The organism is Streptococcus mitis (genome assembly GCF_002860865.1).
GTDB lineage: Bacteria > Bacillota > Bacilli > Lactobacillales > Streptococcaceae > Streptococcus > Streptococcus mitis_AT.
Map to the genome: position 1 here is coordinate 1 of NZ_PKIE01000008.1, position 52,617 is coordinate 52,617.

31 protein-coding genes and 2 pseudogenes are annotated in these 52,617 nt (G+C 41.1%); 31 read left to right on the top strand and 2 right to left on the bottom strand.

Annotated features, from left to right (window positions below):
* The first annotated feature begins 152 nt into the window (after positions 1-152).
* The 11 genes from dltB (CYK18_RS09275) to adcA all read left to right on the top strand — a co-directional run bounded on the left by dltB (CYK18_RS09275) (position 153) and on the right by adcA (position 11,043).
* Positions 153-1,307, top strand: coding sequence for a D-alanyl-lipoteichoic acid biosynthesis protein DltB (dltB, locus tag CYK18_RS09275; protein WP_084928026.1), 1,155 nt, complete (start codon positions 153-155; stop codon positions 1,305-1,307).
* Positions 1,308-1,354: 47 nt separating this feature from the next.
* Positions 1,355-2,527 carry a D-alanyl-lipoteichoic acid biosynthesis protein DltD gene (dltD, locus tag CYK18_RS09280; protein ID WP_084928025.1) on the top strand — a complete coding sequence of 391 codons (1,173 nt, stop codon included), beginning with the start codon at positions 1,355-1,357 and terminating at the stop codon, positions 2,525-2,527.
* A gap of 450 nt (positions 2,528-2,977) precedes the next feature.
* Positions 2,978-3,109 (top strand): teichoic acid D-Ala incorporation-associated protein DltX, encoded by a 132-nt coding sequence (locus CYK18_RS09285; protein ID WP_000813664.1) that lies wholly within the window; start codon positions 2,978-2,980, stop codon positions 3,107-3,109.
* 20 nt (positions 3,110-3,129) lie between these two features.
* A complete protein-coding gene (gene dltA, locus CYK18_RS09290; RefSeq protein ID WP_101786281.1) occupies positions 3,130-4,680 on the top strand; it encodes a D-alanine--poly(phosphoribitol) ligase subunit DltA in 1,551 nt (516 codons plus the stop codon).
* Entirely contained in the window at positions 4,677-5,921 is a 1,245-nt protein-coding gene (gene dltB / locus CYK18_RS09295; RefSeq protein WP_101786283.1) for a D-alanyl-lipoteichoic acid biosynthesis protein DltB, read from the top strand. Before dltA ends, dltB (CYK18_RS09295) begins: the two co-directional genes overlap by 4 nt.
* Before the next feature lie 13 nt (positions 5,922-5,934).
* Complete coding sequence (dltC, locus tag CYK18_RS09300; protein WP_101786285.1) at positions 5,935-6,174, top strand: D-alanine--poly(phosphoribitol) ligase subunit DltC; 240 nt, start codon at positions 5,935-5,937, stop codon at positions 6,172-6,174.
* A complete protein-coding gene (gene dltD, locus CYK18_RS09305) occupies positions 6,167-7,435 on the top strand; it encodes a D-alanyl-lipoteichoic acid biosynthesis protein DltD (protein ID WP_101786287.1) in 1,269 nt (422 codons plus the stop codon). Before dltC ends, dltD (CYK18_RS09305) begins: the two co-directional genes overlap by 8 nt.
* Before the next feature lie 149 nt (positions 7,436-7,584).
* On the top strand, positions 7,585-8,025 hold the full coding sequence (gene adcR, locus CYK18_RS09310; protein ID WP_001249314.1) for a zinc-dependent transcriptional regulator AdcR: 441 nt from the start codon (positions 7,585-7,587) through the stop codon (positions 8,023-8,025).
* Positions 8,025-8,729: a metal ABC transporter ATP-binding protein gene (locus tag CYK18_RS09315; RefSeq protein WP_001269496.1), complete on the top strand. Its 705-nt coding sequence runs from the start codon at positions 8,025-8,027 to the stop codon at positions 8,727-8,729. The genes adcR and CYK18_RS09315 overlap by 1 nt, the downstream gene beginning before the upstream one ends.
* Entirely contained in the window at positions 8,722-9,528 is an 807-nt protein-coding gene (locus tag CYK18_RS09320; protein WP_000950030.1) for a metal ABC transporter permease, read from the top strand. Before CYK18_RS09315 ends, CYK18_RS09320 begins: the two co-directional genes overlap by 8 nt.
* Before the next feature lie 9 nt (positions 9,529-9,537).
* Positions 9,538-11,043 (top strand): zinc ABC transporter substrate-binding lipoprotein AdcA, encoded by a 1,506-nt coding sequence (gene adcA, locus CYK18_RS09325; protein WP_101786289.1) that lies wholly within the window; start codon positions 9,538-9,540, stop codon positions 11,041-11,043.
* A 630-nt stretch (positions 11,044-11,673) separates the two neighbouring features.
* On the opposite strand, the gene CYK18_RS09330 is transcribed toward adcA, so the two are convergent.
* Entirely contained in the window at positions 11,674-12,531 is an 858-nt protein-coding gene (locus CYK18_RS09330) for a 5'-nucleotidase, lipoprotein e(P4) family (RefSeq protein WP_101786290.1), read from the bottom strand.
* Positions 12,532-12,788: 257 nt separating this feature from the next.
* On the opposite strand from CYK18_RS09330, the gene CYK18_RS09335 reads away from it, so the two are divergent.
* The 9 genes and pseudogenes from CYK18_RS09335 to CYK18_RS10860 all read left to right on the top strand — a co-directional run bounded on the left by CYK18_RS09335 (position 12,789) and on the right by CYK18_RS10860 (position 36,177).
* Positions 12,789-13,673 (top strand): SPFH domain-containing protein, encoded by an 885-nt coding sequence (locus CYK18_RS09335; RefSeq protein WP_004235732.1) that lies wholly within the window; start codon positions 12,789-12,791, stop codon positions 13,671-13,673.
* A 308-nt stretch (positions 13,674-13,981) separates the two neighbouring features.
* Positions 13,982-18,703, top strand: a complete 4,722-nt coding sequence (locus tag CYK18_RS09345; protein ID WP_101786291.1) for a ZmpA/ZmpB/ZmpC family metallo-endopeptidase — start codon at positions 13,982-13,984, stop codon at positions 18,701-18,703.
* 434 nt (positions 18,704-19,137) lie between these two features.
* On the top strand, positions 19,138-22,926 hold the full coding sequence (locus CYK18_RS09355) for an Ig-like domain-containing protein (protein WP_101786293.1): 3,789 nt from the start codon (positions 19,138-19,140) through the stop codon (positions 22,924-22,926).
* Between the two features lies 1 nt (position 22,927).
* Positions 22,928-24,616, top strand: a complete 1,689-nt coding sequence (locus CYK18_RS09360) for an alpha-L-fucosidase (protein ID WP_101782390.1) — start codon at positions 22,928-22,930, stop codon at positions 24,614-24,616.
* A 100-nt stretch (positions 24,617-24,716) separates the two neighbouring features.
* A complete protein-coding gene (locus CYK18_RS09365; protein WP_101782389.1) occupies positions 24,717-25,595 on the top strand; it encodes an Rpn family recombination-promoting nuclease/putative transposase in 879 nt (292 codons plus the stop codon).
* A gap of 6 nt (positions 25,596-25,601) precedes the next feature.
* A pseudogene (locus CYK18_RS09370) lies at positions 25,602-26,018 on the top strand (RpnC/YadD family protein); the annotation flags it as partial.
* A 419-nt stretch (positions 26,019-26,437) separates the two neighbouring features.
* Positions 26,438-34,192 (top strand): DUF1542 domain-containing protein, encoded by a 7,755-nt coding sequence (locus tag CYK18_RS10855; RefSeq protein WP_180948042.1) that lies wholly within the window; start codon positions 26,438-26,440, stop codon positions 34,190-34,192.
* A pseudogene (locus CYK18_RS11250) lies at positions 34,165-34,338 on the top strand (MiiA motif-containing surface protein); the annotation flags it as partial. The gene CYK18_RS10855 and the pseudogene CYK18_RS11250, both read left to right, overlap by 28 nt.
* Positions 34,339-34,347: 9 nt before the next feature.
* Positions 34,348-36,177, top strand: a complete 1,830-nt coding sequence (locus CYK18_RS10860) for a MiiA motif-containing surface protein (RefSeq protein WP_180948043.1) — start codon at positions 34,348-34,350, stop codon at positions 36,175-36,177.
* Between the two features lie 113 nt (positions 36,178-36,290).
* Here CYK18_RS10860 and CYK18_RS09420 read toward each other — a convergent pair whose 3' ends face one another.
* On the bottom strand, positions 36,291-38,387 hold the full coding sequence (locus CYK18_RS09420; RefSeq protein ID WP_101786297.1) for a GH92 family glycosyl hydrolase: 2,097 nt from the start codon (positions 38,385-38,387) through the stop codon (positions 36,291-36,293).
* A gap of 170 nt (positions 38,388-38,557) precedes the next feature.
* On the opposite strand from CYK18_RS09420, the gene CYK18_RS09425 reads away from it, so the two are divergent.
* The 11 genes from CYK18_RS09425 (at position 38,558) to CYK18_RS09475 (ending at position 52,463) form a co-directional block, all read left to right on the top strand.
* Complete coding sequence (locus CYK18_RS09425) at positions 38,558-39,838, top strand: glycoside hydrolase family 125 protein (RefSeq protein ID WP_101786299.1); 1,281 nt, start codon at positions 38,558-38,560, stop codon at positions 39,836-39,838.
* Between the two features lie 98 nt (positions 39,839-39,936).
* A complete protein-coding gene (locus CYK18_RS09430; protein WP_101786301.1) occupies positions 39,937-42,582 on the top strand; it encodes an alpha-mannosidase in 2,646 nt (881 codons plus the stop codon).
* 83 nt (positions 42,583-42,665) lie between these two features.
* On the top strand, positions 42,666-43,535 hold the full coding sequence (locus CYK18_RS09435; protein WP_180948044.1) for an ROK family protein: 870 nt from the start codon (positions 42,666-42,668) through the stop codon (positions 43,533-43,535).
* Positions 43,529-45,409, top strand: a complete 1,881-nt coding sequence (locus tag CYK18_RS09440; RefSeq protein WP_101786305.1) for a beta-N-acetylhexosaminidase — start codon at positions 43,529-43,531, stop codon at positions 45,407-45,409. The genes CYK18_RS09435 and CYK18_RS09440 overlap by 7 nt, the downstream gene beginning before the upstream one ends.
* A gap of 211 nt (positions 45,410-45,620) precedes the next feature.
* Entirely contained in the window at positions 45,621-46,550 is a 930-nt protein-coding gene (locus CYK18_RS09445; RefSeq protein ID WP_101786307.1) for an ABC transporter permease, read from the top strand.
* 13 nt (positions 46,551-46,563) lie between these two features.
* A complete protein-coding gene (locus CYK18_RS09450; protein ID WP_023945674.1) occupies positions 46,564-47,487 on the top strand; it encodes a carbohydrate ABC transporter permease in 924 nt (307 codons plus the stop codon).
* Positions 47,488-47,591: 104 nt separating this feature from the next.
* Positions 47,592-49,076 carry an ABC transporter substrate-binding protein gene (locus CYK18_RS09455; protein ID WP_101786309.1) on the top strand — a complete coding sequence of 495 codons (1,485 nt, stop codon included), beginning with the start codon at positions 47,592-47,594 and terminating at the stop codon, positions 49,074-49,076.
* Positions 49,077-49,307: 231 nt separating this feature from the next.
* The gene (locus CYK18_RS09460) at positions 49,308-49,997 is read left to right on the top strand and encodes a CPBP family intramembrane glutamic endopeptidase (protein ID WP_101786311.1); all 690 of its coding nucleotides are present in this window, start codon (positions 49,308-49,310) and stop codon (positions 49,995-49,997) included.
* A 69-nt stretch (positions 49,998-50,066) separates the two neighbouring features.
* Positions 50,067-50,363, top strand: a complete 297-nt coding sequence (locus CYK18_RS09465; RefSeq protein ID WP_180948045.1) for a bacteriocin immunity protein — start codon at positions 50,067-50,069, stop codon at positions 50,361-50,363.
* A 131-nt stretch (positions 50,364-50,494) separates the two neighbouring features.
* Entirely contained in the window at positions 50,495-51,481 is a 987-nt protein-coding gene (gene trhO, locus CYK18_RS09470; RefSeq protein WP_101786313.1) for an oxygen-dependent tRNA uridine(34) hydroxylase TrhO, read from the top strand.
* Positions 51,482-51,602: 121 nt separating this feature from the next.
* Positions 51,603-52,463 (top strand): DUF4299 family protein, encoded by an 861-nt coding sequence (locus CYK18_RS09475; protein ID WP_101786315.1) that lies wholly within the window; start codon positions 51,603-51,605, stop codon positions 52,461-52,463.
* Positions 52,464-52,617 lie beyond the last annotated feature (154 nt).

Sequence of the window (52,617 nt, forward strand, 5' to 3'; positions counted from 1 at the left end):
AGAGTAACATAAATCTCAAAAAATAGGGTGAAAAAACCTTTATTTGTCATGCAAAAAAATAGAAGATAGGATAGAGAATCACTTTGATGTTCTCAATCCTATCTCCTATTTAAAGAGTTAGATCACTAACTTAATGACATTGTTTGACGGGTATGAATTATTTCGAGGGGAATGAGTTTTTCCTTCTTTTGTTTGTAGTTTTATTGATTGGTTTTGTAGTAAACTTTTTTGAAAAACGTAAGGACTACTATATTTTGACGCTCTCCCTCTTATTTGCAGTAGCTATTTATGGTAAGAGTAGAGCAATGATTGTCTATTTAATCTCCTTTGTAATTTATCAATATTTTCTGGTTTTCATAGCACAGAGGATAGAAACAAAGCGGCTGAAACCTCTGGTTTTCCTTTCTATTTTTCCTTTGGTGATTAATAAAGTCTTTGCCCTGACTTCTCTGCATTTGTTGGCCTTTATTGGAATTTCTTACATGTCCTTTAAGACCATTCAGATCATGCTAGAAATATCGGATGGCTTGATCAAAGAAAAAATCAGTGTAAAAGATTATCTACAGTTTTTGCTCTTTTTCCCAACAGTTAGTGCTGGTCCGATTGATCGGAGTAGGAGATTTTTAAAAGAGATAAACGAGGTCATGCCTCGGAAAGAGTATCTGGAGTTAGCTGGGGACGGTATTTATCGTATCGTTCTAGGCCTTCTCTACAAGGTTGTTTTATCAACCTATGTTTACCAGATGTTACTCACTCTAAATAATACTGGCACAGTCGTTTACTCAATCAAGTATATGTACCTCTATACCTTGTATCTGTTCTTCGACTTTGCAGGCTATAGTCTAATGGCCGTTGGAAGTAGTAATATTTTAGGTATTCAGACACCGATGAACTTTAACAAACCTTTCTTGAGTGTTGATATCAAGGATTTCTGGACCAGATGGCATATCACCTTGTCGACTTGGCTGAGGGATTTTGTATTTTCAAGAGTATTGATGCAGGCCATCAGGAAAAAATGGTTTAAAAATAGACTACACAATGCAACCTACGCCTATATGGTCAATATGTTGGTCATGGGTTTTTGGCATGGTCTCAGTATAAGTTACATTGTTTATGGTTTTTATCATGGTGTCTTGATGGCTGGATTTGAAGTGTATCAAAAGAAAAGCAGTTTTTATAAGAAAAATAAAAACAAAAATTGGTATAAGCTACTAAGTTGGTTTGTGACTATGAACTTGGTTATGATTGGTTTCTTTATCTTTTCAGGTGAACCCTATAAAATTTTACTTACGATTTTAAAGAGATAGGATATAGAAAAGAAATCGGATGGATCGAAGAGATAGGATGAAACGAGATGATTAAATTAAAAGCATTTTTGTTATCGCTTGTGCTCGTAATTGCGACGCTTGCCCTTTTAAATGTGACATATATCAAGAAGATTGATGATTATTATACAGTTAAGGATAACAGTATTCGCTATAGCACTTCGTATGAAAAATATAAAAGTAGAGATATTCTGACAAGTAATATCACTCCCAACACACTGGTTTTATTGGGATCATCTGAGTTGGTTGCGACAAAGGATGAAGATTATCATCCTAATAGAATTTTTAACTATAACGATTTTAATATAATGCAGATTGGGACTAGTTATTCCCAAAATATCATTCAGGCAACAACCTTAGGCTCTATTGAGGGATCTATGAGTAAGAGAAGAGTGGCTATAGTAGAGTCTGTTCAGTGGTTTGAAAAAGATGGAACCCATCAAGATGCATTTTTGAACAAGGCTTCTCAAGAACATATTTTCCACATGCTAGATAATGACAAGATTAGTAAGGAAACAAAAGAAAAACTAATCAATCGCATTATTGAGATTACCAAGGGGAACAAGCAACAAAATGACATCTACAAAAAATACAAAAGTTATTTCATAGATGGGAAAGGAACCATTGTTGATAAAAAACTATTAGAGTTAGATAACGTGATATATTCTTTTAAGCTCAAACGAAAATTTTATGAAAATCATGAGAAATCAGATTATCCCTTATCAGGAGATAAAACTCCAGACTATGATTGGGAGAAACTGACGGATCAGTTTGTAGAAGAGGTCAAAAAGAAAACAGATAACAATGACTATGCTGTTGATAATAATTACTACAATACCTACTTAAAAGATCGCTATGTATCTTTGAAAGATTCTAATAAAGATTTGAGCTATCTGGAGTCACCAGAGTATTCAGATATGGAACTTTTCTTGACAGTTGCCAAGGAATTGGGAATTGAAGTTGAAGTCATTATTTTTCCAGTAAATGGGAAATGGAATGACTACACAGGTGTCTCAAGAGAGATGCGAGAGAAAACTTATAAAAAAATAGAAGATGTCGCAAAAAGTCATGGTGCAAAGGTATTAAATTATGGAAACAGAGAGTATGATAATTACTTTTTATTTGACGTGATGCACGTTGGAGTGAAAGGATGGATGGAAGTTGAAAAAGAACTTTACAAATTTGCAAACCAAGATAACTAACACACACCGTTTAATCTTGTGGACGCTATTTTTCTATACGGTTATCTTAAGCATCGTGATTTATTGTTTTGTGACCGATTTTTCGAACATTCAAGAATTTATCTATAGTGAATTCTAGGATTACATACTATAAAAATCTCTAGATAAAGGGAACTGCACCGATAAAGTGAGACATAAGATAGGGCTCTATAATATTTATAGTGGAGAAATCCTCTATAGGTAGTATGGAGCCTACTTTGTTGTAGCCCCCATATAATCTATACTGAAAAGCATTCAAGCTATCATTAGAAAGAATCATATGGAACAAATTAATGTTACTGAAACGTAGTGAAAATAGACGGGTAAACAATTGAAAAACTAGTCTATAAAGTGGTATAATAGCAGAAAAATAAATTAGTAAGAAATTGATTTTATTTTAGCGAAAATTACAGAAATGAATGGTTTTTCTTGATGAAACAGAGAAAAGAATTGTACCTCTTTCTTGGTCGGACAGCCTTGTATTTTATTATCTTTCTAGGGCTACTTTACTTTTTTAGCTATCTTGGTCAGGGTCAAGGAAGCTTTATCTATAATGAATTTTAACTTGAAGGAGAATCCTTATTATGTCAAATAAACCAATAGTAGATATGATTGAAACCATTGAGCATTTTGCTCAGACACAGCCTAGCTATCCTGTTTATAATGTTTTGGGGCAGGAACACACTTATGGAGATTTGAAGGCTGATTCGGATAGTTTAGCTGCAGCCATTGACCAACTAGGTTTGCCTGAGAAGTCTCCTGTGGTTGTTTTTGGTGGCCAAGAATATGAAATGTTGGCAACTTTTGTAGCGCTGACTAAGTCAGGTCATGCCTACATTCCAATTGATAGCCATTCGGCTTTGGAGCGAGTTTCAGCTATTTTAGAAGTAGCGGAGCCAAGCTTGATTATTGCCATCTCAGACTTTCCATTGGAGCAGGTTTCTACGCCAATGATGACTCTAGCTCAGGTTCAAGAAGCCTTTGCTCAAGGGACTAGCTATGAGATCACGCATCCAGTCAAGGGAGATGATAACTACTACATCATCTTTACTTCTGGTACGACTGGTAAGCCAAAGGGAGTGCAGATTTCACATGATAATCTCCTCAGCTTTACCAATTGGATGATTACGGACAAGGAATTTGCGACGCTAAGTCGTCCGCAAATGCTGGCTCAGCCACCTTATTCTTTTGACCTGTCTGTCATGTACTGGGCACCGACCTTGGCACTGGGTGGTACGCTTTTCGCTCTTCCTTCAGCTATTACTCAGGACTTTAAGCGACTTTTTGCAACCATCTTCTCATTGCCAATCGCTATCTGGACTTCAACGCCTTCTTTTGCGGATATGGCCATGTTGTCTGAAGACTTTAATAGCGAGAAAATGCCTGGTATCACGCATTTCTACTTTGATGGTGAAGAATTGACGGTCAAAACGGCTCAAAAACTACGTGAACGTTTCCCACATGCCCGTATTATCAATGCCTACGGTCCAACAGAAGCGACAGTAGCCTTGTCAGCTGTTGCCGTGACAGACGAGATGTTAGCGACTCTCAAACGTCTACCAATCGGCTATACCAAGACTGATTCTCCAACCTTTATCATTGACGAGGAAGGAAATAAACTGCCAAATGGTGAACAGGGAGAAATCATTGTGTCAGGGCCAGCTGTTTCAAAAGGCTATATGAACAATCCTGAAAAAACGGCAGAAGCCTTCTTTGAGTTTGAAGGTCTACCAGCCTACCATACAGGAGATGTGGGAACTATGACAGATGAAGGCTTGCTTCTCTACGGCGGACGCATGGACTTCCAGATTAAGTTCAACGGTTACCGCATTGAGTTAGAAGATGTCTCTCAAAACCTCAATAAGTCTCGCTTTATCGAGTCTGCTGTAGCTGTGCCACGTTATAATAAAGACCACAAGGTGCAAAATCTATTGGCTTATGTCATCTTGAAAGACGGTGTTCGTGAGCAGTTTGAGCGAGATATTGATATTACCAAGGCTATCAAGGAAGACCTGACAGACATCATGATGTCCTACATGATGCCGTCTAAATTCCTTTATCGAGACAGTTTGCCACTGACTCCAAATGGAAAAATTGACATCAAAGGATTGATTAACGAGGTGAATAAGAGATGATGGAGTTCTTTCAACAGCTTCCTCATTTAGAGCCATACGGTAATCCTCAGTATTTTGTCTATGTGATTGCTGCAACCTTGCCCATCTTTATCGGTCTCTTTTTCAAGAAACGCTTTGCCTGGTATGAAGTGTTGGTTAGTCTCTTCTTTATCGTCACCATGTTGGTAGGTGGGAAGACCAATCAATTGGCTGCCTTGGGTATTTACCTTTGCTGGGAAATATTGCTCCTGCTTTTCTACAAGCATTATCGAAAAAGTAAGGATGGCAAGTGGGTCTTCTACTTAGTTAGTTTTCTGTCCCTACTTCCGATTATCTTTGTCAAGGTGCAGCCAGCTATCAATGGAACGCAGTCTTTGCTTGGATTTTTGGGAATTTCTTATCTGACCTTTCGTTCGGTTGGGATTATCATCGAGCTGAGAGATGGAGTGATTAAGGATTTTACCCTCTGGGAATTCCTCCGTTTCCTTCTCTTTATGCCGACTTTTTCAAGTGGCCCAATCGATCGCTTTAAGCGTTTTAATGAAAATTATCAGACCATTCCTGAGCGAGATGAGTTGATGGATATGCTGGATGAATCTGTTCGCTATATCATGTGGGGCTTTTTGTACAAGTTTATCCTAGCTCACGTTTTAGGAGAAACCTTGTTGCCTCCTTTGAAGAATTTAGCCTTGCAGTCAGGTGGTTTCTTTAATCTCTATGCTTTAGCGGTCATGTATACCTTTGGTCTTGAGCTCTTCTTTGACTTTGCAGGTTACTCTATGTTTGCCTTAGCCATCTCAAACTTAATGGGAATCCGTAGCCCCATCAACTTTAACAAACCTTTTTTATCAAGGGATTTAAAAGAGTTTTGGAATCGTTGGCACATGAGTCTATCTTTCTGGTTCCGTGACTTTGTCTTTATGCGAATGGTCATGGTATTGACCAGAAAGAAGGTCTTTAAGAATCGCAATGTAACCTCAAGCATGGCCTACATTGTAAATATGCTAATCATGGGATTTTGGCATGGCGTGACCTGGTACTATATCGCCTATGGACTCTTTCATGGGATTGGACTGGTCATCAATGACGCTTGGGTTCGTAAGAAAAAAACACTCAATAAGGAACGGAAAAAAGCAGGGAAAGCTGCTCTACCTGAGAATCGCTGGATTCAGTTGCTTGGCATGGTTGTCACCTTCCATGTCGTCATGCTGTCATTCTTAATCTTTTCTGGATTCTTGAATGATTTATGGTTTAAAAAATAAAAGGAAATAAAATATGGATATCAAATCAGAAGTTATCGAAATTATTGATGAGTTGTTTATGGAAGATGTTTCTGACATGATGGATGAAGATCTTTTTGACTCAGGTGTCTTGGATAGTATGGGAACGGTTGAGTTGATTGTGGAGATTGAGAACCGTTTTGACATTCGTGTCCCTGTAACAGAGTTTGGTCGGGATGACTGGAATACAGCTAATAAAATCATAGCTGGTATTGTGGAGCTACAAAATGCTTAAACGCTTATGGATGATCTTCGGACCGGTCTTGATAGCTGGTTTGTTGGTTTTTCTGCTCATTTTCTTTTATCCTACTGAGATGCGTCATAATCTAGGAGCTGAAAAGCGTTCAGCGGTGGCTACTACTATCGATAGTTTTAAGGAGCGAAGTCAAAAAGTCAGAGCACTATCTGATCCAAATATGCGTTTTGTTCCCTTCTTTGGCTCTAGTGAATGGCTTCGTTTTGACGGTGCTCATCCTGCGGTATTAGCTGAGAAATACAATCGCTCCTACCGCCCTTATCTTTTAGGACAGAGGGGAGCTGCATCGCTTAACCAGTATTTTGGAATGCAACAGATGTTGCCACAGCTAGAGAATAAACAAGTTGTGTATGTTATCTCACCTCAGTGGTTCAGTAAATATGGCTATGAGCCAGCAGCTTTTCAGCAGTATTTTAATGGAGACCAGTTGACCAGTTTTCTGGAACATCAATCTGGAGATAAGGCTAGCCAATATGCGGCGACTCGCTTACTACAGCAGTTCCCAAACGTAGCTATGAAGGATTTGGTTCAGAAGTTGGCAAGTAAAGAAGAATTGTCGACGGCAGACAATGAAATGATTGAATTATTGGCTCGGTTTAGTGAACGCCAAGCTTCCTTTTTTGGTCAGTTTTCAGTTAGAGGCTATGTCAATTATGATAAGCATGTAGTTAAGTATTTAAAGACCTTGCCAGACCAGTTTTCTTATCAAGCTATAGAAGATATTGTTAAAGCAGATGCTGAAAAGAATACTTCCAATAATGATCTGGGAATGGAAAATTATTTCTATAATACGCAGATCAAGAAGGATTTGAAGAAATTAAAGGACTCTCAGAAAAGCTTTACCTATCTCAAGTCGCCAGAGTATAATGACTTGCAGTTGGTTTTAACACAGTTTTCTAAATCTAAGGTCAACCCGATTTTTATCATTCCACCTGTTAATAAAAAATGGATGGACTATGCTGGTCTACGAGAGGAAATGTACCAACAAACGGTGCAGAAGATTCGCTACCAGTTAGAAAGTCAAGGTTTTACCAATATAGCAGATTTTTCTAAGGACGGCGGGGAGCCTTTCTTTATGAAGGACACCATTCATCTTGGTTGGTTGGGTTGGTTGGCTTTTGACAAGGCAGTTGATCCTTTCCTATCCAATCCCACACCAGCTCCGACGTACCATCTGAATGAGCGCTTTTTCAGCAAAGATTGGGCGACTTATGATGGAGATGTCAAAGAATTTCAATAGATAATATAGAAGAGTTCAAGAATGAAACTAGTTTTCACGTTTTTTCTTGACTCTTTTTTTGCTTGTGATATAATTAACTGGTAAACAAAATGTCAAAGAATAGTATTTTTCTCTTAAAAAAGAGAAGTCTAAAAGGAAAGGAGTCAGATATGAGACAGCTAGCGAAGGATATCGATGGCTTTTTGAATGAGGTGATTTTGCAGGCGGAAAATCAGCATGAAATCCTAATAGGTCATTGTACTAGCGAGGTAGCTCTGACCAATACCCAGGAGCATATCCTCATGCTCTTGTCGGAGGAATCTTTAACAAATTCAGAGTTGGCTCGTCGTCTCAATGTCAGTCAGGCGGCAGTTACCAAGGCCATTAAGTCTTTGGTCAAGGAAGGGATGTTGGAAACATCTAAAGATCCTAAGGATGCGCGTGTGATTTTTTATCAGTTGACTGATTTGGCTCGTCCAATTGCTGAGGAGCACCACCATCACCATGAGCATACGCTTTTAACCTATGAACAAGTGGCGACTCAGTTTACTCCAAATGAACAAAAAGTGATCCAGCGGTTTTTGACTGCTTTAGTAGGAGAAATCAAATAATGAGATATATTACGGTAGAGGATTTATCCTTCTATTATGATAAGGAGCCTGTTCTTGAACATATCAATTATAGTGTTGATAGTGGGGAGTTTGTTACCTTGACAGGTGAAAATGGGGCAGCTAAGACGACACTGATTAAGGCCAGTCTTGGAATTCTCCAGCCACGCATTGGTAAGGTAACCATTTCAAAGACAAATACGCAGGGTAAGAAATTGAGAATAGCCTACCTTCCTCAACAGATTGCCAGTTTTAATGCTGGTTTTCCAAGTACGGTTTATGAATTTGTCAAGTCCGGTCGCTATCCACGAAAGGGTTGGTTCCGTCGTTTGAATGCTCATGATGAGGAGCATATCAAGGCTAGTTTGGACTCAGTTGGTATGTGGGAACACCGAGACAAACGCTTGGGGTCTCTATCTGGAGGACAAAAGCAGCGAGCGGTGATTGCGCGTATGTTTGCTTCGGATCCAGATGTGTTTATCCTAGATGAGCCGACAACGGGGATGGATGCAGGAAGTAAAAACGAATTTTACGAACTAATGCACCACAGCGCCCATCATCATGGCAAGGCTGTTTTGATGATTACTCATGACCCTGAAGAAGTTAAGGACTATGCGGACCGCAATATTCATCTAGTTCGTAACCAAGATTCGCCATGGCGTTGTTTCAACGTTCATGAGAATGATCAGGAGGTGGGCCATGCTTAGTTTATTATCTTATGACTTTATGCAGCGTGCCTTTCTGGCTGTTATTGCCATGAGTCTTTTCTCGCCAGTATTGGGAACCTTCCTAATCTTGCGCCGTCAGAGTTTGATGAGCGATACCCTTAGCCACGTCTCGCTTTCGGGTGTAGCTTTTGGTCTGGTCCTAGGGATTTCTCCGACTATTTCAACTATTGCTATTGTCTTGATTGCGGCGGTCTTTCTGGAGTATCTCCGTACGGTTTACAAGAGCTTTATGGAAATCGGGACAGCTATCCTCATGTCAACAGGACTGGCTGTTTCTCTGATTGTCATGAGCAAGGGTAAAAGCTCTAGCTCAATGAGTTTGGACCAGTATCTTTTTGGTTCGATCGTGACTATCAGCGAAGAGCAGGTTATTTCCCTTTTTGTCATTGCAGCGGTTGTTTTGATTTTGACCTTCCTCTTCCTTCGTCCTATGTATATCTTGACCTTTGATGAGGATACGGCCTTTGTGGATGGCTTGCCAGTTCGTACCATGTCTATTCTTTTTAATATGGTGACTGGGGTGGCTATTGCTCTTATGATTCCTGCAGCAGGAGCTCTTCTGGTGTCGACCATTATGGTCTTGCCAGCTAGTATTGCCCTTCGTCTGGGGAAAAACTTTAAATCGGTTATGTTGCTTGCCAGTGCGATTGGATTTTTGGGAATGGTGGCAGGACTCTACATTTCCTACTATGCAGAAACACCTGCAAGTGCAAGTATTACCATTATTTTTGTAACTGTCTTTTTACTGATTAGTTTAGTAAGACGTTTTATCAAATAGGAGACTAACGTGAAAAAAATTAGCTTATTGCTAGCCAGTTTATGTGCCTTGTTTTTAGTGGCTTGTTCCAATCAAAAGCAGGCAGATGGCAAATTAAATATCGTGACAACCTTTTATCCAGTCTATGAATTTACCAAGCAAGTCGCAGGAGATACTGCTAATGTAGAACTCCTCATCGGTGCTGGTACAGAACCCCATGAATACGAACCGTCTGCCAAGGCAGTTGCCAAAATCCAAGACGCAGATACCTTCGTTTATGAAAATGAAAACATGGAAACATGGGTTCCTAAATTGCTAGATACTTTGGATAAGAAAAAGGTGAAAACCATCAAGGCGACAGGTGATATGTTGCTCTTGCCAGGTGGCGAGGAAGAAGAGGGCGACCATGACCATGGAGAAGAAGGTCATCACCATGAGTATGATCCCCATGTTTGGTTGTCACCAGTCCGTGCCATCAAACTTGTAGAGCACATCCGTGATAGCTTGTCAGCAGATTATCCTGATAAAAAAGAGACCTTTGAGAAGAATGCAGCTGCCTATATCGAAAAATTGCAAGCCTTGGATAAGGCTTATACAGAAGGCTTGTCTCAAGCCAAACAAAAGAGCTTTGTAACGCAACACGCAGCCTTTAACTACCTTGCCTTGGACTATGGACTCAAGCAAGTCGCAATCTCAGGCCTCTCTCCAGATGCAGAGCCATCAGCTGCACGTCTGGCAGAATTGACAGAGTACGTCAAGAAAAATAAAATCGCCTATATCTACTTTGAAGAAAATGCTTCACAAGCCCTTGCTAACACACTTTCAAAAGAAGCAGGTGTCAAAACAGATGTTCTCAATCCTTTAGAAAGTCTGACAGAAGAAGATACCAAGGCGGGAGAAAATTACATCTCTATCATGGAGAAAAACCTCAAAGCTTTAAAACAAACAACAGACCAAGAAGGTCCAGCAATCGAGCCTGAAAAGGCAGAGGATACCAAGACAGTCCAAAATGGTTACTTTGAGGATGCAGACGTCAAGGACCGCACCTTGAGTGACTATGTAGGTAACTGGCAATCAGTTTATCCTTTCCTTGAAGATGGCACGTTTGATCAAGTCTTTGACTACAAGGCTAAGTTGACTGGTAAGATGACCCAGGCTGAGTACAAGGCTTATTATACAAAAGGCTATCAGACAGATGTGACTAAGATTAACATTACTGATAACACTATGGAATTTGTTCAAGGTGGACAAAGTAAGAAATACACTTACAAGTATGTCGGTAAGAAAATATTGACTTATAAGAAAGGCAATCGTGGTGTTCGCTTCCTCTTTGAAGCGACAGATGCGGACGCTGGACAATTCAAGTATGTTCAGTTTAGTGACCACAATATCGCCCCAGTTAAGGCAGAACATTTCCATATCTTCTTTGGAGGAACAAGCCAAGAAGCCCTCTTTGAAGAAATGGACAACTGGCCAACCTACTACCCAGATAACCTATCTGGACAAGAAATCGCCCAAGAAATGTTGGCGCATTGATGAGAAACCGACTAGTTCATAGGAGCTAGTCGGTTTTTGGATACTAGATGGCTAATTTCATTATAGATCTTTCAGAACTTTAAACAATAAATAAAACTCTTGAAATATCGGGGTTTATATGCTAGAATGTAGTTAATTGATAAGGTTCATTAGAACACCAAAGCCCCTAACTACTGCCATAGTTAAGGGCTTTTTTGACGTATCTTAGCGATTTAACGGGTGCTGATAGGCTAGTCACTCGGTCTAGTCCTTACTATCTAGCCATCTGCAGACGAAATACAAGATAATTCCTGCTATGACATCCGCTATAATAGTAAGAGCGAGCTCTATGATAAGGCTCATTAGTTTCACCTCCTCTCACGAACCCATAGGAACGTAATCGGTAACCGATGACAAAAATAGTATACCACACTACATTTAGATCATCAAGATTGCTTAATTCTTGAAGTATAGGGGATAGGCAAAAAATCGTTAAAATCAAAAAACGTATAGTATCAGATGTATAAAAGCTTGATGTTATATTAATTATAAAAGTGGATAGGAAAGTTTTCTGATTATCAGAATTCCCTCCTATCCACTTTTTGAAGATTGTAAGTTAGCCTAATTTTATGTAGAATCAGCTTATTTGTTTTATTTATCAAAACCTTGCAAGGCTTTTTGTCGTTCTTCTACTTGACCTTTAGCATCTAGTTTGTTACCACCGTATACAGCTGATTCCCATGATCCGTACATTGGATTTGGGAAGATGATGAATTTTTCACCGAATTCTTTTTGCAATTCTTCAAGTTGTTTATTACGGTCAGATTCAGAAGTCTTAGAAAAATCTGCAAAGTCTACGAGGTTATCACCAAATAATAAGATAAGATTTGTTTTTTCTTGAACTTTTTGGCGACGACCTTCTTTGGATTTTACACCACTTTCTAAGAACATGAGATGATCACGTCCTTGAACAGGAATTCCTTCACTTTCAAGATTTTTAATAGTAGCATCTACTTGATTAGCTGAGCGGTCAGAAATATAGTAGATTTGGACACCGTTTTGATCAGCAAACTGAAGAAAATCCTTGGCACCTGGGACGGCTTTTGCTGCAGCTTTTTGAACCCAAACATCCCAATTTTCGGGTGTGAATGCTGTACCATCTTTGACATTTTGTACTTGATAAGGGCTATTATCTAGGACAGTTTCATCCAAGTCTAAAACGATAGAGTAAGGTTTGTCTGATTCTGTTTTGAGCAATTCCTTTAGGTGATTTGTTGCAACGTTATAACCCTGTATGTATAAAGCTTTAGTTTCAGCTGATTTTTGATACCAAAGAGTTGACATAGTGTTTTCTCTTGACCGTAGTTGGTCATATGTCAATGTAATCTGATTATCAGATGAGCTATTATTGTTTGTCTGTGTTTCTGTAGACTTTGTTGCACAACTAGCCAATAAGACGACAGAAGCAAGTGTAGAAAGGATTGTAACAGTAGTTTTTGCTGTTTTCATGAAATATCTCCTATTCATTCATTTCAATAAATAGTATAGCACGAGAGAAAAGTTAAGGCAAGTTATTCCCTGACTATTGATGTAGATTTTATAGAAGTTAATGTAATGAAAAAAGCGATTACTAACTTGAAATGTAGTTTCACCTCTAATTATTGACATTTCAGGAAAAATCGCAGTAAAAATTACACAGCCTTCTTTAAATGTGCTATAATACAGGAAAAATAATAATGGAGGTCACGATAATGGCAACATTTTTGATGATTTTTGTGGTGGTTTGTGTGCTCCTATTGGTGATAGTCACACTGAGTACAGTTTATGTGGTTCGTCAGCAGTCGGTGGCGATTATTGAACGCTTTGGGAAATATCAAAAGGTTGCCAATAGCGGTATTCATATTCGCTTGCCTTTTGGAATTGACTCGATTGCAGCGCGGATTCAGTTGCGCTTGTTGCAAAGCGATATTGTGGTTGAGACCAAGACCAAGGACAATGTGTTCGTTATGATGAATGTAGCGACCCAGTACCGTGTCAATGAGCAGAGCGTAACAGATGCCTACTATAAACTCATGCGTCCAGAATCTCAGATTAAATCTTATATCGAAGATGCCCTTCGCTCTTCCGTTCCCAAATTAACCTTGGACGAACTGTTTGAGAAAAAAGATGAGATTGCCCTTGAGGTTCAACACCAAGTGGCGGAAGAAATGACAACCTACGGCTACATTATCGTGAAAACCTTGATTACCAAGGTCGAACCAGATGCAGAAGTCAAGCAATCCATGAATGAAATCAATGCGGCGCAACGTAAGCGGGTCGCAGCGCAAGAATTGGCGGAAGCCGATAAGATTAAAATCGTCACTGCAGCTGAAGCCGAAGCAGAAAAAGACCGCCTTCATGGTGTGGGGATTGCCCAACAGCGTAAGGCGATTGTGGATGGATTGGCAGAGTCTATCACAGAACTCAAGGAAGCAAATGTTGGCATGACAGAAGAACAAATCATGTCCATCCTCTTGACCAACCAGTATTTGGATACCTTGAATACCTTTGCCTCTAAAGGAAACCAGACTATCTTTTTACCAAATACGCCAAATGGTGTTGATGATATCCGTACACAAATCTTGTCAGCCCTCCGTGCTGAGAAGAAATAATAGACTAAAGAGCTTGGCAACAGGCTCTTTTTGCATTGCATTTGTTAAGAAAAGCAAAGAACATTGATATACATTTATACTCAATGAAAATCAAAGAGCAAACTAGGAAGCTAGCCGCAGGCTGTACTTGAGTACGGTAAGGCGAAGCTGACGTGGTTTGAATTTGATTTTTGAAGAGTATTAAATAAAAATTATTGTATGTTGTCCCCCTTAACTTGGAATGATAAGGGAATAACTAGAAAGATTTGTGAATACAAACTATTTCTGATATACTAAATATACAGTAATAATGAATGATAGGATATGGGATGAAAGAATTTCAATTTGAGAGAAAGCAGCGTTTTTCTTTGAGGAAATATACAATAGGAGCTTGTTCGGTCTTGCTAGGAACGAGTTTATTTTTTGCTGGTATGGGTGCTCAACCTGCACAGGCTACAGAAACGAGTTCAACACTAATTTCAAGTCATTATTTGGATGAGCAGGATTTATCTGAAAAGCTAAAATCTGAGTTGCAATGGTTTGAAGAAAATAAGATTGAGGTAAAAGAGGGAAAAGAATACTACTTTATCTATCGAAAATTGGCTACAAGATTACCAGAAACAGGTCTGTTTTCTAATGATGGGATGTTTATCTTGGGAGCAGGATTATTATTGCTTTCCTTCACTTTAATCAAGAGAAAAAAGGGAGCGTCTTACTTCCTTGTGACAGCCTTTGCTGTTGGTGGCTTGGGAGCATCCATCTCTGCTTTAGAAAATCTGGTAGAATTGCAACCAGTCCTTGTTAAGAGAGTAGAAGGTCAGTTTTTACCAAGTCCTGAAACAGTTCAAGGATATGAATTTACGGGATATTATTTGGTAAGAGATAGTGCTAGTAAGGAACTTTCTGTTGATAAGGTAGAGTCGCCAGCATTATCTCAAAAGGAGGAAAGTTCAGAACCTCAATCTAAGAAGATTGTACCACAGACTACATCTCATTTTAGTTCGACTAAAGATCTTGTGCAATCTCCTCAACCATCTTACGCAGTTGAGCCTGTTTTAAATCCAACTTCTGAAAAAAGTATGAATATTGAGTCTAAAAAAGTACCAGATGAAGGAATGAAAACTGTTATTGAAGACAAGCCAGAACTGGAAGTTAGGATAGGGGAGATAGAGTTTGAAACTCAATTTCAGTCTGACCCAACTCTGGCTAAGGGAGAAAAAAGAATTTCTATAGAAGGTGCCAAGGGACAAGAACGAATCTTAACAGAAGTAAGGGTTGTCGATGGTGTGGTTACGCGAAATGAAGTAGGGAGAGAAGTGCTTCGTGAACCAGTTGCTCAGGTGATTTTGGTCGGGGCAAAAGAGAAGGAACTTCAAGAAAATGGTATAAGCCTAGCCCCGGAAGTCCAACCACCTCTTCCGTCTTATGAGGGCGGTGTTTCCGGCGAATCCTTGGTGGAACCGTCCCTTCCATCTTATGAAGGCGGTGTTTCCGGTGAGTCCTTGGTAGAACCAGCGCTTCCGTCTTATGAAGGCGGTGTTTCCGGTGAGCCTTCGGTAGAGCCGTCTCTTCCGTCTTATGAAGGCGGTGTTTCCGGTGAATCCTTGGTGGAGCCGTCCCTTCCATCTTATGAAGGTGGTGTTTCCGGCGAATCCTTGGTAGAACCAGTGCTTCCGTCTTATGAAGGCGGTGTTTCCGGTGCATCCTTGGTGGAACCGTCCCTTCCCTCTTATGAGGGTGGTGTTTCCGGTGAGCCTTCGGTAGAGCCGTCTCTTCCCTCTTATGAGGGCGGTGTTTTCGGCGAGTCCTTGGTGGAACCGTCCCTTCCGTCTTATGAAGGTGGTGTTTCTGGCGAATCCTTGGTGGAACCGACCCTTCCCTCTTATGAAGGTGGTGTTTCTGGCGAATCCTTGGTAGAACCAGCGCTTCCGTCTTATGAAGGCGGTGTTTCCGGTGAGCCTTCGGTAGAGTCGTCTCTTCCGTCTTATGAAGGTGGCGTTTCCGGTGAGCCTGAGATACAGGAGGCTCTCCCAGAGTACAAAGAAGACACTCAACTTCCTCAGACCAAAGTGGAGACCAAAGCTGTTCCTTATGAAACCGTTTATGAAAAGAATGAGGAACTAGACCACGGCGTTACAAGAGTAAAAATTCCGAGTGTTGAGGGACAAGAACAAGTTACTACTACCTATACTAAAGATCAAGCAAGTGGAAATATTTCTGAGCATAAAACTGTCAAAATAGTAGTTAACAAAGTTGATCAAGTTGTAGAAGTTGGAACTAAACCGAGTGTTGAAACTACTGTCCTATCTCATAAAACGATTTACCAAGTGAATCCTGCTTTGGAGTTCAGACGACAGGAAGTAGCGGTTGCAGGGCATGATGGTTCGGTGGAAACTAGGACGACTTATCAACTAGACAAGGCAACAGGTCAGGTGACGGTATCTGACACTACTAGACAAGTAAATCCAGCAGTCGATAAAGTGATTCAAGTTGGTAATGTGGAAAAAGTAATACAACCGATTGCTGTTATTGAGGAGCGAAGAGAGGATTCTTTACTTGCTAAAAATATAGAAAAGGTAGTCTCTGAAGGAGAAGTTGGTGAGAATACACTTACCAGAACATACGCTATCAATGAACAAACTGGTGAATTGGTTAATCCTCAAGAAGTGAGTCAAATAACAAAGCCAATGAAACCGAGAGTTGTTTTAGTTGGTAGTCAGGAGGATAAACCACACTTGCTTCCAGCTAATAGTGAGAGAGAAGATGCTGTGGATGTGTCTGCTCTGACCACAAGCGCGAGGTCAGTAGACTTCTTACATGACAGTAAACTAAAAGAACAGTTGGAGCCTGTCTATGATCCTCGAGATATTATAACAAAGAGAATTGCGCTCAGAAAAACACACCCAAATATCACCGACCAAGAAGTCAAAGATATGTTGCGCACAGAGTATCTTCAAAAACTATCGATTCAAGAAAGTTTTGATCAGATGAAGACGCAAGCTGAGTCAAGTTTCAAAAAGATAGCCTCGCATACATTGGGAATTATAGGAGATACCCCTGAAAATCGCAGCAAGGTCAAACAAGAGCTGGAGCAATACAAAGAGCAGATCTTGTTGGGACTGTCTTATATCAATCGTTTTTATAATATTCAATTTGGGGACACGAATATTCGTGATATTCTGGCCTTTAATCCAAGCTCATTTGGCAATAAGACAATGACCGCCTTGGATAGTTTGAAAAAATTAGGATCCATGTCTTATGAAGAGATGAAATTGACCAATAGTCCTCAAACATTTACAAAGTATTTATCTACCATTACAGATAAGGCTAGCTTGAAGGAATTTTTAGACAGCAATCGCCAACTCTTTACGTCAGATGATGCGGATACCTGGCTTAAAAAATCTAGCCAAGCTATGATTGTTGAAAAACCATCTAAGGAAAATCCTTTAGCGCATGTCGGGCTGTATAGCAAGTTGACAGCTGGGGAAAAGGATCCTCGTAAACAAGAGGCTAATATGGCTGCTATTTTGGGACTTTTGAATGTGAAAGAACCAAATGTTTACGTGATTAGTAATATGGCGACGATTACTTATGGTAATATTGGTTCCTATATAGATACTTCTCTTGCCCAGTCTAATCCAACTAAGTATCAGGCTGAGCTTGCTAGAGTCAAGTCTTTAATTGAAAAGGCGGCTGTACAACAAGCCAACTATGTTGATACTCTTTATCGTATAACAAAACCAGAAAATCGTGATAAGTTGCTGACAAATCGTTTAATTATTGATACGATGAAGAAATATACAAGTGATCTGAATGCCCAGATTGATAGCACTTGGTCACCAGCTACTGGTAATGGAGCTGATAAGGGAGTCGACCAATTTATGACTCCTATGAATTACTATTCTCCAGTAAGTAAGGTGGGAGCTGAGGCCAATGGATTAGGTGTCCGTTACTTTATAGATAGGGTTTTAGATGATAGGGGTTCAGCGACTTATTCTCATGAAATGACGCACTTACTAGATAGAACGGTCTTGTTTAATAATCACGGTCGTCGAGATGGCACAGGAGCAGAGTTTTATGCGCGTGGTATTTTTGAAAACTCCTATAATCCAGAAAAGGATACTTATTTCAATCTCAATTTTGTATATGATGAGAGTGATAAGAATGGATTTTACAATAGAACACCTGATCGATTTAAAACAGCAGAAGATTTGCAATCTTACATGAAGGGAAGTTTCGATGTCCTTTATACTCTAGATTACCTAGAAGCTGAGGCAAGTAAAGGCTTATCTGCAGAAGACAAGATGAGTTATTTCAAAAAAATAATGCCGATTCCTTCAACAGGTCCTAGAACTTGGGTAGATTACCGTAATCCAGCAGTTAAACCAACTCATAAGAGTGAGGAGATTCAAGCTCTGACCTTAGAAGATGCCAAAAAATTGACAGATATTGATAGTTTGATTGACAATCATATCCTGGTCAATCGTTATATCATTGCTGGTTTTTCAGATAAAGGTAAAATTGCAGCAAATGGTTACTATACTGTTGATATGTTTGATACCATTTATGGTGTTAGTCAAAATGACTCTGGTATGAGTGGGGACATCACCTTTAGAAAACAAGCCTTTGAATTGATGGCTACTTTGGGCTACTATGAAGGATTTGTTCCTTATGTGTCAAATCAGTTTAAAGAAGAAGCAGAGGCTGAAAACAAGCCTTTGTCTGATACTTACATTTTCAATAAAGTTTTGAATGGTAAGAGTTATGCTGAGTTTAAAAAAGCACAGTTTAAGGAAAGGGTAGCTAAGATTGATCAATTGAAAGCTTTGACAATCCAATATGAAGGTCAGGAAGTAAGGCTGACAAGTCAGAAGTTAAGTGACTTGATGCAGAAAGCTGTCCAAGAGGAGTTGAAACAGATTAAGGCAGGCAATACAACTGCTCGCACCTATACCTTTATCGAAACACCCGTTCAAAAACTGAAAAAAGCGATTTATAAAGCTTACCTCAAAGATTCAGATGACTTTAGACAGTCGATTTATAATAGCTAAGACAAAAGGAACATCTCTCTGGAATGAACATTCAGAGGGGTGTTTTTTGGTTCTTGTCAGATTTGCTACTCAATGAAAATCAAAAAGTAAACTAGGAAGCAAGCCTCAGGTTGCTCAAAGCACTGCTTTGAGGTTGTAGATAGAACTGACGAAGTCAGCTCAAAACACCGTTTTGAGGTAGTAGATAAGACTGACGAAGTCAGTTACATATACCTACGGGAAGGCGACGCTGACGTGGTTTGAAGAGATTTTCGAAGAGTATGACCTTGTTTCTTGAAAATGACAGTTTATATGAACATGGAGTGATTTTCAGACTTTTCCACAAATTATAGAATCTTTTCCGAGTATTTAGGGAGTGATGGAGGAATTCTTGAAAGCGCTTTTGTTTTGTGCTATAGTCAAGTAAATCGATTCGTTTAAAGAGGAATGCTTGTATGAGAAGAGAAGAAGTTTTACGAAATCACTGGTTTTTTAGCCAGGAGGTGGGGAAAGAGGAGACCTTGGCGCCGGATTTGCAGAGGGAAAATTGGCAGGCCATTCAAGTGCCACATGACTGGAGTATTTACAATGATTTTGACCAGTATTCGCCAGCGCAAAATGAGGGTGGTCAGTTAAACGGGGGTCAGGCCTGGTATCGGACACAGTTTTACTTGGAAGAAGATGCCAGTCTTGTGTCGGTGCGTTTGTTGTTTGACGGGGTTTACATGAATGCCCAAGTCTATATCAACGGGCAAGTGCTGGGTTATTATCCCAATGGCTACACACCTTTTTCTTATGATATTACGCCTTATCTAAGAAATGATGGGACGGCCAACCAGCTTGCGGTTTTTGTGGAAAATCAGCAACCTAGCAGTCGTTGGTACTCTGGTAGCGGTATTTACCGAGAAGTAAAATTGTTGATTACAGATTCGGTGCATCTGGATTTATATGGGATTAAGATAGGAAGTCCCAAGCTCAAGGAACAAAGAGTTGGGTGGGTGGAAACTCAGCTTGAAAGCAAAGTTTCAAATGATGGACCTCAGTCTGTGTCGGTGTATTTGGAGCAGAGTATCTGGTATGATGGACAACAGCTGTCAGACTGGCAGGCGACAGACTCTCTAGTGATTGAGTCTGGGGACAAATATTCTTTCCAACAAGCAATATCAATTTTTCAACCCTTGCTTTGGGATATTGACCATCCTCACCTTTACCAATTGAAGACTCGCCTTTACAAAAATGGCATTTTGGTTGATGAAGAAGAGGAGACTTTTGGTTACCGTTATATGGATTGGCAAGCGGATAAGGGTTTCTTTCTAAATGGTCGCTGGTTGAAGATTCATGGGGTTTGTCTGCATCATGACTACGGAGCGCTGGGAGCTGTGGAAAACAGGTCAGCTGCCGAGAGACGCTTGCGTCAGATGAAGGAAATGGGGGTCAATGCGATTCGAATCACTCATAATCCAGCTAGTAGTATTTTGCTGGATGTGGCTGCCAGAATGGGCTTACTCATCCAAGAAGAAGCCTTTGATACCTGGTATGGAGGAAAGAAAGAATATGACTATGGTCGCTTTTTTGAGGAAGAGGCGACTCACTCAGAAGCGAAAGCAGGCGATTTCTGGTCAGATTATGATTTGCGCACTATGATTGAACGTGGTAAGAACAATCCAGCTATCTTTATGTGGTCCTTGGGAAATGAAGTCAGCGAAGCAAATGGCGATGCTCATTCATTGAAGACTATCAAACGTTTGCTAGGAAGAGTCAAAGAAGTGGATGATAGCCGTTTTGTGACCATGGGAATGGATCAATTCCGCTTTGGCGATGGTTCTGGAGGTCATGAAAAGATAGCCAATTTGCTGGATGTGGTGGGCTTAAATTACTCGGAAGATAATATTGATGCGATTCGCAAAAGACATCCTAAGTGGCGTCTTTATGGGTCCGAAACCTCATCGGCTACAAGGACGCGTGACAGCTATTTTCGTCCAGATAAGGAATGGGTTGGGGATAATCGTCGCGTGCGGAATTTTGAACAGTCGGACTATGGCAATGATCGGGTTCCTTGGGGGAAGACGGCGACGGCTTCTTGGATAGCAGATAGAAATCGGCTAGACTATGCAGGTCAGTTTATCTGGACAGGAGTGGACTATATCGGTGAGCCGACTCCTTGGCACAATCAAAATGACACGCCTGTCAAGAGTTCTTATTTTGGGATTGTGGACACAGCAGGGATTCCTAAAAATGACTATTATCTCTATCAAAGTCAGTGGTTGGATCTGGATCAGCATCCTATGGTTCATATTTTACCCCACTGGAATTGGGAAATCCACAAGAGTTATCAACAAGTTGTGGATAAGTATGGGGATATCCCTGTTCGAGTGTATTCAAATGCTGGTTCGGTAGAGCTATTTCTCAATGGAAAATCTCAAGGCAGGAAGACCTTTCAGGAAAAATGGACTTCAGATGGTAGAAAATACCAAGAGGGACAAGGTTCTGACCAACTCTATCTCGAATGGCGTTTGGCTTATCAACCAGGAGAATTGCATGCTGTAGCCTATGATTATCAAGGTCAGCTTGTGGCAGAAGATAGGGTGGTGACTGCAGGTAAGCCAGCCAAAATCGGGTTACATGCCGAGAAAACAAAACTGGAGCCAGATGGGCAAGACCTCCTTTATCTCTATTTTGATGTATTGGACAAGGATGGAAATTGGGTGCCGACTGCTTCCAATCAGCTTCATTTTGAAATTGAAGGCCCTGCTCGTATTGTAGGTGTGGATAATGGTAGGCAGGCCAGTCGTGAACGTTACCAAGCCCAGAAAAATGGTCGGTTTAAGCGGAAAGCCTTTCATGGCAGAGGTGTACTTTTGGTTCAGAGCTTGGAGCAGGTAGGCCAAGTGAGAGTAAAGGCCAGTGCCAGAGGGCTAGAGCCAGCAAGTTTTGATATCTTAGTGGGAGAGGCTTTGGCTAACCAACCAGTGAAAAATAAGCGCTTGTTTGAGATTCGAGTGGACAAGCAGGCAGGATTACAAGAAGGGGATTCCCCAGCTATTGGACTTTATCCACAAACTGTGGATAACCCTGTGAACAAGGTGGGGAATAGTGAAGTGATTTGGGAGATGAGTGGTAGTGCCCACGCCATTATCAAGCAGGGAGTGCTTCATTGCTTGTCTGCAGGGGACTTGGCTATTAGTGCTATTTATCAAGGGAAAACCCATCAAACTCATTTGCAGGTCGCAGAAAATACCTCACTAGGGCAGGCAGTTTCTGTACGACCACTTCGCTTGTATACAGCTAAGGGAACTTATCCACAGCTGCCATCTTCAGTCTTGGCGGACTATGAGTCCGGTAGTGTAAAACGAGTCAAGGTTGTTTGGGAGGCAATTCCTAAAGAAGATTTAGAAAAATTTCATGAATTTACGGTATCTGGCCATCTTGAGGGGCTGGATATAAAGGCTTCTGCTCAGATTTGTGTCCAAGGGATTTGTGCTATTGAGCCTGAAAGGGTCTGGACGCTTGTCAAGGAAGTCCCACATTTACCAGATCGAGTTAAGCTAGTCTTATCAGATGGTAGACGAGATACGGCCAAGGTGACCTGGAATGAACTCAAGCCTCAAATCTATGCTCAGGTAGGAGAATGTGTGCTCACAGGGCAGGTGGCGGGCTGTGAGTTGCCAGCAACAGTCACTATTCATGTGACAGATGCCAGTGTAGATGGAGAAGTTATTTCCAATCAGTGGACAGGGTCCAACCTGCCTCTGGTCTTTGCTTCTCACTCAGAGCCAAATCACCCAGCCTCATACCTCAATGACAAGGTCATTGCTCGGAAGAAATCGATAGCCAATTCTTGGATTGCCAAGTCAGAGCAAGCCAGCGTGGGTATTCTGTTTGGAGACGCAGGCATTTTAAAACCGCGATTTGTGGATAACCTGACCTTGTATTATGTTGAAAATCAAGAATATGTGGCTGTTGAGCCGACCTATATCGATTATTATGTAGGGAATGAACCTGCCTTGCCTCGGACTCCAAATCATTTGGATAAGGATTCTCTGCTCAAGCAAGAGGAGAATTGGCGACCTGTATCAGCTATCCGAAAAGTTTCAAGCGACAAGGCTGAAGGGCTTCGTTTTGAATTTGACAAGGTGGAAACCTATGCCCTTCGTCTTCGATTTGAAGGCTTGGCAAGCCCTCTAGCGTTAACAGAATTGCAAGTACATGCCAAAAAAGTAAAGAAAAATGTAGACAGGAAGTAGTATGGTAAGAGAAATAAAACCGCATGGCCCCTTGCCTAGTCAGGCCCAGCTAGCGTATTTAGAGGATGAACTAGCAGCCTTTATCCATTTTGGTCCCAATACCTTTTATGATCAGGAATGGGGGACAGGTCAGGAGGATCCTGAACGCTTTAACCCGACACAGTTAGATGCGCGTGAGTGGGTTCGCGTGCTCAAGGAAACGGACTTTAAGAAGTTGATTTTAGTGGTCAAGCACCACGATGGTTTTGTCCTCTATCCGACAGCTCATACAGATTATTCGGTCAAGGCCAGTCCTTGGAGGAGTGGAGAGGGAGACTTGATCCTTGAAGTATCCCAAGCTGCCACAGAGTTTGATATGGATATGGGGGTCTACCTGTCACCGTGGGATGCCCACAGCCCACTCTATCATGTGGATCGAGAAGCGGACTACAATGCCTATTATCTGGCTCAACTGAAGGAAATCTTATCAAATCCTGCCTATGGAAATGGAGGGAAATTTGCTGAGGTCTGGATGGATGGTGCCAGAGGAGAGGGCGCTCAAAAGGTCAATTATGAATTTGAAAAATGGTTTGAAACCATTCGTGACCTGCAGGGAGATTGCTTAATTTTTTCAACAGAAGGCACTAGTATCCGATGGATTGGCAATGAACGAGGGTATGCAGGTGATCCCCTATGGCAAAAGGTGAATCCTGACAAACTAGGAACAGAAGCAGAGCGGGACTATCTTCAGCACGGAGATCCCTCGGGCACGATTTTTTCAATCGGAGAGGCAGATGTTTCCATCCGGCCAGGTTGGTTTTACCATGAGGATCAAGATCCTAAGTCACTTGAGGAGTTGGTAGAGATTTATTTTCACTCGGTAGGGAGGGGCACGCCTCTCTTGCTCAATATTCCGCCGAATCAAGATGGTCTCTTTGACGATAAGGATATCAAGCGTCTCTATGAATTTGCAGCTTATCGTGACGAACTCTATAGGGAAGATTTGGCTCTGGGAGCTAAGGTATCTGGTCCAGCTTTTTCCGCAGCCTTTGGCTGTCATCATCTGACAGACGGCCTTGAGACTAGCTCTTGGGCAAGCGATGTAGACCTGCCCATCCAGCTAGAATTCGACTTAGGGGTGCCTAAAACTTTCGATGTAATTGAGTTAAGAGAAGATTTGAAGCTAGGGCAACGAATTGCTGTTTTTCATGTGCAAGTAGAGGTGGACGGCGTCTGGCAAGAATTTGGTACAGGCTTTACAGTTGGTCATAAGCGTCTCCTGCGAGGTCCGCTAGTAGAGGCACAGAAGGTGCGCGTGATGATTACAGAGTCACAGGATTTACCTGTACTGACCAAGATTTCACTCTATAAAACTCCTAGCTTATCAAAAAAAGAAGTTGTTCAGGGACTAGCATTTGCAGAAAAAAGTCTAGCTGTATCAAAGGGAGAGACTCTTCATTTTAGGATTGAACGTAGCGAAAATAATACTCCTTTAGAGGCTAAGATTTCGATTCAACCGGGGACAGGTGTCCATGGTGTCGCCTATCAGGACGAAATTCAAGTCCTTCAATTCCAAGCTGGGGAATGCAAAAAAGATTTACATCTACCAACCCTGTATTTTGCTGCTGATAAGACCTTGGATTTCTATCTGAATCTGACTGTTGATGGACAACTGGTTGATCAAGCTCATATTTTAGTTGAAACGAGATAAAATATCTTCACAATTCATTTCCTTTTCGAATAAATAGATAGAACCATCGAATCTAACAAAACTAGATTTCAAACTATGGTATAATAGAAGGAGGAAATGGATGATTTTAAGACATCCGGGCATCAGCCCAACCAATGACTTGGTTGCTAAGAAAATCTTTAGCAATCCAGAAATCACTTGTCAATTTATTCGCGATATGTTGGACTTGCCAGCTAAAAATGTAACTATTTTAGAGGGAAGCAATATTCACATCTTACCTTCCCTACCTTACTCAGCTCAGGATTTTTACACTAGTATAGATGTCTTGGCGGAGTTGGACAATGGTACTCAAGTAATCATTGAAATTCAGGTACATCATCAGAATTTTTTCATTAATCGTTTGTGGGCTTATCTATGTAGTCAGGTCAATCAAAACCTAGAAAAAATTCGCCAGCAAGAGGGCAATACTCATCAGAGTTACAAACACATCGCACCTGTTTACGCTATCGCAATTGTGGATAGTAATTATTTCTCAGATGACCTAGCTTTTCATAGCTTTAGTATGCGAGAGGATACGACAGGTGAGGTCTTAACTATCACAAACAATGGTCAAGAAAATCATCTGGTCAAGATGGCATTTTTGGAATTAAAAAAATACAGAGAAACCAGCAAAGATAGCATTCGCAAGCCGTGGTTGGAGTTTTTCGGTAACAAACCTTTTACTCAAGAACCCGAGCGAGCTATAAGTCAAGCAGACCAACTGCTGGACTATAAGAGCTGGTCCGAGGAGGACAGGAAGATGTTTAGTCAACTACGTATGCGCGAAGAACAGGCATTGTTGGCACAGGACTATGCTTTGGAAACTGCTAGGGAAGAAGGGAAACTTTTTGCCTTTCTGGATATGGTCCGCCAAGGTCTTCTAATACCTGAGGTTGCGAGTGAGCAATTAGGCATGACCGTGGCTGAGTTTGAGGAGCTATTGAAAGACCATCATAAATAAGACCTAAAATACAGAGAAACCAGCAAAGATGAGGTTCGCAAGCCGTGGTTGGAGTTTTTCGGGAACAAACCTTTTACCCAGCAACCCGAGCGAGCCATCAGCCAGGCAGATCAACTGCTGGACTACAAGAGCTGGTCCGAGGAGGACAGGAAAATGTTTAGTCAACTACGTATGCGCGAAGAACAAGCCTTATTAGCGCATGACTATGCCTTGGAACAAGCTGAAGAAAAAGGCTTAGAACGTGGTCTTGAACGTGGTCGTGCAGAAGGTATTGAACAAGGTTTAGAGCGCGGGAAAGTTGAAGGAAGGGAAGAGGGGAAACTCTTTGCCTTCTTAGACATGGTTCGCCAACATGCTTTAACTTCCGAATTTGCGAGTGAGCAATTAGGTATGACTGTCGCTGAGTTTGAGGCCTTGTTGTAAGTAGAAAACGATGACATGTTACCGAAATGAGGTAGCATGTTTTATTTTGGGTTCATATGTTTTACGGATAATTTTTTCTTATGCAGTGCAAAAATAGTTTGTTTCACCCATCAAACTTATTTATTTTTACACTACCCCTTTATGAATGCGCTATCTTTGTGAATGGAATTAAAACAAAAGCAAATTTATCATAAACATATGTGAATTATTTATTTATAAAAACAGGAAAACATACCGAGCTGATTTGTCTGAAAATTTCCTAATTTCGCAAAAACTTTTTAAAATTTTTTTGGAAAATTTTAAATCAAATTATTTGCATATATATTGAAAATAAGATAAAATGTAAATTGTAGATTTGTACATACAGGTGTTATGTGGAAATCAAATCAACTAACCTCACAAAAGGAGAAAAGAAAATAATGGGAAACAAACCATCTATGAGTCGTGTTGAACGTCTGCACCGTGAAAAGGTCACGCGTTACTCGATCCGTAAATATAGTTTTGGGGCGGCTAGTGTAGCGGTTGCTGCTCTCTTCATGTTCTTAGGTAATGGAGCTGTATCTGTTCAAGCGGATCAAATCCAACCTGGAGACACAGCTGCTGCTCAGCCAGCAACTCCAACTTTGGACAAGACCCAACTTGAAAGCTACATTTCAGAAATTGAAACAAAACTTTCTAACGGTTCTTACGATAACAAAACTGAGGAAAGTGTTGCAGTATTAAAAGCTGAACTAGAATCTGCAAAAGCTACATTAGCGAACGCAACTACTCAAGCTGAACTAAAAACAGCTTACAGCAAACTTGTCACTACAGCTAACTCTAAATTAAAAAACAAACCTGTAGAGAAAAAAGAAACTCCAGCAGTAGATACAACTGAAGGTAAAGAAACTGTAGGTAAAAAAGCAGAAAACACTGAGAAAAATCCAGAATCTAACTCAATCGAAAATACAGGATCTAATGATGCTCGTAACGGTAAAGAATTAGACAAAAACAATGCTTTCCGTGCTGAAACTGATACAGAAAAACCAAAAGTATCAATTGATTATGATGATCCAGCATCTAAAACATTCTGGGTAACTCCAACAGAAGAAACAAATATCACTGGACGTATTAAGATTACAGATAACAGTGGTAAGATTGTTAAAGGTTGGATGCAAAAAATGGGTGGTGGAACTGATACTAATATAGGGTATGGATTAAACAACTCTAATATTGATTCTGAAACAACTGCAACATCTGACCAACCAGCAACACTTTCTGTTACAGGAACATTACAAGCGCGCCTTAATGGAAATCCGTGGAAAAATGGTTCAACCGTAGTATCACGTAAAGTTCGTGCTAAAGATGCAAGTAACAATGAAATCGATAATGAAGGTTCATCTGATCCAGATTATCAAGTATTCTTCAAAGTTCGTTCACAAAATGTTAAATATACAGAAGATTTAGCGAATAAAGCTGCAAACTTTGATAAAGTTGCGGTAGCTAATCCAGCACAACTTCAACAAGCAGAACTAGATAAAATCAAAGCTAAATTACAAGAAGGTGCTGATAACAACCTTAACGGTAAGATTGCTACAGTTACTCAATCAGGAGATAAAGTTGTTATTACTTATAACGATGGAACAACAGCTGAACGACCAGTAACTGACTTCGCACGTGTAAATGAAAAACCAACAGCTGAATTTCCTTTCTCTGATGCAGCGGCTAAAGAAATTTATGTTTACGGTGCGGAAGAAAACTCATTTGGTATTAAAATCAAAGATGATAGCGGAAAAATTGTAAGTGCTACTTTAAATCAAGGTGGTAACAAAGCTTTTGCTGCAGTTCCAGGTGCAACAAATAAAATTAGTACTCAATATGGATATACAGCGAATACTATTACTGCTGAGACACCAGCAACAGAAGCATCACCAGCAGTTATTACTTACTCAGGTACACCAGCACCAGAAGGGAATTTTACACAAGACAAACTAGATGCAGCGACTAGAGGAGAAACTCCTCCAGGTGTAGTTTTAGGATGGCGTTTCTTACGAGTTACAGACGCTGACGGAGGAGAAATTACAGGGAGAGCAACAGGTGCAGATGACCCAGGTTCCTTCGTTGTTGTACTTAAGCCACAAACTCAAAAATATGATGTTACAAAACCTGAAAACGAAGCTGCTAAAGTACCAGTAGTTGATGCTAATAAAGTAACAGATGCAGAGTTTAAGAAACTAGTTGGTGCAAACAATGCAAACATTAAACTTCACTATTCTAAAACGAATACAGATGCTAACTTAGTTGCGAAACAAGGTCAAAATGTTGACGATAAAGCCGACAAGATTAAATCTGTTACAAAAGTAGATAACAATATGGTGGTAACGTATAAAGATGGATCTACAGATACATTACCATTAACTGACTTTGCACGTACTAACGCAGCACCAACAGTAGAAATTCCATACTCAGTAGAAGGTAAAAAAGACGTTTACGTATATGCTAATGAAGACTTCGATATTCCGATTAAATTTAAGGATGATAATGGGAAAGTAGCATCAGCAACAGTAAAACGTGGTGGAAATATTGATTTAAAACCTAAAGATCCATCTAATCCTGATATTTTAGATAATGAATTTGGTATGACACTAGAGACAATCTCTACAGAAACACCAGCAACTGCAGAAAATCCTGCAATTGTTCATATCAAAGGAAATCTGACTAAAGAAACACCAGGATTAGCTGCAAATAAATTCCCAACAGATGCAGATGGAGAATATTCAATTGTAACTCGTTATGCAACAGCTACAGATACTGATGGTGCATTTATTGAGAATACTGCAACTTCTAAGTCATATGCAACTGACCCAGGTTCATTCACTGTCAAACTAAAAGCTCAAACAGCCAAATATGACATTAAAACTCCAGAGACAAAAGTTCCTGTAGTGGACGCTAATAATGTCACAGAAGCTGAGTTTAATGAGATTAAGAAAAATATTAAAATTCAATACTCTACCGAAAACCCAGATAAAAATCTAGCTGATAAAAAAGGTACAGAAGTAGAAAATCAAGATGATCGTATTGAATCTATTACAAAAGATGGGAACAATGTTGTAGTAACATATAAAGATGGTTCTAAAGATACTAAACCATTAACTGACTTTGCACGTACAAACCCAGCACCAACAGTTGAACTTCCATATTCAAATGTAAACAAACGTCAAATCTATGTTTATACTGGTGAAAATACTGACTTAACATTCACAGGTAAAGACGATACAGCAGTTAAAAACTTATACCTACGTGGACCAGGGGATGTTACTTGGGCTAATGCTAAGGACTATGGATTCAAGATAGGAGCGGTATCTGATAGTGCGGTTTCTGAAGGAGAAGGAACAGTATCTGCTGACAAGAGAACAGCAACTATCAAGATGACAGGTGTTACAACTCTTAAAGCTCCAAACCAATGGACAAGTTTCATTGAAGCTAAAGATAGCGATGATGCCAAATCAATGACAGGCGCAAACTATAATGCTGAAACTGATGACGCAGCACGTCAACAAAAACCAGGATATGTTCAGTTCATCGTTAAAAACCAAACATCTAAATATGACATTGCAGCTCCAACAGAAAAAGTTGCTGTAACAGATCCAGCTAACGTAACAGAAGCAGAATTAGAGAAAATCAAAGAAAAACTACAAATTGAGTACTCTAATAACAATGATGATGCTAACTTAGCTGACAAAAAAGGTAAAACTGTAGATGCTGAAGATGCTAAGACTAAGATTGCCTCAGTAACAAAAGATGCTAAAGGAAATCTTGTAGTAACATACACAGACGGTTCAAAAGACACAAGACCATTATCAGAGTTTGTAACTTTAGACAAACAACCAGCTATCGATGAGGTTAATAAAGCAGCTGAGAAGCAAATTGATGCTATTAATAAAACTCCAAATGCTACTGATGAAGAAAAACAAGCTGCAATTGACAAAGTAAATGCTGATAAGAAAAAAGCTCTTGATGAAATCGCAAAACCTGAAGTTACAACAAAAGATGCTCTTGATAAAGCTCAAAATGCAGGAACTGATGCAATTGCAAAAGATAACCCAGTAGTAGCTAAAAAAGATGAAGCTAAACAAGCAATTGACGATGCATTGACAGCTAAAAACAAAGAAATCGATGATCGCACAGATTTAACTCCAGAAGAGAAAACTAAAGCGAAAGAAGTAGCAAAAGCGCAAGCAGATGTAGCAAAAGCTGCAGTTGATAATGCAACTACAAATGCAGCAGTTGATAAAGCTAAAGCAGATGGAACTACAGCAGTTGCAAATGTAACTCCAGTAGCAAAAGCAGAAGCTAAGAAAGCAATTAATGATGCGTTAACAGCTAAAAATAAAGAAATCGATGCTCGTCCAGACTTAACTGATGAAGAAAAAACAGCAGCTAAGAATGAAGCAAAAGATAAAGCTGATGCACAATTAGCAAAAATCAATGAGCAACCTGATGCAGCAACTACACCAACAGCAGCTAAAACAGCTCAAGATGCAGTAGATGCGGCTAAGAAAACAGGTGTAGATGAAGTTACTGCAGTGAATCCAGTAGCAGTTAAGAAACCAGCAGCTAAGAAAGCTATTGACGATGCTCTTAAAGCTAAAGAAGATGCAATTGACGCTCGTCCAGACTTAACTGATGACGAGAAGAAAGCCGCTAAGGATGCAGCAAAAGCAGCCGCTGATAAAGCTAAAGCAGCAGTCGATGCAGCACCAACAGATGCAGCAGTAGACGCAGCTAAAGGAACTGGTACAGGTGACATTGCGAAAGTTAACCCAGTAGCCAAAGAAGTAGCTAAGAAGGCAGTAGCAGATGAATTAGCTAAGAAAGAAGCAGCCATCGATGCTCGTCCAGACTTAACTGACGAAGAAAAAGATGCTGCTAAGAAAGATGCGCAAGCAAAAGCTAAAGCAGCAACAGACGCAATTAACGCACAGCCATCTAACGCAGAAACACCAGAAGCAGCAAAAACAGCTCAAGATGCAGTAGATGCGGCTAAGAAAACAGGTGTAGATGAAGTTACTGCAGTGAATCCAGTAGCAGTTAAGAAACCAGCAGCTAAGAAAGCTATTGACGATGCTCTTAAAGCTAAAGAAGATGCAATTGACGCTCGTCCAGACTTAACTGATGACGAGAAGAAAGCCGCTAAGGATGCAGCAAAAGCAGCCGCTGATAAAGCTAAAGCAGCAGTCGATGCAGCAACAACAGATGCAGCAGTAGACGCAGCTAAAGGAACTGGTACAGGTGACATTGCGAAAGTTAACCCAGTAGCCAAAGAAGTAGCTAAGAAGGCAGTAGCAGATGAATTAGCTAAGAAAGAAGCAGCCATCGATGCTCGTCCAGACTTAACTGACGAAGAAAAAGATGCTGCTAAGAAAGATGCGCAAGCAAAAGCTAAAGCAGCAACAGACGCAATTAACACACAGCCATCTAACGCAGAAACACCAGAAAAAGCAGCAGAAGCTCAAAAAGCAGTAGACGCAGCTAAGAAAACAGGTGTAGATGAAGTTGCAGCTGTAAATCCAGAAGCAGTTAAGAAACCAGCAGCTAAGAAAGCCATTGACGATGCACTTAAAGCTAAAGAAGCAGCAATTGACGCTCGTCCAGATTTAACTGATGCCGAGAAGAAAGCCGCTAAAGATGAAGCTAAAGCAGCCGCTGATAAAGCTAAAGCAGCAGTCGATGCAGCACCAACAGATGCAGCAGTAGACGCAGCTAAAGGAACTGGTACAGGTGACATTGCGAAAGTTAACCCAGTAGCCAAAGAAGCAGCTAAGAAGGCAGTAGCAGATGAATTAGCAGAAAAAGAAAAAGCAATCGACGCTCGTCCAGACTTAACTGACGAAGAAAAAGATGCTGCTAAGAAAGATGCGCAAGCAAAAGCTAAAGAAGCAACAGATGCAATCGATGCTCAACCATCTATCGCAGAAACACCAGAAAAAGCAGCAGAAGCTCAAAAAGCAGTCGATGGTGCAAAAGATAAAGGTGTAGCAGATGTTAAAGCTGTAAATCCAGAAGCAGTTAAGAAACCAGCAGCTAAGAAAGCCATTGACGATGCACTTAAAGCTAAAGAAGCAGCCATTGACGCTCGTCCAGATTTAACTGATGCCGAGAAGAAAGCCGCTAAAGATGCAGCTAAAGATGCCGCTGATAAAGCTAAAGAAGCAGTCGATGCAGCACCAACAGATGCAGCAGTAGACGCAGCTAAAGAAACTGGTACAGGTGACATTGCGAAAGTTAACCCAGTAGCCAAAGAAGCAGCTAAGAAGGCAGTAGCAGATGAATTAGCTAAGAAAGAAGCAGCCATCGATGCTCGTCCAGACTTAACTGACGAAGAAAAAGCAGCAGCTAAGGAAGAAGCTCAAGCAAAAGCTAAAGAAGCAACAGATGCAATTGATGCTCAACCAGCTAATGCAGAAACACCAGAAAAAGCAGCAGAAGCACAAACAGCAGTAGATGGTGCTAAGAAATCAGGTGTAGATGAAGTTGCAGCTGTAAATCCAGAAGCTAAAGCTAAACCAGCAGCTAAGAAAGCAATCGAAGATAAATTAGCAAAACAATTGGAAGATATTGCTAATACTCCAGATGCTACTGATGAAGAGAAGAAAGTTGCAGCAGATGCAGCTAAAGCTCAAGCAGAAGAAGCTAAGGAAGAAATCGATAAAGCTGGAACAGATGCAGAAGTTAAGCAACTTCAAGAAGCAGCTGAAGGTGAAATTGAAAAATCTGTACCAGTTGTAGAAGATAAACCAAATGCTCGTAAAGCAATTGATGAAGAAGCAACAGCTAAGAAAGCAGAAATCGATGCGCGTAACGATCTAACTCCTGAAGCTAAAGCTAAATTAAAAGCTAAAGTAGATAAAGCTGCTGAAAAATCTAAAGCAGCAATTGATGCAGTAAGTAGTGTAGACGATGTTAATACAATAGAAGAAGCTGATAAGGCGGCTATTAAAGCAATTGGAGAAGTAAACAGACCAATTGATAAAGTATTAGTAAAAGATCCAAGTGCATTAACAGATGAAGAAAAAGCTAAAATCTTAGAAGAAGTTAAGAAAGTTAACCCAACAGCTAAAGAAGTTAAATATGATGAAAATGGAAACATCGAAGTAACAACAGAAGCTGGCGATAAAGGAATTATCAATCCGACAAAATTAGTGAAAACTGAGGACCAATTAGATAACGGTAAAGGTGGAAATGACATTAACAAACCACTTGATAAAGTTATCGTAAAAGATCCATCGAACTTAACTGACGAAGAGAAAGCTAAGATTGTTGCTAAAGTTGAAGAGGTAAATCCAGATGCTATAGTAACGATAGATGAAAATGGAACTGTTTCTGTTTCTACTCCAGAAGGTAAAACTGCAGCAATTCCAGCATCAGAATTAGTAAGAACTAAAGAAGATACTTCTAACCCAGATGCAGGAAATAGTAAAATTATTAAACCAGCAGACAAAGTAGCCGGTGAAGCAAATGATCCAGATGATCAAGCTAAAGTAGAAGAAAAATTAAGAGAATTAAACCCAGAAACTAAATCTGTTAAATTTGATGAAGATGGTAATGCGACAGTTACACTGAAAGATGGAACTACTGCGACAATCCCATCAGAAGATTTATTCAAATCAGAAGTAGATGCAACTAAACCAAATGCAGGCAACGACATCGTTAAACCAGCAGATAAGACAGTAGTAGCAAATCCAGAAAAACTTACAGACGCTGAGAAGAAAGCGATCGAAGATAAAGTTAAAGCTGTAAATCCAGATGCAACAGTAGTTGTAGATGATAAAGGAAATGCGACAGTCACAACTCCAGAAGGTAAGACAGCTGTAATTCCAGCAGCAGACTTGACGAAAGATCCAGAAGCTGCAACTAAACCAAATGCAGGTAACGACATCGTTAAACCAGCAGATAAGACAGTAGTAGCAAATCCAGAAAAACTTACAGACGCTGAGAAGAAAGCGATCGAAGATAAAGTTAAAGCTGTAAATCCAGATGCAACAGTAGTTGTAGATGACAAAGGAAATGCGACAGTCACAACCCCAGAAGGTAAGACAGCTGTAATTCCAGCAGCAGACTTGAGAAAGATCCAGAAGCTGCAACTAAACCAAATGCAGGTAACGACATCGTTAAACCAGCAGATAAGACAGTAGTAGCAAATCCAGAAAAACTTACAGACGCTGAGAAGAAAGCGATCGAAGATAAAGTTAAGGCTGTAAATCCAGATGCAACAGTAGTTGTAGATGACAAAGGAAATGCGACAGTCACAACCCCAGAAGGTAAGACAGCTGTAATTCCAGCAGCAGACTTGACGAAAGATCCAGAGGCTGCAACTAAACCAAATGCAGGCAACGACATCGTTAAACCAGCAGATAAGACAGTAGTAGCAAATCCAGAAAAACTTACAGACGCTGAGAAGAAAGCGATCGAAGATAAAGTTAAGGCTGTAAATCCAGATGCAACAGTAGTTGTAGATGATAAAGGAAATGCGACAGTCACAACTCCAGAAGGTAAGACAGCTGTAATTCCAGCAGCAGACGTAACTAAGTCAGCAGCAGATGCAGGTAAAGCAAATGCAGGAAATGCAGTAAACACACCAGCAGCTAAGGTAGAAGTTAAAGATCCAGCCAAATTAACAGATGAAGAAAAAGCAAAAGTTAAGAAAGCAATTGAGGCAGTCAACCCAGGATCTAAAGTTGTAGTAGACGATAAAGGAAACGCAACAGTCACAACACCAGAAGGAAATACAGCCGTAATTCCAGCAGCAGACGTAACTAAGTCAGTGGCAGATGCAGGTAAAGCAAATGCAGGAAATGCAGTAAACACACCAGCAGCTAAGGTAGAAGTTAAAGATCCAGCCAAATTAACAGATGAAGAAAAAGCAAAAGTTAAGAAAGCAATTGAGGCAGTCAACCCAGGATCTAAAGTTGTAGTAGACGATAAAGGAAACGCAACAGTAACAACACCAGAAGGAAATACAGCTGTAATTCCAGCAGCAGACGTAACTAAGTCAGCAGCAGATGCAGGTAAAGCAAATGCAGGAAATGCAGTAAACACACCAGCATCTAAAGTGGAAGTTAAAGATCCAGCTAACTTAACAGATGCTGAGAAGAAAGCGATCGAAAACAAAGTTAAAGCAGTAAATCCAGGATCTAAAGTTGTAGTAGACGATAAAGGAAACGCAACAGTCACAACACCAGAAGGTAAAACAGCAACAATTCCAGCAACAGATTTAACTAAGTCAGCAGCAGATGCAGGTAAAGAAAACGCAGGAAATGGTGCAAACACACCAGCAACTAAGACAGTAGTTAAGGATCCAGCTAACTTAACAGATGAAGAAAAAGCAAAAGTTAAGAAAGCAGTAGAGGATGTAAACCCAGGATCAACTGTAGTAGTAAATGATAAAGGTGATGTAATCGTTACTAAAGGTGATGGAACAGTATTAGTAATCCCAGAACTTGACTTAGTAATTCCAGAAGATAAATTAACTGATCCAACTCAACAAAATGGTGTAAATACACCAGCAACTAGAGTGTTAGTTGGAGATAAAGCTAAATTAACAGCTGATGAAATTGAAAAAGTTAAAGAATCAATTAAAGCAGTCAACCCAGGATCAACTGTAGTAGTAGACGAAAACGGAAATGCGACAGTAACAACTCCAGAAGGTAAGACAGCAACAATTCCAGCAGCTCAATTAGTTAAAGATGCTAAAGATGTTGCAGCTAAGAACAATGGTGAAAACATCAATGTTGACTTCGAAAAAGAAACAGTAACAGATCTCAATAACTTAACAGATGCAGAAAAAGAAGCTGCAAAAGCTAAGATTAAAGGAGCAAATGATGATGTAGTAGAAGTTATCTTCGACAAAGCAGGAAACGCAACTGTAATTACTAAAGATGGTAAAGTTTACACAATCGTAGCTAAAGATATCTTTAAACAACGTCCTTCTGCAGACAATGGAAGTTCAGCTAATGCTGGTCAAACAGCGTCAGCACAAGCAAATGCGCGTAAAGCAGCTAAAGAGTTGCCAAATACAGGTACAGCAGATTCTACTGTAGCTATGGTAGCAGCTGCCGCAAGTGCAGTACTTGGTCTTGGTCTTGCAGGCCGTCGTCGTAAAGAAGACGAAGAAGCTTAAATGGTAGATTGTTTGATAATTATCAGATGATAAGTCCGATTTTCAAAGCTTAAACAAGTACCTCTCGTAAGAAAATCTCCTAGCAGGAAAGTCTGCTAGGAGATTTTTGCATTTCAGGAAGTGGACGGCTGACTGGGTAACCAGCTAAGTGTAAAGGTTAGCTGCTCAGCTTTTAAGAGGTCTTGGTGTTGAATAGTTGATACAAGAGTTGTGTCCAGTCGACATTCTTTGACAAAGTTGAAGTGGCTGTGGTTTTGCTCAGTATGAATATCTAGCCATTTATTTTCTTTAGCTAGGTAGATACGGAGGTGGTCAAAGAGAGGGATTCCGAGATCATAGCTTGGTTTTCCTGGACAGGTCGGATAAAATCCGAGAGCGGACCAGATGTACCAGGCCGAGAGACTACCATTGTCTTCATCGCCAGGATAGGCTTGCCAGCTTGGATGAAAGGCTTTCTGACGGAGAGTCTTGATAAGAAGGGCAGTATAGTCAGGGTAGTCGCTGTAGCGGAAGAGATAAGGAATGTGGAAGCTCGGCTGGTTGGAAATGGCGAGTTGTCCAAAAGGAGCAGTAGCCATCTCGCTCATTTCGTGAATCTCGTAACCATAGCCTGTTGTCTCAAAGAGGGGAGCCTCCTGACAGGCTTTCAAAAGGTAGCGACTAAAGGCTTCTTTTCCACCCATAAGCTGGATTAAGTCTGGGATGTCGTGGAGGACGCCTAAAGTTGCTTGAATGGCAGAGCATTCGGCATAGTCGCGTCCCCAACTATAAGGAGAAAAGTCAGGGCGGAAGTTGCCTTGACCATTACGCGCTCGCATGTAACCTGTCTCAGCGTCAAATAGATGGCAGTAATTTTGTAATGCAGCCTTGTAGGTCTCAGCGATTTCTATTTTTCCTCGTTTTTCGGCACAGCTGGCGATACAAAAGTCACTATAGGCATAGTCTAGGGTGTGGCTGACGCTTTCGTGGTGGTCGATAGAGAGGTAGCCCAGTTCTTGGTATTGTGCTAGTCCGTGACGGCCATTGATACCGATAGGGTCGGCCTTGCTGGCTGTTTCAAGCATGGCTTGGAGGAGTTCTTCTTCTAGGTCGGGGGCCATGTCCTTGCAGGCGCTATCTGCGATAATACCGTCTAAAAGTGTACCTGGCATCATACCCCGTTCATCTGGAGCCAGCCATTTTGGAAGAAAACCAGTATCGCGGTGGCTATTGAGGAAACCTTCTAAAAAGCGGTGATAGTGCTCCGGTATGATAATGGCAAAGAGGGGGAAGGTGGTGCGGAAGGTATCCCAGAAACCATTGTTGCTAAAGAGGACACCAGGCTTGACAGTTCCAGTAACCAGATCCATGTGGATGGCTTGCCCTGATTCATCAACCTCATAAAAAGTTTGTGGGAAGAGGAAGAGTCTGTAGAGACAGTGGTCAAAGAAGGTTCGGTCAGCCTCTCCTGTCTCTATAACATCAAAACGATGGAGAAGATTTTCCCAATCCGCTTGGGCACTTACTTTACAGCTTTTAAAATCTTCTTTAGGTAGATTGATTAGTGCTTGAGAAGGGGAGATGAAAGAAGTGGCTAGCTGAATCTCGGTTTGACTACTTGCTAAGTCAATTCGCCAGTCTTCACCTTCTTGGCTGACAGCAAGAATATCCGTATTCATTTTCAGGGCAGTGAAGAGTATCAGTGGATTTTTGTTGGTCTCAGTTTTTCCCTCTTGTCGCAGGGCAAGAGTTCGCTTATTCACCTGCTCCACTGTCAGTTTATCTGCTGCGTGAAGGTAGAGGGAGAGGGCTTTGCCTTGCTTTTGCTCCAAACGAATAGAAGCACCGTAGCAAGTCGGTGTGAGCTGGGTTTCAATCTGATAGCGCAGGGAGAAAATTTTCAGATAATGGGGTTGGAAAGAGGCCTTATCCATATCATAGGAAGACTGACGATGGAAGAGGCTGTCTCCACCTAGCTGGCCTGTAACAGGTGTCAGGAGGAGCCAAGAGTAGTCCCCAATCCAAGGACTGGGCTGGTGAGTTAATCGAATCCCCTGAAATATGGGCAGATGTGGATCGAAAAACCAAGATCCATCCTGGTCGCTGGTTTGGGGTACAAAGTAATTCATCCCAAAAGGCACGCCTGTGTAAGGCAGGGTATTTCCCCGAGAAAAGGCATGCTTACTGGCAGTTCCAAAGCGGGTATCGATGGTTTCAAGTAGTGGTTTCATAGTCTTTCCTTTAGCTGTTTTTCTACATTATATCAGAAAAAGATAACCTTTAGAAAAGGAGTTTCAAAGATAACTATTTTGTAGAAAAATGACTATCATTTGTGTATGTATTTTCTGTCCCAAAAGCTATATACTGAAAATGAAACTTGTTTGAAAGAGGATACTGCACGATGATTTATTCAAAAGAAATTGTTAGAGAATGGCTAGATGAAGTAGCAGAACGTGCTAAGGACCATCCAAAATGGGTGGATGTTTTCGAGCGTTGCTACACCGACACCTTGGACAATACGGTTGAAATCCTAGAAGATGGTTCAACCTTTGTCTTGACCGGGGACATTCCTGCTATGTGGCTTCGAGATTCGACAGCTCAACTCAGACCCTACCTTCATGTGGCTAAAAAAGATTCCCTCCTGCGTCAGACCATTGCAGGTTTGGTCAAACGTCAAATGGCCTTGGTACTCAAGGATCCCTATGCCAATTCCTTCAACATTGAGGAAAACTGGAAGGGTCACCACGAGACAGACCATACCGACCTTAATGGCTGGATTTGGGAACGCAAGTATGAGGTGGACTCGCTTTGCTATCCTTTGCAGTTGGCTTATCTCCTCTGGAAAGAGACTGGCGAGACTAGTCAGTTTGATGAAACTTTTGTCACAGCGACTAAGGAAATTCTCCATCTGTGGACGGTAGAACAAGACCACAAGAACTCTCCTTATCGTTTTGTCCGAGATACGGACCGCAAGGAAGACACTTTGGTAAATGATGGTTTTGGTCCTGACTTTGCCGTGACAGGAATGACCTGGTCAGCCTTTCGTCCAAGTGATGACTGTTGTCAATATAGCTACTTGATTCCATCAAATATGTTTGCAGTTGTTGTTTTAGGGTATGTCCAAGAAATCTTCGCAGAACTAGCCCTAGCTGATAACCAGAGTGTTATTGCTGATGCTAAGCGTCTCCAGACTGAGATTCAAGAAGGAATCGAAAACTATGCTTACACCACCAACAGTAAGGGCGAAAAGATTTATGCCTTTGAAGTGGATGGTCTAGGAAATGCTAGCATTATGGATGATCCAAATGTACCAAGTTTGTTGGCTGCGCCTTATCTGGGCTACTGCGATGTCAACGATGAAGTGTATCAAGCAACTCGTCGCACCATTCTGAGCCCTGAAAATCCCTACTTCTACCAAGGAGAATACGCTAGCGGTCTCGGAAGTTCTCATACCTTCTATCGCTATATCTGGCCCATCGCCCTTTCTATCCAAGGCTTGACAACAACAGACAAGGCAGAGAAGAAATTCTTGCTGGATCAGCTGGTTGCTTGCGATGGTGGTACAGGTGTTATGCATGAAAGCTTTCACGTAGATGACCCAACTCTCTACTCTCGTGAATGGTTCTCTTGGGCTAACATGATGTTCTGTGAGTTGGTCTTGGATTACTTGGATATCCGCTAAGGAACACGCTTTAGCGCAACTGATTCTTGGAAAGAATCACAAATTTACATTTAAAACGTTAACAATAAAAATTTAAATTTAGAATGAGGTTTTACTTCATGGGAAATGTTGTCGTACATATTATCTCACATAGTCACTGGGATCGTGAGTGGTACTTGCCTTTTGAAAGCCACCGTATGCAGTTGGTGGAATTGTTTGACACTCTCTTTGATCTCTTTGAAAATGACCCTGAGTTCAAGAGCTTCCACTTGGATGGGCAAACCATTGTCCTTGATGACTACTTGGAGATTCGCCCTGAAAATCGCGACAAAGTTCAGCGCTACATCGACCAAGGAAAATTGAAAATTGGTCCCTTTTACATCTTGCAGGATGATTACTTGATTTCCAGCGAAGCCAATGTCCGCAACACTCTTATTGGTCAGCAAGAAGCTGCAAAATGGGGCAAATCCACTCAGATTGGTTACTTCCCAGATACCTTTGGAAATATGGGGCAAGCTCCTCAAATCCTTCAAAAATCAGGCATTCACGTGGCAGCCTTTGGTCGTGGTGTGAAACCGATTGGATTTGACAACCAAGTTCTCGAAGATGAGCAGTTTACTTCTCAGTTTTCAGAAATGTATTGGCAGGGTGCGGACGGAAGTCGTGTCCTCGGGATTCTCTTTGCCAACTGGTACAGTAATGGGAATGAAATTCCAGTTGATAAAGACGAGGCCTTGACCTTCTGGAAACAAAAATTGGCAGACGTTCGTGACTATGCTTCGACCAACCAATGGTTGATGATGAACGGCTGTGACCACCAGCCTGTTCAGAAAAATCTGAGCGAAGCCATTCGTGTGGCAAATGAACTCTTCCCAGATGTGACCTTTGTTCACAGTTCTTTTGATGAGTATGTTCAAGCTGTGGAAGGTGCCCTACCAGAGCAGTTATCAACGGTTACAGGCGAGTTGACCAGTCAGGAAACTGATGGCTGGTACACACTTGCCAACACTTCTTCATCCCGTATTTACCTCAAACAAGCCTTCCAAGAAAACAGCAACCTCCTAGAGCAAGTTGTAGAACCCTTGACTATTATTACTGGGGGCCACAACCACAAGGATCAGTTGACCTATGCTTGGAAAACTCTTTTGCAGAACGCGCCTCATGATAGTATCTGTGGCTGTAGCGTGGACGAAGTTCACCGTGAGATGGAAACTCGTTTTGCCAAGGTTAACCAAGTTGGAAACTTTGTGAAGAGCAATCTTCTTAACGAGTGGAAGGGCAAAATCGCTACAGCTAAGGCTCAAAGTGATTATCTCTTTACTGTCATTAACACAGGATTGCATGATAAGGTTGATACTGTCAGCACAGTGATTGATGTGGCGACTTGTGATTTTAAGGAATTGCACCCAACAGAAGGCTACAAGAAGATGGCTGCTCTTACCTTGCCAAGTTACCGTGTGGAGGACTTGGATGGTCGTCCTGTAGAGCCTAAAATCGAGGATCTTGGAGCTAATTTTGAGTATGATTTACCAAAAGACAAGTTCCGCCAAGCTCGTATTGCTCGACAAGTGCGCGTGACCATTCCAGTTCACCTAGCGCCACTTTCTTGGACAACCTTCCAATTGCTGGAAGGAGAACAAGAACACCGTGAAGGCATTTACAAAAACGGGGTGATTGATACACCATTTGTAACGGTGAGTGTGGATGACAATATCACAGTTTATGATAAGACAACTCACGAAGCTTACGAAGACTTTATCCGCTTCGAAGACCGTGGAGACATCGGAAACGAGTATATCTATTTCCAACCACAAGGAACAGAGCCAATCTATGCAGAGCTTAAGGGCTACGAGGTCTTGGAAAACACAGCTCGCTATGCTAAGATTTTGCTCAAACATGAGTTGACCGTGCCTGTCAGTGCGGACGAAAAGCTAGAAGAAGAACAAAAAGGTATCATCGAGTTTATGAAGCGTGAAGCTGGACGTTCAGAAGAGTTGACAAGCCTTCCGCTGGAAACTGAGATGACTGTCTTTGTTGACAATCCACAAATCCGTTGCAAAACTCGCTTTACCAACACTGCCAAAGACCACCGTATCCGTCTCTTGGTCAAGACTCATAACACGCGTCCATGCAACGATTCTGAAAGCATCTATGAGGTGGTGACACGACCAAACAAACCAGCTGCTTCATGGGAAAATCCTGAAAATCCTCAACACCAACAGGCTTTTGTCAGTCTGTATGACGATGAAAAAGGTGTGACGGTATCCAACAAGGGATTGAATGAATACGAAATCCTTGGGGACGACACTATTGCAGTGACGATTTTGCGTGCATCAGGTGAGTTGGGTGACTGGGGTTACTTCCCAACACCAGAAGCTCAGTGTTTGCGTGAGTTTGAAGTCGAGTTTGCTCTCGAATGCCACCAAGCCCAAGAACGCTTCTCAGCTTTCCGTCGTGCTAAAGCCTTGCAGACACCATTTACAGCTCTTCAAGTTGCAAAACAAGAGGGTAGCGTGGCTGCGACTGGTAGCCTTTTGAATCATTCTGTTCTCAACATACCGCAAATCTGTCCAACAGCCTTTAAGATAGCTGAAAATGAAGAAGGCTATGTCCTTCGTTACTACAATATGTGTAGTGAAAATGTACGTGTACCAGAAAGTCAACATCTCTTCCTTGACCTACTTGAACGACCATACCCAGTTCATAGAGGCCTCATTTCACCACAAGAGATTCGTACAGAATTCATCGAAAAAGAAGAAATTTAATTTCAAAAAGTAGACATAAAAAGAAAGGAGGGGCGAAAAAGTAAGGACTAACTGCTGATTCGCCCCTTTTTATGGTAAAAACAATGACCATTGCAACGATTGATATCGGAGGGACTGGGATTAAGTTCGCCAGTCTGACTCCTGATGGGAAAATACTGAATAAGACAAGCATTCCAACGCCTGAAAGTTTGGAGGATTTATTAGCTTGGTTAGACCAGCGTTTGTCAGAGCAGGATTACAGTGGGATTGCTATGAGTGTTCCAGGCGCGGTCAATCAAGAGACGGGTGTGATTGATGGCTTCAGTGCGGTGCCCTACATCCATGGCTTTTCTTGGTATGAAGCACTTGCCCATCATCAGCTACCTGTCCATCTGGAAAATGATGCCAACTGCGTTGGACTCAGTGAATTACTGGCTCATCCAGAGCTTGAAAATGCAGCCTGTGTCGTGATTGGGACAGGGATTGGCGGAGCTATGATTATCAATGGCAGACTTCATCGAGGTCGCCACGGCCTGGGTGGAGAATTTGGCTACATGACAACCCTTGCCCCTGCTGAAAAGCTCAACAACTGGTCGCAACTAGCGTCAACTGGGAATATGGTGCGCTACGTGATTGAAAAATCTGGTCAGACTGATTGGGACGGTCGCAAGATTTACCAAGAAGCCGTAGCTGGCGATATCCTTTGCCAAGAAGCTATTGAGCGCATGAACCGCAATCTGGCGCAAGGTTTGCTTAATATCCAGTATCTCATCGATCCAGATGTTATCAGTCTGGGAGGCTCTATCAGCCAAAATCCAGACTTTATCCAAGGTGTCAAGAAGGCTGTCGATGACTTTGTCGATACCTACGAAGAATACACGGTCGCACCTGTTATTCAAGCCTGCACCTATCACGCAGATGCCAATCTCTACGGTGCCCTTGTCAATTGGCTACAGGAGGAAAATCAATGGTAAGATTTACAGGAATTAGCAGTAAACAACATCAAGCTATAGAGTTGCTTCAAAAGCACATTTCTCTACCAGATGTCGAAGTAGCTGTCGCCCAATCTGACCAAGCCTCTATCTCTATCAAGGGTGAGAGTGGTCATTATCAATTAACCTACCGCAAACCCTACCAACTTTATCGAGCCTTGTCCTTGTTGGCAACGGCTCTAGTAGAATCTGACAAGGTCGATATTGAAGAACAGGCAGCATATGAAGATTTAGCCTATATGGCGGATTGTTCCCGTAATGCGGTTCTAAATGTTGCATCTGCCAAGCAGATGATTGAGGTCTTGGCTCTCATGGGCTATTCAACCTTTGAACTTTACATGGAAGACACCTACCAGATTGAGGGGCAACCTTACTTTGGCTATTTCCGTGGAGCCTACTCAGCTGAGGAATTACATGAAATCGAAACCTATGCCCAGCAGTTTGACATGACCTTTGTGCCTTGTATCCAGACCTTGGCCCACTTGTCAGCCTTCGTCAAATGGGGTGTCAAAGAAGTCCAGGAGCTCCGTGATGTAGAGGACATTCTTCTCATTGGCGAAGAAAAGGTCTATAACCTGATTGATGGCATGTTTGCCACTCTGTCTAAACTGAAGACTCGCAAGGTCAATATCGGGATGGACGAAGCCCACTTGGTCGGCTTGGGACGTTATTTGATTTTGAATGGAGTAGTAGACCGTAGTCTCCTTATGTGCCAACACTTGGAGCGCGTGCTGGATATTGCTGACAAATATGGTTTCCACTGCCAGATGTGGAGTGATATGTTCTTCAAACTCATGTCAGCGGATGGTCAGTACGACCGTGATGTGGAAATTCCAGAGGAAACGCGAGTTTACCTAGACCGCCTCAAAGACCGTGTGACCTTGGTTTACTGGGATTACTACCAGGATAGCGAGGAAAAATACAACCGTAATTTCCGCAACCACCACAAGATTAGTCATGATCTTGCCTTTGCAGGTGGAGCTTGGAAGTGGATTGGGTTCACACCCAACAACCATTTCAGCCGTCTCATTGCTCTTGAAGCTAACAAATCCTGTCGTGCCAATGACATCAAAGAAGTCATTGTAACGGGTTGGGGGGACAATGGTGGGGAAACCGCTCAGTTTTCTATCCTACCAAGCTTGCAAATCTGGGCAGAACTCTGCTACCGCAATGACCTAGACCGTTTGTCTGCTCATTTCCAGATTAATACAGGTCTATCAGTTGAGGATTTTATGCAGATTGACCTTGCCAACCTCTTGCCAGACCTACCAGGCAATCTCAGTGGCATCAATCCTAACCGCTATGTCTTTTACCAGGATGTTCTCTGCCCTCTTCTTGATAGACACATGACACCTGTACAGGACAAACCGCACTTCGCTCAGGCTACTGAGACACTTGTTGAAATCAAAGAAAAAGCAGGAAATTATGCTTATCTCTTTGAAACTCAGGCCCAGTTGAATGCTATTTTAAGTTCTAAAGTCGATGTAGGACGACGCATCCGTCAGGCCTACCAAGCGGATGATAAAGAAAATCTAAAAGAAATCGCAAGACAAGAATTACCAGAACTTAGAAGCCAAATCGAACACTTCCATGCCCTCTTTAGCCACCAATGGCTGAAAGAAAACAAGGTCTTTGGCTTGGATACAGTTGACATCCGTATGGGCGGACTCTTGCAACGCATTAAGCGAGCAGAAAGTCGCATCGAGGCTTATCTGGCTGGTCAAATTGACCGCATCGAAGAACTAGAAGTAGACATCTTGCCATTTACTGACTTCTACGCAGACAAGGATTTCGCAGCCACAACAGCCAACCAGTGGCATACTATTGCGACAGCTTCAACGATTTACACGACATAAAAAACAAGAACACCATGCTCTTACTCAGAGTGTTTCCCGTGAAACATCCCTTTCTTAAAAAAGTACTCCACATAAAATAATTTGTGGAGTTTTTTCTATAATTAGTAGTTTAACCTAACCTGCAAATAGGAGTATACTAATAATGTAATCGTTATCAAAAGTCTAAAAAGGAATTTTTAGATGGATATCAAAATAAAAAAGGGAGGAAATTATGAATAAGTTTTCAAAAACCTTGAGAGACAACTGGATCTTTCTCTTGATGGTTTTACCAGGGGCACTCTGGTTGATTCTATTCTTCTACATTCCAGTATTTGGGAACGTGGTTGCCTTTAAAGACTACCACATGACAAGTAATGGTTTCATAGATAGTATCATGAATAGTAAATGGGTCGGACTCGATAATTTCAGATTCTTGTTTAGTTCAAAAGACGCCTTTATTATCACACGAAATACTGTCCTCTACAATCTCGGCTTTATCTTTATCGGTTTGATTGTATCTGTAGGGATTGCCATCATCCTCAGTGAACTCCGTTCTAAGAGAATGGTTAAGATCTTCCAAACTTCTATGTTGTTCCCTTACTTCTTGTCTTGGGTTATCATCAGTTTCTTTACAGATGCCTTCCTAAACATCGATAAAGGGGTCTTCAACCATTTCCTAGAATCTATCGGAATGAAGGAAGTCAATTTCTACGCTGACTTGGGTATCTGGCCATATCTCCTCCTTTTCCTAGGTATTTGGAAAGGTTTTGGATATAGCAGTGTCATGTACTATGCGACAATCATGGGAATTGATCCAACCTACTACGAAGCAGCAACAGTGGACGGGGCTAGCAAATGGCAACGCATTCGCAATGTAACCATTCCGCAGTTGACACCATTGGTAACTGTATTGACTATCCTTGCAGTCGGAAACATCTTCCGTGCAGACTTTGGTCTCTTCTACCAAATCCCACACAATGCTGGTCAGCTTTACAACGTAACCAACGTCTTGGACGTATATGTTTATAACGGTTTGACTCAGACAGCGGATATCGGGATGGCTTCAGCGGCAGGTCTCTACCAATCAGTTGTCGGCTTGATTCTGGTTATCCTATCAAACTTACTTGCAAGACGAGTTGATCCAAACTCAGCCTTGTTCTAGAAAGGAGGAGAATATGGCAGAAAAGAAAATTAAAAAAGAAAAAATTGATAATGTCGGCATTCACTCCTTCAGTAAGAAAGCAGATATCTTTTTCAGTATTATTTCTGGTTTGATTGCCCTCTCTTGTATCCTACCCTTTGTTTTCGTTATCGTTATTTCGGTGACAGATGAAAAGAGTATCCTCCAAAATGGATATAGCTTCTTCCCATCTCAATTTGGATTAGACGGTTTTGAGTTCTTGGCACAGTTTAAGGATAAAATCCTCCAAGCCCTCTTCATCTCAGTCTTTGTAACAGTGGTGGGGACTATCACAAACGTCTTTATCACAACAACCTATGCCTACGCCATCTCACGGACAACCTTTAAGTATCGCAGATTCTTTACGATCTTTGCCCTTCTTAGTATGTTGTTCAACGCTGGTTTGGTACCAGGCTATATTGTGGTCACTCGTTTGCTTCAACTCGGTGATACAGTTTGGGCCTTGATTGTTCCAATGCTTCTCTCACCATTTAACATCATCTTGATGCGTTCCTTCTTCAAGAAGACAATCCCAGAAGCCATTCTTGAATCTGCTCGTATCGATGGTGCCAGTGAAGCCCGGATCTTCTTCCAAATCTGTTTGCCATTGTCACTACCAGGTATTGCAACCATTACGCTTTTGACAGCTCTAGGTTTCTGGAATGACTGGTTCAACGCCCTTCTTTACATCAAGAGTGACAACTTGTATCCATTGCAATATTTGCTCATGCAAATCCAACAAAATATGGACTACATCGCCAAAGCAGTCGGCCTGTCTGGTCAACTGGGAGTTGCTCTACCGAAAGAAACCGGACGTATGGCCATGGTTGTGGTGGCAACCCTTCCAATCGCGATTTTGTATCCATTCTTCCAACGCTACTTTGTAAAAGGTTTGACTATCGGTGGTGTGAAAGAATAGTGCTTGTTGAGAAAAATCATTTCTCATTTCCAAACTTCCCTTGCGTGAAGTTAAGATCATTACATTGTTTATAAGTTTAAAAATAAAAAAAAGGAGTTTTTGTCATGAAAAACTGGAAAAAATATGCTTTTGCATCTGCTAGCGTAGTCGCTTTGGCTGCTGGTCTCGCTGCTTGTGGAAACCTTTCAGGTAACAGCAAAAAAGCTGCTGACTCAGCTTCAGGTGAAAAAACTGTTATCAAAATGTACCAAATCGGTGACAAACCAGATAACTTAGATGAATTGCTAGAAAATGCTAACAAAATCATCGGTGAAAAAGTTGGTGCTAAATTGGATATCCAATATCTTGGATGGGGTGACTATGATAAGAAAATGTCAGTTATCACATCATCTGGTGAAAACTACGATATCGCCTTTGCATCTAACTATGTTGTAAATGCTCAAAAAGGTGCCTATGCTGACTTGACTGACTTGTATAAGAAAGAAGGGGCAGAGCTTTATAAAGCACTTGACCCAGCTTACATCAAAGGTAACAGCATTAACGGTAAAATTTACGCAGTTCCAGTTGCAGCCAACGTTGCATCATCTCAAAACTTCGCCTTCAACGGAACTCTTCTTGCTAAATACGGTATCGATATTTCAGGTGTTACTTCATACGAAACACTTGAGCCAGTCTTGAAACAAGTCAAAGAAAAAGCTCCAGATGTAGTGCCATTTGCGGTTACTAAAAACTTTATCCCATCTGATAACTTTGACTACCCAGTTCCAAACGGACTTCCATTCGTTATCGACCTTGAAGGAGACACTACTAAGATCGTAAACCGTTACGAAGTACCTCGTTTCAAAGAACACTTGAAGACTCTTCACAAATTCTATGAAGCTGGATACATTCCAAAAGACGTAGCAACAAGCGATACTTCATTTGACCTTCAACAAGATACTTGGTTCGTTCGTGAAGAAACAGTAGGACCAGCTGACTACGGTAACAGCTTGCTTTCACGTGTTGCAAATAAAGATATCCAAATCAAACCAATCACTAACTTCATCAAGAAAAACCAAACAACACAAGTTGCTAACTTTGTCATCTCAAACAACTCTAAGAACAAAGAAAAATCAATGGAAGTGTTGAACCTCTTGAACACTAACCCAGAACTTTTGAACGGTCTTGTTTACGGTCCAGAAGGCAAGAACTGGGAAAAAATTGCAGGTAAAGAAAACCGTGTTAAAGTCCTTGATGGCTACAAAGGAAACACTCACATGGGTGGATGGAACACTGGTAACAACTGGATTCTTTACATCAACGAAAACGTTACAGACCAACAAATCGAAGATTCTAAGAAACAATTGGCTGAAGCTAAAGAATCTCCAGCACTTGGATTCATCTTTAACACTGACAATGTGAAATCTGAAATCTCAGCAATCTCTAACACAATGCAACAATTCGATACAGCTATCAACACTGGTACTGTAGACCCAGATAAAGCTATTCCAGAATTGATGGAAAAATTGAAATCTGAAGGTGCCTACGAAAAAGTATTGAACGAAATGCAAAAACAATACGATGAATTCTTGAAAAACAAAAAATCATAAGATCAATTGATTTCGTGTATTCATTCCTAATTCCTAAAAATTGAATCACTGTTTTCCTCAGGCTTATCTGGGGGAGGCAGTGATTTTTTGAAATGAGAGCATAGATATCCGTGTTCTTTATCACTATTTAACCATTCAGGAAATCTCAAGTACCATTTAGGATTTGGAGTAAGGATTTAGGAAAATATAGCTTATATTAGAGATGTCTTGAGTTTACAAAGGAGAGTTCATATGAAAAAGTATCAACTTCTATTCAAAATAAGTGCAGTTTTCTCTTACCTATTTTTCGTATTTGGTCTTTCTCAGCTGACGTTTATTGTTCAAAATTATTGGCAATTTTCTTCCCAGATTGGCAATTTCGTCTGGATTCAAAATCTCTTGAGTTTGCTATTTAGCGGAGTCATGATTTGGATTCTGGTTAAGACAGGTCATGGTTATCTCTTTCACATTCCGAGAAAAAAATGGCTTTGGTATTCGATTTTGACAGTATTAGTGGTAGTGCTCCAGATCTCTTTTAACGTTCAGACAGCTAAACATGTTCAGTCAACTGCTGAAGGTTGGGCCGTATTGATCGGTTATAGTGGGACCAACTTTGCTGAGCTAGGTATCTATATAACTTTGTTCTTTCTGACTCCACTTATGGAAGAGCTAATCTATAGAGGATTAATGCAACACGCCTTTTTTAAGCATTCGAGATTTGGCCTTGATTTGCTTCTTCCGTCAATTTTATTTGCTCTTCCTCATTTTTCAAGCCTGCCTAGTTTGTTAGATATCTTCGTCTTTGCAACATCTGGCATCATCTTTGCTAGTTTGACCCGCTATACCAAGAGCATTTATCCTTCCTATGCGGTGCATGTGATTAATAATATTTTCGCGACATTACCATTTTTGCTGACTTTTTTACACAGGGTATTTGGGTAAAATATTGGTATGAGAGTTAGGAATGATAGTTTATCAAATTTATAAGTGAGTTTCAGGAGGGAAATAAGAATAACAGCATTAAAATGGTTTGCAGGAGGAAGTGAAAGGCGTTGTGAAGCCATGACGATCATAGATAACCTACTGGAAGGTATAAACAATACGCCTCAACTTACTCCCTTGAAAAATCTGTTAGTGAGTTATAAAAGACGATTAGAGGACGATGGGACCTCTACCCCATTTATATTGAGTCAAATGAATGTTGACATCTCACGTATGTTAATTGACAATAAGCTGATTCTGTCAGAAAGTCAAGCTGAGCAGATCAAAAAATTGAGAGAATTATCTGCTATTCGCTATGCTTACTGATGAAGTGCAGGGATAAGCACCTTTCTACAATTTCCAGTCAAATAAATTGCATTCGTTTTCTCAAGCAGGTATACTAGTATAGTTAGATAAAAAATTCTGAAAATTTAAGAATAGAAAAGAGAACAAATCTTATGGCAAAAGATATTCGTGTCTTACTTTACTACCTTTACACTCCAATTGAAAATGCAGAGCAATTTGCTGCAGACCACTTGGCTTTCTGTAAATCAATCGGCCTTAAAGGTCGTATCCTAGTCGCTGACGAAGGAATTAACGGAACAGTTTCAGGTGACTACGAAACAACTCAAAAATACATGGACTACGTTCACAGCCTCCCAGGCATGGAAGACCTCTGGTTCAAGATTGACGAAGAAAGTGAACAAGCCTTCAAGAAGATGTTCGTTCGCTACAAGAAAGAAATTGTCCACCTTGGTTTGGAAGACAACGACTTTGATAACGACATCAACCCACTTGAAACAACAGGTGCTTACTTGTCTCCAAAAGAATTCAAAGAAGCTCTTCTTGACGAAGATACCGTTGTCCTTGACACACGTAACGATTATGAGTATGACCTCGGACATTTCCGTGGGGCTATCCGCCCAGATATCCGCAACTTCCGTGAGTTGCCACAGTGGGTTCGTGATAACAAAGAAAAATTCATGGACAAGCGCGTCGTGGTTTACTGTACAGGTGGTGTTCGCTGTGAGAAATTCTCAGGCTGGATGGTCCGTGAAGGCTACAAGGATGTTGGCCAATTGCACGGAGGAATCGCAACTTACGGTAAAGACCCAGAAGTCCAAGGTGAGCTTTGGGATGGGAAAATGTACGTCTTTGACGAGCGTATTGCAGTAGATGTTAACCATGTCAACCCAACCATCGTAGGGAAAGACTGGTTTGATGGAACACCATGTGAACGTTATGTCAACTGTGGAAATCCATTCTGTAACCGTCGTATCTTGACATCAGAAGAAAATGAAGACAAGTACCTTCGTGGATGCTCACACGAGTGCCGTGTTCACCCACGTAACCGCTATGTTTCAGAACATGAATTGACACAAGCTGAAGTTGTCGAGCGCCTAGCCACTATCGGTGAAAGCTTGGATCAAGCAGCTACTGTATAAGATTAAACAGTCCTCAGGGGCTGTTTTTCTATGCTTTTTACTCAAAAATCTAAAGTTTGTTTCTGTATCTTTCAGAAAAATAGGGTATACTATATGTAAACGATTTCAAAGGAGCCCAGTTATGACGAAAACATTTTTTATTCCAAATAAACAGAGCATTTTAGGAGAACAGGAAATTTTGACTGCCAAGTCTACCTTGGCCTTGCTAGACGGTTTGGAGTCACATAGCTATGATGCCGTCTATCTCCGTCAGCCTCTTAATCGTCTCGAGTATGTCGAGTGTGCGATAGTGGGACAATCACAATTTCTCTTTAAGGTCAGTTATGCTGATGGTCAAAAGGCTTACCGTGTCGATCTTCCTGACCTACTAACGAAGACAGACTGGCAGATTATCAAGTCATTTTTAGATGCTCTGCTTGCTTATACAGGAACTGAGATTGAGGGGCTAGATGGTTTTGATTTTGAAGCTTATTTCCAAGCAAGTATTCAAGCCCATCTGACAGACACTGCAGCCCGTTTTACGATTTGCCAAGGAATTTTTAATCCTATTTTCTTTAGTCATGAGGATTTGAAAAGCTTTTTAGAGGAGGATGGCTTGGCACAGTTTGAAGCGCGTGTACGTGCGGTTCAAGAGACGGATGCTTACTTTGCAAGAGTTTCCTTCTATCAGGATGGAGAAGGCCAAGTGCACGGTGTTTACCATCTGGCTCAAGGCGTCAAGACTGTTTTACCGAGAGAACCATTTGTTCCTGCTGCCTATATTGAGCAATTGGTGGATAAGGAAGTCCAGTGGGAGATTGACTTGGTTCAAATCACAGGAGACGGCTCTAAACCAGAAGACTATGAAGCCATCGCTCGCTTGGACTATGCAAAATTCCTAGAATCACTACCATCAGCATATTACCACCAACTAGACGCCAATCAATTAGAAATTCAACCCATCCTAGGACAAGATTTTAAAGTAATAGCACAAGAAGAGTAAAGCAGAAGCAGGTCAATCGACCAATGTCATTAAGTTAAGAAATTCAAATACAATTCTGTATTTGGGTTTCTTTTTTATGTGATAAACTTATAGTTAAGGAGGGATTTCCCATGATAAAACAAATAAAAGCCCACTTGAATAATAGTATTCAGAG

Coding starts and splice junctions, on each gene's coding strand:
- CYK18_RS09425 (WP_101786299.1), top strand. CDS start 38,558: ATGATTTATTCAAAAGAAATTGTTAGAGAATGGCTAGATGAAGTAGCA.
- dltD (WP_084928025.1), top strand. CDS start 1,355: ATGATTAAATTAAAAGCATTTTTGTTATCGCTTGTGCTCGTAATTGCG.
- dltB (WP_084928026.1), top strand. CDS start 153: ATGAATTATTTCGAGGGGAATGAGTTTTTCCTTCTTTTGTTTGTAGTT.
- CYK18_RS09365 (WP_101782389.1), top strand. CDS start 24,717: ATGATTTTAAGACATCCGGGCATCAGCCCAACCAATGACTTGGTTGCT.
- CYK18_RS09360 (WP_101782390.1), top strand. CDS start 22,928: ATGGTAAGAGAAATAAAACCGCATGGCCCCTTGCCTAGTCAGGCCCAG.
- CYK18_RS09355 (WP_101786293.1), top strand. CDS start 19,138: ATGAGAAGAGAAGAAGTTTTACGAAATCACTGGTTTTTTAGCCAGGAG.
- dltA (WP_101786281.1), top strand. CDS start 3,130: ATGTCAAATAAACCAATAGTAGATATGATTGAAACCATTGAGCATTTT.
- dltB (WP_101786283.1), top strand. CDS start 4,677: ATGATGGAGTTCTTTCAACAGCTTCCTCATTTAGAGCCATACGGTAAT.
- trhO (WP_101786313.1), top strand. CDS start 50,495: ATGGCAAAAGATATTCGTGTCTTACTTTACTACCTTTACACTCCAATT.
- adcR (WP_001249314.1), top strand. CDS start 7,585: ATGAGACAGCTAGCGAAGGATATCGATGGCTTTTTGAATGAGGTGATT.
- CYK18_RS09285 (WP_000813664.1), top strand. CDS start 2,978: ATGAAACAGAGAAAAGAATTGTACCTCTTTCTTGGTCGGACAGCCTTG.
- CYK18_RS09440 (WP_101786305.1), top strand. CDS start 43,529: ATGGTAAGATTTACAGGAATTAGCAGTAAACAACATCAAGCTATAGAG.
- CYK18_RS09445 (WP_101786307.1), top strand. CDS start 45,621: ATGAATAAGTTTTCAAAAACCTTGAGAGACAACTGGATCTTTCTCTTG.
- CYK18_RS09315 (WP_001269496.1), top strand. CDS start 8,025: ATGAGATATATTACGGTAGAGGATTTATCCTTCTATTATGATAAGGAG.
- CYK18_RS09320 (WP_000950030.1), top strand. CDS start 8,722: ATGCTTAGTTTATTATCTTATGACTTTATGCAGCGTGCCTTTCTGGCT.
- CYK18_RS09475 (WP_101786315.1), top strand. CDS start 51,603: ATGACGAAAACATTTTTTATTCCAAATAAACAGAGCATTTTAGGAGAA.
- CYK18_RS09460 (WP_101786311.1), top strand. CDS start 49,308: ATGAAAAAGTATCAACTTCTATTCAAAATAAGTGCAGTTTTCTCTTAC.
- CYK18_RS09345 (WP_101786291.1), top strand. CDS start 13,982: ATGAAAGAATTTCAATTTGAGAGAAAGCAGCGTTTTTCTTTGAGGAAA.
- dltD (WP_101786287.1), top strand. CDS start 6,167: ATGCTTAAACGCTTATGGATGATCTTCGGACCGGTCTTGATAGCTGGT.
- CYK18_RS09335 (WP_004235732.1), top strand. CDS start 12,789: ATGATTTTTGTGGTGGTTTGTGTGCTCCTATTGGTGATAGTCACACTG.
- CYK18_RS09430 (WP_101786301.1), top strand. CDS start 39,937: ATGGGAAATGTTGTCGTACATATTATCTCACATAGTCACTGGGATCGT.
- CYK18_RS09455 (WP_101786309.1), top strand. CDS start 47,592: ATGAAAAACTGGAAAAAATATGCTTTTGCATCTGCTAGCGTAGTCGCT.
- CYK18_RS09330 (WP_101786290.1), bottom strand. CDS start 12,531: ATGAAAACAGCAAAAACTACTGTTACAATCCTTTCTACACTTGCTTCT.
- dltC (WP_101786285.1), top strand. CDS start 5,935: ATGGATATCAAATCAGAAGTTATCGAAATTATTGATGAGTTGTTTATG.
- CYK18_RS10855 (WP_180948042.1), top strand. CDS start 26,438: ATGGGAAACAAACCATCTATGAGTCGTGTTGAACGTCTGCACCGTGAA.
- CYK18_RS09435 (WP_180948044.1), top strand. CDS start 42,666: ATGACCATTGCAACGATTGATATCGGAGGGACTGGGATTAAGTTCGCC.
- CYK18_RS09420 (WP_101786297.1), bottom strand. CDS start 38,387: ATGAAACCACTACTTGAAACCATCGATACCCGCTTTGGAACTGCCAGT.
- CYK18_RS09450 (WP_023945674.1), top strand. CDS start 46,564: ATGGCAGAAAAGAAAATTAAAAAAGAAAAAATTGATAATGTCGGCATT.